Genomic DNA, 57,671 nt, shown 5'->3' with positions numbered 1-57,671 from the left:
ATAAGGATGTTGTTTTTGAGGATCCTGATAATGCCTATTTTGATTTCATGGTAAAGATGTCTTGCCATAAAGATTATTTAGCAAAGTTTCCAGTGGAAACAAGTGAAGAGATAGCAATTGATGCATCTCCAACAGAACAAATACCCGGTGTGGCTGCTGAGGCGGCAGCTGGAGAAACTTTAGAAAATGAAACAAGATCAGTTAGTAAACCTAAGAAAGAGGAAGTAGCTGTTGAGGAATTAACTACTAAAGATACAACGTCAGATACTGGTAGTTCTGAAAATTATTAAAATTTAGGAACTAAGGTATTATCTTGATATTCTATGATTTTAAAAGATAGTTTTTTGATTTTTGAAATACTAAGAAGAATATCTTTGCTTTAATTGATCTTAGGCCTAGGAAATTCATGGGGGGAGCTGTGGGACAAGGTAAAAGTGTTAAGTTATTTTTGGCGGATGGCACACCTAATGGGATTTTAACAGCCGAAATTATTAACTGGACAGGACATGTGCTTTCTGCCCCTCGTAGTAAATTGGCTGAGTTGATCCAGCGTGAAGAATGTACAAAAACAGGTGTATATTTCCTCATTAGCCATGATCCGGAAAATCCATTATATCCAAGAGTGTATATTGGGGAATCAGATGATGTGGCTAATCGTTTAAAACAACATAATCGAACAGAAGAGAGTGGAGGAAAAGATTTCTGGGAAAAGGTTTGTCTAATTACAAGTAAAGACCAGAATTTAACTAAATCTCATATCAAATATCTTGAAAGTCGTCTGATGGATATTGCTAAGCAAAATGGACAATGTCAGCTCGAAAATGGTACAGCACATAGTTATAGTCGTTTACCAGAGTCGGATATTGCTGATATGGAGTTTTTTTTAGAGCAAATACAAATTGTTTTACCTGTATTAGGCTACGATTTTCTCAAAGATTTAAAAAGACCTAGCTATCAACAATACTTATCAAAAACGCATAGTTTTATAGAACCTGAGATTGTAAAAACAACAAACTTTTATTTATCTAGCCGTGAAGTAGATGCTAAAGCACAAGAAATAGATGGGGAGTTTTTTGTTTTAAAAGGCTCACAAGTAAAAAGAGTATCATCCTCTACCTTTAATTATACAAAATTGCGTAACTATTTAATTGAAAATGAAATTATTGACTCTAAAGATTTTACTTTTAATGAAGATTATTTGTTCAGTAGTCCATCTGCAGCATCCGGTGTAATTCAAGGCCGTTCATCGAATGGACGAAAAGAGTGGAAAGAAATAAATACCCATTTAACTTATGCAGAGTGGCAGCAAAAACAAGTAGATGGTGCATAAGTTTAGATAGTAGAAAATTAATTAATTTTTGCTAATTATCAGTCCTTTTTAATAAAAAGAACTTTACTTTCATATTGATCTGAGGTGATGCAAGCATATTGCAACATGCAAGGGACATAGGTATTCAAAAGGAGACAATAAGCTACACAATATGTAGGAACATACTCTGAAATTTGGGGAAATTTCAAAACATGATTACTCCGCTGGGGAGCGGTTTAAGAAAGAGTAATCATCGATTCTTGAATAAATTTATAAAATTTGGTTAGATCAAATGAACAACTTAATAACGAGATTTTTAAATAATCTGGGGCCGTGGCATGAAACAGCGCTCACAATCACTAAAGCCATTATTGCTATAGGTGTATTGTGCTTAGTCGCCTATTTAGTGACGATTAGCTATATCCCTTCGGAAATTAGCTTTGGTGATACGCTCATTTTTTTACTGATTTTTGCAGCATGTTCTATTATTTATGCGGGGCTAAGCACGATATTGTTTTTCTTTGGTATTTCCTTAGTTCCAGTGACATATATCATTTTTAGTGTAGTTGATAAGTATTTACCACCTCATATCAGAATTGGACAAAAACTACCATTTCCAAAGATTAGCATTACCACATTGGCTGCATCCCTTTATCTGTTATATGTTATTCATAGTTTGTTTTTATTGCATTGGAAAATCAATCTATACATAGGTATTACGGTATTTTTTATTGCCTTTACTTATTATCCTTTTTATATCAACCGTCAGAAGATTAAAGAATTTCGTATAAAGTTTGAGAATTTGAAAGATATTATTGATGATCCAGATGCAAGTGACCATCTTAAAACATTTGCAATAAAGAAATTCAAGCGATTAGAAACGCATATTAATGATAGCTTACAAGTCGCCATTGTTTTGATTTTGATACCACTTACCCCCATGTTTTTTATTGAAGAGGTTGGCAACACGTTTATAAACTATGCCATGCAAAAAACTGGTGTAAGAGTAGAAAAAGCGACTTTATACATCAAAGAACCTTATGCAGATTTAATTGAATTACCAAAATCAACTACAAAAGAACTGAGTCTGTATAAAACCTTTATTTTTAAAGATGTTAAAGTGTTATTTCAGGGTATTGGTAAAAGTACTTTAGTTTCTTACAAAGTGAAAGATATGGAAAAGCAGTTAGTGATTCCTAATGAATATATTACTGTAGAGCGAAGTAAGAAAATTGAAGAGTAATTAAATTAAAAAAAATAAGAAATAGTTAGAGCTATGAAAGCAAGGATATAAACAATTGCTATTGTTGTTCTAGCCATAGCGTTTGCATCACTACTTTTTTCCGTAAGTGGGGGAAAAAGTGGTAATGCTGCATTTTTTAAAATAAAGAATATTAAGGCGTACCCTGCAATAAGTGAAAATACATATTCAAATCCCAACTTTCCCTTAAAGTAAGCAATTAAAGCCATTATTAACATGAATAGGGCTAAGCTCATTAAAAGATATCTCTTAGAGGGAGAGTCTTTTATAAAGAAATCTTCAATTGACATAGGAGTGGCTCGCTTTGAAATATTAAATTTTAGATGAACAATTTTTTTTAAATCAACGAATTAATTTTTTTGAGCATTCTTTCTATGTAAAAAGAATAGACTAAATTTTTTGATTAACATAGATACTTCAAGACAAATGGTACGAATAAATCCTTAGAAAAAAGGCGTAATTAAATCATTCCTCCCAAGGCCCCCATGCCACAACAGAACTTTAATTTTTTGCGCTGATTTAAAGTCATCTACCATTGCGACACAGAGATAAGGGAGCTAAGCCAAACGCTTAGCCCATGTCTTCTTTATCGCACCGCCGCATCACACTAAAAAAAGTAGGGGCAAAGTCCTGTGGGAGAGCAGGACTTTGCAAACTGACATGTTCTAGGCGTTGCATGAGCTTATGCGAATACACTTGTTCAAGCCGTTGGTAAATACAGTCGCAACTGGCTTGGGTGTGCCCACCAGACAGGCAAATTTCTTCAAAATCCTGCTGAGTGTGAATGTCGCAACCAGAAACACCGTAATCGCCTATTAATAGGCTTAAAGCCAAAATAGGTTTATAAAGTTTCATATTATTCTCGTGATAATTTTCACAAAGTTATTAATAAAAAATAAGCCGCATATATTTAAAGTATTAAAATCATTTAAAAAGGGAATAGTTAACCCGCCTGAAATACAGGAAAATAAAATGATTAAAATTTTAAAATAAAATTATTTATAAATTTAAAATATTTTAGGTGAGAGAAAGCCTAAATTTTAAATAAATAAAATTACGAGAGAGGATAGGGGATTAATATAAAAAAGGTCATGGTCAACTCCTAGAATGTATGGAGTCCTACCACCAGTAATCACTGCGAATTAATTTATGGTGGTAGAACGAAAGAGGGTTGACAGACCGGACATACAGAACCAGCACACCCGTAGGTGTCCCCCTTCCGCCCTACCGCAACATGAGGGGGACGGTGGTTTCACACAGATCTCTCCCTCAGAAGGATAAATCTGATGTGCTGTATGTAAAACGGTCTGTCAAAACCGACTGGCAGTGTAGGCCAGCGAGACCATAATAATCATAAGTTTTTAACAGGTCAATTCAATTTAAATAAAATATTATAAAAAATTAAAATATAAATTTATATTTTAATTAAACTCAAAAGTTTATCGATTTAAATCGGTGAATTAATAAATATAATAAAGTTAAACTAAACGTTTAACTTGCTCTTAAAATGTATAACGATAATTAATAAATACACGGTGCTGATCCCAATCTTTACGGGTCATTCCATTTATTTTTTCACCTAAGTTTGCATTTTCAAACTTCGACTCATAATGCAAAAATGAATAACGCACATCTAAGTTTTTTACCCACGGCAAGGCATAACTCACCGTAAAGTCAAAGTAACGCTCTTTACCTTCAATATCACTGCTAATGTTACTTTGGTGAGCGCCAAAGCCATAAATATACTTCGCTTCGGTTTTTAAACCTTTCACATAGTCTTTCCAGTTATATTTCAACCGAAGGGCAACGGCAGTTTCATCGTTATTGGTAAAGTCAGGGCCAATGGTCGCAGACGTCGGAAACGGATTGGTGCCGTGATCTTGCGTTAAAACCGAGTTGCGGGCCGAGTGCACGGCAAAGTTATCTTCAATCCAAAAACCATCAAACTTTGAAACAGCGATGCCACCTTCAATATTATTCTTGGCCACATTTACATCGACAAAATAACCATTACCACGGTTGTTAATGTCTTGGCCTTTGACACAGTCCAGCTCGGTTTCGGCACCACATTTAAACAGCTTGCCATCGTCACGTGAGAAAAAAGCCCCTGTGTTAAATGTCCACACAAGGCCATGAAACGGCAATTTATATTGAGCAATCGCTCCATACTTTTTTAAATAATCTTTGCTATTTAAATATTCGGCATTCACGCTCCAGTTTTTGTACTGATACTTGGCACCAAGCAAACCGACATAATCAATTCGCTCGTCATTTTCAGTCACCAGTTTTTCAAAACTATCCATGCTGCGCGGTTTCCAGCGGTCATAGTAAGCAATGTAAGTCTGTAGCTGATCATTTAGTTGAAACTGACCACTCGCACCCGAAAAAGTGTCGGGCACCGCGCGGTTGTTGGTGCTTTTTAGCAAGAGTGAGTCTTGCAACTGGCGACCTAATTTAATTTCACCTTTGTCGCCGAGTTTTGCTTTGATGTAGAGCTGCCCTAAAGTCGCAAAGTTTTGGTCGAGCTTGCCGTTATTTTCGACCTCTAAAAGCTGAGCACTAGGCTTGCCAGAGTCAAATAACTTGGTGACTGCATAGAGTGAGCCATCTACCCCAAGCCAGTCCCACAAGTAAGGTGACTGATAATTTAACTCAAGCCCTAAGGCACTTTGTTCATATTCACTCGACGAAGGCGAAGGGTTGGCAAGAGTAGGGTGGGCAGTGCCTTCATCGTTCCAGTAACGGGCGTTGATTTTTAATTCTAACTTGCCAAATTCTTGAGGAAGCTCTGCATACGCATTGCTCACGCTGCCTAAACCAATACAGCCCCATAGCAAATATTTATTCATTTTAAATTCCTTTTTTAAGCATGAATAAGCCCTTTGCCTAACGCTAAGGTTAGGCAAGCTTTTTATGAAATGGATGAATTAAGGAGAGAGTTTTTCGAGCACTTGGCCTTTGGTTTCAATGGCAAACAAGAAGGTCACTAAGCCACCAATGAGCGCCACAACGGCAAGCACACTAAACACATATTGAATGCCGTACCCACCGACAACCAGACCCACCATAACAGGCCCAATTGCAGAGCCGGCACGTAACCAAGCGGTACTAAAACCAATGCCCATCGCACGTAGGCGAGTAGGGTAAAGTTCGGCAGCATAAAGGTATAAAGAGAATGAAATGGTCTGCAAAATGGCATAGCTAATCGTTGCGAAAATTACAACTTCCATCGCCGATTTTGCGCCTAAAACCGAGAGGCTCATGAGTGGAATAATCGCCAAGAAAAACGCTGCACTGTACCAAGGGCGACGACCGACTTTATCAATCATTAACGCACAGATAATAGAGGCAATCACACCCACGCCCGAAGTAATCCAGCCATAACCTAAACTGGTTTGAAGTGACAAGCCAAAGTGTTGTTTGTAAAGAGATGGCAGCCAAGTCACCATGGCATTGTTCACCATATACACGCAAAACCACATGCCCCACAGGGTAAAGGTACGTTTGCGGTAAATGCCACGGAACAGCTCACGCCAGTCGGTTTTTGCCATGCCTTGCGGGTTAATCTCTTTAACCACAGGTTCAGCCAAAGTTTTACCACTTTTGATGGCACCATCTTCAAAGCTTTTGACGACTTTATCTGCTTCTTTAAAACGACCTTTTGAAGCCAGCCAGCGTGGTGACTCAGGCAAGAAAAACCGTAAAGGAATGACCAGTAAAGATGGAACTAGGCCCACAATAAACATGACTTTCCAGCCGTAAATTGGCATCAGGAAAAATGCCGCCATGCCTGCAAACATAAGACCAAGTGGGAATAAAACTTCATAGAGCAAGAAAAACTTACCGCGCTTTTCTGCACCAATAAACTCATTAATATAGGCACTCGCAACAGGCACTTCGCCACCTGTTCCAACACCTTGTAAGAAACGGAAAATTAACAGTGACATTCCGCTCCATGCAAACAGACAAGAAATGTCCATTGCCACAAACAGTAAAATGGTAAAAGACAGTACTTTTAAACGACCGACTTTTTCGGCAAGTGAACCAAAAAAGATCGCACCGACCAGTTGCCCGACATAGCCCGCGGCAATGATCGCACCGACATAGGCAGGCGTCAGGTGCCATTCGGTAATGAGTTGGGGTAAAGCAAAGGCAATCGCAAGAACAGTATAGGCGTCAAAAAAAGTCGCGATACCAATGGTAATTCGCATAAATTGCATTCGACCAGTGACGGGTAGTCGTTCAAGTCTTGCAATAATTTCCGCATTTTTTTGATGATGACTAATTTGTTCTACATCCGCTAGATTTGTCATCTTATATCTCCTTATCCCTACATTCCTCGTAGTTTTGTTGTTCTATTTCGCACTACCTGTTCACCACAGTTTGCATGCTTTTTATTATTATTTTTAAGAGACATGCCCGATGTTTGGCCTCAGGCAGCGTACAGGAAAAAAAGGCTAGCGTACATGCTAGCCCGAATAGAATTTAAGCAACGGCTTGGGTTAAATCGACCTTGCCAATTCCGGCTTGACGCATTGCATCATGAATTTCTTGCTCAGCACCATCTGCAAGTGGAAGCAGTGGCGAACGCACAGTAGCATGGTCCAAAATTCCGCGAGCAACCAATGCATGTTTAAGCGCGACCGTACCTTCCATGTGTGAACCGCGGTGATAGACATTACGAGTCACTGGTAATAATTGGTCATGAATAGCACGCGCTTTAGCATAATCTTTGGCTTTACCTGCTTTAATCATTTCAATTAAAAGTTCAGGGGCAATGTTGCCGTAGCCAACCAATGCGCCGTCTACATCAAACATGGTGTGAAGCAAATATTCATCGTGGCAAGTCAATACCTGTAAGTCTGGACGTTCACGGCGAATAATTGGAATTTCAACATCCCAGCGGCGCATGTTACGCACACCATTTTTCATGGCAAACACACCCGGCTGTGCAGAAATATCGAGTAGGGTTTCTAAGTCGTAAGTGGCCTTCGTTGCATCTGGATATTGGAATAAAATAGATGGCAAACCACTTTCTTCATAAATTGCTTTATAGCGGTCTTGTGGTGCGCCTTTTTGATAGCCAAAACGCAACCAGCCATGTGAAGGATAAATCAAACCTGCTGAAGCACCTGCGCTGACTGCACGTTTTGCTTCTTCAGCTGCAACCGAAGTACCTTCGAGTGTAATCCCTGCGATTACCGGAATTTTGTCATCTACCGATTTAACAAAGCTTTCGATGACCTGCATTTGTTCTTTTTGCGACAAGAATGTTCCTTCACCTGCATGCCCAAGAACAACCAAGCCTTTCACACCATCAATGCTGCCTAACCATGAACCTAAACGTTGAATTGCATCATGGTCTACTTGTCCGTCACGGGTAAAAGGAGTCACAGGTGCTGGGGTTAATCCACGTAAATCTAAACTCATAATCGTACTTCCTATACAGTGTAATTAAATATTCTCTGGTTCTTAATCTGACTTAAATCGTGTTGTAGAGAACATGATTGGAGTATAGAAATAGGCGAGCTATGTAGGAATTACCAATTCTTGAATTTCAGTTATACTGAAAATGTATAGCTCAAAAGTGCAAGTTTACGATTTAGGAAGAATCGATGAATTATGAATTATGGAAAATATTTTTAGATGCGGTGGAACTCGGTAGCTTAAGCAAAGTCGCCATGCTGCATAACACCAACCAACCGCAAATCAGTCGGCAAATGAATGAGCTTGAGGCGCAATGCGGTGGCCGTTTATTTAACCGAACTGGACGCGGTGTCGAGCTTACCGATTTAGGTCAGCATTTACTTCCTAAAATTCGGTCATGGCTGAACGTGACCGACCAACTTAATAATGAAATTTTGCACTCGACCGATACACCGATTGGTACGGTTCGTATTGCCAGTTTGCCGTCTACTTCACATCCATTGTTATCGACCCTCTATAAAGTGCTCCAAGAGAAATATCCCTTAATTAAACTGTCGGTGCGTGAAGGGCAAGGGGTGCATTTAGAAAAATGGCTTGAAGATGGCAGCGTCGATTTAGCCATACTTTATCGGTTTAACCCGACACCTAAACAGGGCGATGTTTATCTTACCGAAGCCGATACCTATTTGGTCGGATGTGAAGGCGATGTGCTCACTCAGGCAAATGAAGTCGACTTTAAAGAAATAAATCAGTTACCGCTGGTCACGTTTTGCAGGCCAAGTAACTGGAGAAACTTTTTAGATCACATGGCCTATGAAAATGGGGTAGAGCTGAATATTGTATTTGAAGCCGACTCGATTAGTTTACAAACCCATTTGGTTTCCGAGTCTCGCATGTACACCATGCTGGGGCCGCAAGCTTTAAAGAAGGCCAGCCAGTACACCTCAATTCAAGCCGCAAAAATTATTAACCCAGAGCTAAAGCGCTATATTTCTTTGTCTATTTCTAAACATGGCTATTTAACGCCTGCGTGTAAGGCGGTGATGGAAGAAATTAGAAATCTTGTCGATTTGCTTTAATACAACGTTAGGTAATATGCGGTTATAACTTGAATAAACTAAATGAGTTAAAAGGTAAAAATAGCTTTTATTGATTTATATATAAGAAGTGAAAGCCGGCTATTTTAAGCAAAATTTATGACCGACACTGTTGCATGGTACGCATCATGGTTTTTACAAAATCACGTGGTACTTCGGGGCTTTGCAGACTTAAATTGCCAAGCTTTTGCATGAGTTTAGGGGAATATTGACGTTCTAAACGATGATAAATGCATGTGCAACTTGCATGGCTATGACCAGCAGCAATACATTTTAAATAAAAATCACGAGGAGCATTATTTTTCTGACCTGCAAAGGCCACTGAAACAAATAATAAGCTGCCTAGAAAAACTGAATAATTATAAATTGACATATTCCTACTCGTGATTGTTGTTTTTCATTATCCATATTTAGGCATAACTCTTTCGTGTTCAAAATAAGTTGGTATCAACTTGCGGTTTCATCATAGTTAGAACAGTTTTAGAGGTCAAATTGATTTATAGATGACAACTGTTTAATGTTTTAAAAATAGACAATTTTGATTGTTGCCATTTTAAAGACAGTGTTGCGACATTACGCACTCTATGTTTTTACAAAGTTTTTTGTTCTTATAAACCTTTTAACTTTATTGATTTTTTATTTTAAATCATTTTTTTAATGCCATTAGACCACTTTAAAATTTTACTTTAATAGGATACTTCATATGCCAGACACTCCAGTTAAAAAAGAGACAGAAAGTACATGGGCCATATGTCGAGATCCAGTTTTACTGACCATGGTCGGCGGGGCAATTGATACCATTGGTTTTATTGCCTTGTTTGGTTTTTTCACCGCGCATGTGACCGGAAACTTAGTGTTAGCAGGGGCAGCATGGGTAAAAGGAGGCGCTGGCATATGGATTAAGCTTGCCGCAATTCCACTGTTTATTATTACAGTTGTGATTACCAAGCTTTTGATTGACCGTAGTCAGGTGAAGCATAAAACGCTGTCTTATTTATTTTTATTTGAAGCCATTTTTCTATGTGCTTTTATGGTGGCAGGGCTTTATTTCGAGCCATTTAAAAACCCCGATGCAATTACAGTTGCAGTAACGGGCGGGCTGGGTCTAATTGCTTTAGCTATTCGTAATACTTCAAGCAAAACCCTCATTAAAAATATTAGTCCAAGCACGATGATGACAGGCAACACCACACAACTTGGTATTGATATTGCCAACTTGCTGAAAAACAATAATGCAGCCAATTGGGCAAGTTTACTCAAAAGTGCCAGTATTGTTGTCGGCTTTATCATTGGTGCTTTCTTAGGGGCGATTTTATATGTCTATTTTGATTTCTGGAGTGTTGCGCCGTTTATTTTACCCATTTTATATTTTTCTTATTTGGCTTCGCAGCAGAAGTTTAACCAAGCTTAATTAAAGTAGTGCATGAATTGGCCTGAATTAAATTGAATTCGGGCTTTTTTATGGGCTTAAGTTTGCCAACTAAAAGTGCGTATTCAAATTGTTCAGCTATGACTTTGCAGGCATAATGACCTGATGGGGAAATACATTCGCTAAAGGAATGCACAATGACAAAGTCTTACCATTATTTAATGATAACAATAATGGGACTGCTCAGCGGTTGTCAGGTCATTCATTTAAAAGAAAGTAATTTAAGCAATGCTTTAAAAAGTAAAAATGAAAGTATTCTGACTGACGGCACCTTAAGCCATCAAACCCAAAACTTACTGTATTTGGTCAAAAAAGATGAAAAGTCTTGTCTGCAAAATTTTGATGACTGTTTAAATAAGATTCAAAGCCTGTCTGAAAATAGCAGCCGAGAAGAACGCTATGCTGCGCTGAGTGAAATTTATTTAGCCAAGGCTTTAGACGTTGGGCGTAGCAGCCAGTGTAATGTCACAAGTAAAAGTAACAGTTGCCTTGAGCAAGAGTTGGCGCTGTTTGATAAAAGCTTGCGCTATAGTTATGTCTATTTATTTGACTCTGAAGAGTCGCCGTTCGATCGAGTGTTCGACCATCGTCAAAATCAGGTGCGTATTTTTTATAACGTGGCTTTGTCGAAGCTTATGACCACGTATTTTAATCATTTAAATACACATCGTTTTCCACCGTTGCTTAAAGCAGATGGGCATGAGTACCACGTCAATTTTGACCATGCCGTAGATGTACAAAAAATTGAAGTCGATACTTTTCGCTCAAGCTATAACATGAACTTTTCTGGTTTTAATACCGTTAACCGTAAGGATGGTTTAGGGGCAGAGTTTATTGTTGGGCGTAAAGAAAATGATGTAAATCACGGCTTCATTTTAGACCCACATGCTTTTTATGCTCACCAGAATAATCCGAACATCCATTTACCACGCTTCTTTCCAGTCACTGCGATTGCTTACCCAAAACAAAAAGCCACAGCAGATCAGGTCATTGCTGGAGCAGATTTAGAAATTGCCATGTTCGATCCATATCGACAAGACCGCGTAAAGGTTGAAGGTGTGGACTATCCGCTCACTGCAAACTATTCGGCACCTTATGGGCTATGGCTGTCGAAATATAATTTAGGGGCAGCAGGTTATTGGTCTTTAATTAATAAAGAAACCAATTTGATCATGCCGCATTTATATATGCTGGAACCCTTTAACCCCAATAAGAAAATCATTGTATTTATTCATGGCTTGGCAAGTAGCCCAGAAGCATGGGTGAGTCTAACCAACGACATTATGGGCGATGCCGAATTAAGGCAGAACTATCAGGTTTGGCAGGTGTTTTATTCAACCAACATGCCGATTTTTGAAAGCCGTTTTCAGATTTATTCATTGCTCAATCAAGCTTTTCAAAATATTGCTAAAGATATCTACGCTGCACACGATGCTGTGCTGGTCGGGCATAGTATGGGTGGAGTGATTAGCCGATTATTGGTAAGCGATGCTGATGTTTCAGAGCAAGCCATGCAAAAAATGAATGAAGCGCAGTTAAATCGTTTAAAAGAAAATCCGGTTATTCGAGAGCGCTTTCAGTTCAAAGCACTGCCATATTTTAAACGAGTTGTTTTTGTTTCGGCACCACATCATGGTACTGACTACGCTGACAGATGGTTTACTCAAATTGCCCGCCGTATTATTCGTTTACCTGCTGACTTCTTCATTGCGGTCGAAATGAGAGATGAGAAAAATACAAAACTCAGAAAAGGTTTAATTGAAAACGGGGCGAGTAATTTAAGTCGTTCTTCAAACTTTATGCAGCTTACCCAAGCCATTCAGCCATCGTCCAGTGTGGTCTATCACTCGATTATGGGCAATATTGATGGCACGACTGATAAGTTAAAAAGCAGCGATGGAATTGTGCCGTATCAAAGTTCACATTTAGGTGGTGAACAGTCGGAACTGATGATTAAGGGCGGGCATTCGATTCAAACGACCCCAGAAGCGATTTTAGAATTGCGCCGTATTTTACGGTTGCATTTAAAGCAGTCACAGTCTTCAAAATAGAAAAATTTTATTTTTAGAAAACCACTGCTGAAAGGGTTCAACAGTGGTTAAAATAATTAATTAAGCTGGTTTTGTTTGAGCGATTTTTTATGCTCAAAATAGCTGATTGAAAAAATAATCAAGCCGACCAAATACAACACTACAGACAGAAGTAATAAATCTAATCCTGCTGCATAGAGCAACCAAAGTGCATAAATTGAAGCGACACTTGCAATGGCAATATGCGGCGTGCGTTTGTGGCGAATGGATTCCTTAAGATAAAAAGCCGACACCAGAAAATAAGGCAGCAAAATCATCACCGATGAAATTAATAAAAGCTGGGTGTAATTTTTATTGAAAAAATACACCGCAATTAATGCACCTTGCACGACAATGGTGGTCAGCCAAAGTGATGAAATGGGTACATTATTTTGATTATTCTTTAAAAATAATTTCGGGAATGCACCATTTTTTGCAGCCAAATATGGAATTTCAGTGGCGAATAAAGTCCAGCTTAAATAAGACGAAGAAACTGAAATAATAAGCCCGATGGTAATAACAATCGTGCCCGGCAAGCCGATCAGTTGCTGTAAAATAGTAGCCATTGAAGGGTTGTGCATGCCTGCAAGCGCTTCACGACTCACCACACCATAAGCCAATACCGTCACCATGACGTAAAAACTTAACGCCAGCAACACACCTAAAATGGTGGCTTTACCAATGTCATGGCGTTTTTTTGCACGCGATGATAAAACCACTGCACCTTCAATACCGGTAAATACCCAAAGGGTAATCAGCATCAGGTCTTTTACTTGCTGCCAAAGCGGAACTTGCAAAGAAAAGTCATGTAAGTTGAGTTTGAACAAATCAAACTTAAAGGCAATGAAAGTAAAGAAGATAAAAACCACCATTGGAATAATTTTGGCAATGGTTGCCAGTAAATTCACAATCGCAGCTTCTTTAATACCTCGGCTGACTAACCAATGTACAAGCCATACAAAAATGCTGGAACCGATCAGTGCGTAAAAGGTATTGCCTTCACCAAAAATAATATGGTCTTTGCTATCGGTAAACATGCCGACACCTGAAAAGGCAATTACGACATAGCCGACAATACCAATGGTGGTACACAACCAATAACCCCACGCCGAGCAAAAACCAATCAGGTCTCCAAAACCTTCCCGCGCATAGTTATAAATACCACCGTCTAGATCTGGTCGTTGGCGGGTTAAATGTAATAACGTGAGAGCCAAGAAAATAATGCCGACCCCAGTAATGAGCCATGCAACAAGAAGGGCAGAGCCGTTAGCGACTTGAGCCATATTTTGGGGTAGGCTAAATACGCCTGACCCCACCATAGAACTAAAGACCAGCGCTGTAAGAGACAATAATCCAATTTTGGCAGCAGACATGGTATTTATTCTTTAAAAAATTGAGAAAGTTCGGCAATGTGTTCTGGGCCAATACCGCAGCAACCACCTACCAAACTTGCGCCTGCTTGCTGCCACTGCTTAGCAAAACCAAGATAAGCTGGAGCATCTAAATCTTTACGGACTTCATCTAGGCCATCGTTGGCGGTTGCGCTGCTATCTTGAGGAGGGAATGCATTTGCGTAGGCACCAATTTGTACAGACTCTGGAATGAGTTCTTTAATTTCATTGATGGCTTGCAAGATTACTTCAGGTTGACAGCAGTTAAACAACACCGCTTTAGCATTTGACTGTTTTATAAAATCAGACACTTGTTGCATGTTTTCGCCCGAACGAAGTAATGCTTGTTCTTGTTTAATTTCGTCTTGTAGGGTAAACGATACCCAATAGTCCTTACCATCTTTTGGTAATAAAGCATGCACCGTTTCGACTTCTTTTAAGCATGATTGAGTTTCGGCTAACCAGAAATCAACCTCTGGTGCCAAAGTGTTAATGATTGGTTCTGCAAGGTTTTTAGCCTGTTCAGGCTGGAATAGGTCTGCGCGGTAAGAGCCAAATAGCGGTGGTAAGCAGCCTGCAATTTTTACATTCTTGCCGCTTTCTTTAACTGCATTTTTTGCTTGTTCGATTGCAACTTGAATTAAACGAACACCATCAGTTTCAAAACGCTCTTGTCCAATATGAAATGGCACAACAGCATAGTTATTGGTGGTAATGACTTCTGAACCAGCGTTAATAAAATCGAGATGTACTTCTTTTACTGTTTCAGGGGCTTCAATGAGTGCGAGAGCAGACCACTCAGGTTGACGAAACGGAGCACCGCGACGAGCAAGTTCACGGCCTAAACCGCCATCTAAAATTTTCATAAATTACAACATAAAGGGAGAAAAATAATTCAGCTAATCTATCGTGTAGACGAATGACGTTCAATCGCTAATATGCTCGTTATATTTCTAAATAAATTAGATTGTTATGAATATTTTTTCTTAAAAGGAATTCTGTAAACGATGTTCAGTTTTACTGATGAACTTCATGTGAAAAAGAAAGCGTATTAATTTAAAAATATAGAATAAAAAAATAATCTTACAAAGCGCCAAACTGTTGCCAGCTTTCACCTGTGTGCTGGGTTTGATAATAGGCTTTAAGTTGTTCAAGCTGGGTAAAGTGTATGCCTGACCAAACCAATAAACTAATGAATATTAACATCTTATATAAGCTACGAACTTTGTTTTGGTGAGCAAAAGCCAATAGAAAAAAAAACAGAGCAGGTAAAAATATGAAAAACTGAACTGCTGAGAAAAATAAATGGGCGGTACTAAAATATAACGCGGCAGCACTCATGAGCAGATTTAAAACAGAACATAGCTTTTGATATTTACCGAGCTTAAAGATATAAGCAGTCATGATAAGTAACACGGCCGAACTGACATAAATGGCGGTACCACCTATCATCCACATATAAAAACCGCTCAACAAAAGATAAGCCAGCAGTAAAACAAGCATGAGCTTAAAAACAAATGATAAGAGGCGAGGTGATGATTTTAAAGGCGTCATGATTAGTCTAAATATCTCAACTGAGGTCTTAAAAAACAAAAGGACGAATCGAAATTCATCCTTTTGATATTTACTTATACATCATCAAACTTAGTTTGCTTTTGCAACAGGGGCAGCAGCAGTTTCATCGTTTGCAGCTTTGAACGGAGATGTATAGTTCAAGCCAAGCGTAGAACTTGTGTACTGACGAACTTTGTCGAGTAACACAGGGTCTTTGCTCAAGTCTTGTTTATAAGACACTACAATTTCATGAAGCTTTTGATTCCACTTACCTTCAGTTTGCTGAGGGAAAGCTTTTTCAAGCAAGTTAAGCATGATGTATGGAGAAGTCGAAGCACCCGGAGACGCACCTAACAATGCAGTTACAGCACCATCTTTAGACGCAAAGATTTCTGTACCGAATTGAAGAGTGGCAGGTTTACCAGGTTCTTTTTTGATGATCTGAACACGTTGTCCACCTTGGCTTAAACGCCAGTCTTCAGCTTTCGCATCTGGGTAGTATTTACGAAGTTCATTAAGACGGTCTTTGTCTGACATCATGACTTGGCTTACCAAGTATTTAACAAGATCAAGATTTTCCAAACCAACAGTGGTCATTGGTAAAACGTTGTTTTTGTTGGTTGATGCAAGCAAGTCAAGCTGAGAACCATTTTTCAGGAACTTGTTTGAATAAGTCGCAAATGGTCCAAACAATACATATTTTTTACCGTCGATATAACGCGTATCAATATGTGGTACAGACATTGGAGGTGCACCAAGTTCAGCACGGCCATATACTTTTGCAGTATGTTCAGCAGTAATTTTTGGATTGTCAGTAATTAAGAACTCACCACCTACAGGGAAGCCTGCATATTGTTTAGCTTCTGGTAAACCAGTAAGTTGCAATAATTTAACCGCTGCACCACCCGCACCAATAAATACAAAACGTGTTTTAACGTGATCTACTTTACCAGTTTTCAAGTTTTTGAAAGACACAGTCCAAGTTTTGTCATCATTTTGGCTGATGCCAGTCACTTCAGTTGAAGTCTGTAATTTGAAATTCGGGTTTTGATCTAAACGATTCACCAATTGCTTAGTGATAGAACCATAGTTTACGTCAGAGCCAACATCCATACGGGTCGCTGCAACTTTTTGGCTAGGGTCACGATCATTCATCACTAAAGGCGCCCATTGTTTAATCACAGCTGGGTCTTCAGTAAATTTCATGCCTTTGAACAACGGGCTTTGAATCATGGCAGCATAACGTTTTTCTAAGAATTGAACGTTATCGCCCCAAACGAAAGCAATGTGTGGAACTGGGTTAATGAATGATTTCGGTTCAGCTAAAACGCCTTGTTTTACCTGATATGACCAAAACTGTTTAGCAACTTCAAACTGAGAAGCAACTTTTTCAGCTTTGACAATTTCCATCTTACCGTTTTTTTCTTCGGTATAGTTCATTTCCATAAAGCCAGAGTGGCCAGTTCCGGCATTGTTAAAGCCATTTGAACTTTCTTGAGCAACTTGGTCAAGACGTTCATACATACGAATTTGCCAGTTTGGTTCAAGCTCAGTGAAATAAGTACCGAGAGTGGCACTCATGATGCCGCCGCCAACAAGAACAGCATCAACAACTGGTTCATCTTTTGCAGTTTCTACTTGTTTTGACGCAGTTGGTCTAAACAAGAAAACGATACCTGCAATTAAAATAAGAATGATTAATACCAGAAGGTATTTCAAAAACTTTTTCATGTAAGGGGGACCTTAAAATAAGTTATTTGAGTCACTTAAGGTGTGAGGAAACCTAGACAGCGTATCCAGACAAAATGGATATAAATGCGAAAATAAAATTCTCCAAAACAGAGAACTTTAAAAAAAGAAAAATTACTTGGGATTATCGCAAACACTCTATATTTTAGACTAATTTTGCATTGACAAGACAATTTTTATAATAAATGGGGTTCATCAAAATCATAAATATGATTTATATTTGATCAAGTTGAGCTTCAATAAGATAAATTATACGTATTAATTTTCTTTAATTGTTTGAAATTTAATATTTATTTTTAATGGGGTTAAAGTTGGTTCATTTGAAGGATATTTAGCTATAAAAATAGATTATTTTTTATTTCATGGCATTTTTATGTAAATAAGCACCTCGTAGTCGCTTATTTTTTGTCATACATTGTTCTTATTAATATTGGTGCTATAAATATTAAATTAAGGGTATATCTCTGCATAAGAAATATACCCTTTAATGTTTTATGACGCCACATAGAACGGTGCAGTTGAACGTGGTAATGCTTCACGTCCACGAATCTGGTCTGCAATTTTCTCGGCAATCATAATGGTGGTTGCATTTAAGTTACCGGTAATAATCAGCGGCATGATTGAAGCGTCGACTACACGTAAGCTTTGCATACCATGGACGCGGCCTTGACCATCTACGACAGCCATTTCATCTTCACCCATTTTACAGCTACAAGAAGGGTGATAAGCCGTTTCTGCATGGTTCCGAACAAAGTCGTCAAGCTCTGCATCGGTTTGCACATGTTTACCCGGACTAATTTCTTCACCACGATATGGGTCGAGAGCCGGTTGCTGCATGATTTCACGAGTGATACGAATTGCATCGCGGAACTCACGCCAGTCTTGTTCAGTCGACATGTAGTTAAACAAGATACTTGGATGCTCAAACGGATCTTTTGATTTAAGTCTAATACGGCCACGTGAAGGGGAACGCATTGAACCGACGTGAGCTTGGAAACCATGTTCTTTCACGGCATTACTACCATTGTAGTTAATGGCAACTGGCAAGAAATGGTACTGAATGTTTGGCCATTTGAACTCGTCCGAACTACGGATAAATCCGCCAGCTTCAAACTGGTTACTTGCGCCAACACCTGTACCATTAAATAACCACTCGGCACCAATTGCAGGTTGGTTATACCATTTCAATGCAGGATATAAAGATACGGGTTGCTTACATTTATATTGTAAGTACATTTCTAAATGATCTTGCAGGTTTTCACCTACACCTGGCAAATCATGAACGACATCAATGTCCATTGATTTTAAGAAATTACTTTCGCCAACACCTGAGCGCTGTAAAATTTGAGGTGAAGCAATTGCGCCTGCACACAGTAACACTTCACGTTTAGCCAGAGCACGTTGTAAGTTGTTTTGATCGGCGCCAATAATGTATTCAACACCAATCGCTTGTTTTTGATTAAACAAGATTTTATTGGTCGTAGCGTGAGTCAAAATAGTCAGGTTTGGACGACCTTTTGCCATATCCAAATAACCACGTGCGGTACTTGAACGGCGACCTTTTGGAGTAACCGTGCGGTCCATTGGACCAAAACCTTCTTGCTGGTAACCATTTAAGTCATCAGTACGTGGGTAACCTGCTTGTACACCTGCTTCAACCATGGCATGGAACAAAACATTGTTGCCATTTTTAGGTGTAGCAACGGATACAGGACCATTGCCGCCATGGTAGTCATTACCGCCAATGTCACGAGTTTCGGCTTTTTTATAGTAAGGCAAACAGTCGGCATAAGACCAGTTCTCAAGGCCTTTATGAGTTGCCCATTGCTCTAGATCCATTGCGTTACCGCGGATATAGCACATACCATTAATTAAAGATGAGCCACCTAAACCTTTACCACGACCACATTCCATACGGCGGTTATTCATGTGTGGTTCTGGGTCAGTTAAATAAGCCCAGTTATAGCGGCGACCTTGAAGAGGGAAGGCCAAAGCTGCCGGCATTTGTGTACGGAAGTCTAAGCGATAATCTGGGCCACCTGCTTCTAAGAGTAAAACGGAGGTATCTTTGTCTTCAGTCAGACGCGCAGCAAGTACATTTCCGGCAGATCCTGCGCCAATAATAATGTAATCATATTCTTTAATATTCATAACTATCCTTTTTTTACTAACAGTTTGCCTGAGCAATCTATAAAGATTGCTCGGCATATGTGATTTAGGTTGAAGTGTTTAGAGCAATTGACGCATTAAAAAATGCTTTGATAATCGCCAAGTTCAACTTGAATAGATTTGATACGGGTATAGTGCCCAAGTGTGGTCAAGCCATTTTCGCGGCCTACGCCAGATTGTTTATAGCCACCCACTGGCATCTCGGCAGGCGATTCGCCCCACGTGTTAATCCAGCAAATACCAGCTTCAATCTGGTGAATAATGCGATGAGCGCGGCTAATGTCTTGCGTAACAACGCCAGCAGCTAAACCAAAGGTGGTGTCGTTGGCACGACGAATCACTTCTTCTTCGGTTTCATAGCTTAAAATGCTCATGACAGGTCCAAAAATTTCTTCTTGAACAATGGCCATTTGGTCAGTGCAGTCGCTAAATACTGTCGGTAGTACATAAGCGCCGTTGGCAAGTTGGCCTTCTGTTGCGCGGCCACCGCCAATTAACACTTTAGCGCCTTGTTGTTTGCCTGACTCAATGAAAGATAACACTTTTTCCATATGAGGGAAGCTAGTGAGTGGTCCGAAGTTGGTGTCTTCAGCCATTGGGTCACCAATACGAATACGTTTTACGCGTTCTACAACCGCTTTTTCAAAGTCGGCTAGAAGTGATTTTGGAACAAATACGCGTGTGCCGTTAGTACATACCTGACCTGAGCTAAAGAAGTTCGCCATGACTGCAATATCAGCTGCACGGTTAAGGTCGGCATCTTCACAAATAATCAGTGGTGACTTACCACCAAGTTCCATGGTCACTTCTTTAAGCGTAGAGCCAGCAGCGCTTGCCATGACTTTTTTGCCGGTTTCCACACCGCCAGTGAATGAGATTTTTTCAATCACAGGATGTTCAGTGAGCCACTGACCAATTTCACGGCCAGCACCTTGTACAACGTTAAATACGCCGTCTGGTAAGCCAGCTTCTGTATAGATTTCTGCAAGTTTAAATGCAGTAAGTGGAGTCGTTTCACTTGGTTTGAAAATCATGGCATTGCCGGCAGCAAGGGCAGGGGCAGATTTCCATAGAGCAATTTGGATTGGATAGTTCCAAGCACCAATACCAGCAACCACGCCTAAAGGTTCACGGCGTGTATAAAAGAAACTTGATTCGCGAAGCGGAACTTGGTCACCCTGAATGGCGGTTGCAAGTCCTGCATAATATTCGAGTACATCTGCACCAGTCACGATGTCGACTGTAGATGTTTCGCTAAAAGCTTTACCTGTGTCGAGTGTTTCAAGACGTGCAAGCTCATCATTACGTTCACGAAGAATGTCGACAGCGCGACGTAAAATACGTGAACGCTCCATGGCAGTCATGGCAGCCCAGATTTTTTGTCCTTGTTGGGCACTTTTTACAGCAGCTTCAATATCTTGTTCAGAAGCTTGTTGAAGAGTCGCGATTGTCTCGCCATTGGCAGGGTTAATACTATTAAATGTTTTTCCACTGGTTGCGTTAACGTAGCGTCCATGGATATACAGTTGATGAACTTGTGCATCACTCATTTTGTCTCTCCTGCAAAGGCTTGTTCGCAAATTGAACTTGCGTTTGTACATAATCGTAAGCAATGGAACGGGCAAGGTTGCTGTCAAATTCGTTATGACGGCTTAAACTGCCTCGTAACCATAATCCATCAATCAATGCTGCCAACCCTCTAGCGGCAACACTGGCCTGTTGTTCATTCATTAACTTGAGGAAATAAAACTTCAAGTTAGAGTACAGGCGTTGATCATTAATCTTTTGCAAGCGGCTTAAGTCTGGTACATGCATACTCGCTGACCAAAAGTCTAACCAGACCCGCATTGCTTTTTCATTGACCTGACTAATGTCAAAGTTCGAGTCGATAATGGCCTTAATTTGGCTCTCTGGATGCGAATCTGCTTCTGCTCTGTACTGTTCGGTTTTACGACGCAGAACATTTAACATTTCTTGCATACAGGTATTTATCAACCCTTGTTTGTCGCCAAAATAATGGCTGACAATGCCGGTCGACAGCTCGGCTTTTTTTGCAATTTGAGCAATGGTGGTATTGGATAACCCCACTTCATAAATCACGTCGAGTGCGGCATTCATAATTTCTTCACGTCGCACGTGCTCTGGTTTTACTCTGCGTTTTGTCATGTTTTTCCACATCAGCACTTTTAGTGGTGCTTTAAATTCAGCATGTTAACTTGCAGAGCATCATAGCACTTTTTTTATCATACTTGTTATTGATTGAACGTTCAATCAATAACAAGTATGATATGTAAAAATCAATGAATTTTTGAAGATTAGCACGAGGAATAAAGCGCTAAAATCAAAAGTTCTTAAGGATAGGATGATGCGCATAAGTACATTACTTATCACGTTATTTTGAGAAAATACACCGATTGCAAGGAGCAATAAGATGGTGTTGAAAAGTGATAAATATTCTTCAGACCATATTCGGTTAAATCGTTTTGTATTTTGGAGTTCAGCCATCAGTATCGGCATTTTTGGCCTACTTTTTGTGTTGTTTCCAGAAAAAAGTCAGTTTTGGCTGACCTATGTACAAGAGCAGGTAAATCACTTTTTTGGGTGGTATTACATGCTGGTTATTGTGCTGTGTTTGGGCTTTGTCGCTTGGCTTGCTTTTTCAAAAGTAGGGCAGATTCCATTAGGAAAAGACGACGACAAACCTGAGTTTAGTTATTTGGCTTGGACTTCAATGTTGTTCTCGGCAGGGATTGGTATTGCACTACTTTATTATGGTGTTGCTGAACCTGTTGATCATTTCTTAAGACCACCGGAAGGTGAGTTAGGAACCATTCAGGCAGCCCGTAATGCCATGACCTATAGCTTTTTGCATTGGGGCATCCATGGCTGGGTACTCTATGCATTGCTCGGAGTCACGTTGGGTTATTTTGCTTTCAGACAAAATTTACCCCTAGCTTTGCGTTCAGCGCTTTACCCAATTTTTGGCGAGCGAGTCCATGGCTTGGTGGGTGATTTCGTCGATGGCTTTGGAATTTTAGCTACGGTTATTTCCTTGGTCACCAACTTGGGAATCGGAGCGTTGGTGCTGGTATCAGGCATTTGCTATTTACTTCCGCAAATTCCTAATAACTCAGTGACCTTAATTGCTGCTGTTCTCATCATGATGAGTGTTGCCACGATCACGACAGTGGTTGGCATTGAAAAAGGTTTGGCGTGGTTATCACGTATTAATTTACGTCTGCTGTACGCCTTACTTTTATTTGTATTTTTAACAGGTCCTACAAACCACTTATTAAATGGTCTTGTACAGAATATGGGAGATTATCTAAGCAATTTTATTGGTAAAAGCTTTGATATGTATTTATACAATCAAAAAGCCAGTGGCTGGTTAGGGTCGTGGACCGTATTTTATTGGGCTTGGTGGATTGCTTGGGCGCCTTTTGTCGGCATGTTTATTGCGCGCATTTCAAAAGGACGTACGATTCGTGAGGTTGTATTAGGTGTATGCCTGATTCCTCTAGGTTTTACGCTGGCTTGGATCTCGGTTTTTGGAAATACGGCCATTTACTTTATCTTGAACCAGAAACAGAAAGTTTTGGGCGATATGGTTTTAACTGATCCGGCATTATCTTTATTTAAGTTACTCGAATATCTGCCGTTTAATCCGTATGTTGCTGGCATTGTTGTTGTAATTTGTTTCGTTTTATTTTTGACACCAGTTGGCTCTGGTACACTAATGATCGCTAATTTGTCCTCAAAAGGGGGCACCAATGATAGTGATTCACCGATCTGGTTACGCGTTTTTTGGTCTGTGGTAATTACCATTGTAAGTATTGGCTTGCTTTTAGCCGGTAGTTTTAACTCCATGCAAAGTGCTGTGGTGTTATGTGGTTTACCATTTTCAGTCATTATTTTGCTTTATATGTTTGGTTTAGCCAAAGCGTTAAAGCAAGATGATTTTGACCCTCAATTAGTGAAAAAACAGTTAGCTGTTTCAAAAGACATTTCGGTTCCGTCGAATTGTGACCAGAATAAAGTGACTGAGGTTTTATAACCTCAACCGATCACATCTATATATTATTTTTTGCGTTTAAAGTCGTCTTTTGATTGTTTTAAATAAGAGTGAAAAGACGAAATTAAATATTTTGTTTTTATTTTATTCCTTGAGGATTGTATGGCAACAGATAATCCAAGAGCAGTTGATGATTTAACATTATCTAAATCTAAAAAAGACCCGCTCAACCGTGTGGTTTTTTATTTTTCAGCTGTACTTATTTTAATTTTTTCTCTCGTCACGTTTTTGTTCAATGATTTTGCAAATAGAGTCATGAACACCGTACTCCAGTGGGTAACTTCAACCTTTGGTTGGTATTATCTACTTGCCGCAACGTTATATATGGTTTTCGTGATTTTTATTGCCTGTTCAAGATACGGCAGTATTAAATTAGGACCTAAGCATTCAAAACCTGAGTTTAGTTTACTCAGTTGGTCTGCGATGCTGTTTTCGGCTGGTATCGGTATCGATCTGATGTTCTTCTCAGTCGCTGAACCATTATCTCATTATATGCAACCTCCGGTCGGAGCAGGCCAGACTTATGAAGCAGCACGCCAGAGTATGGTTTGGACATTGTTTCACTATGGTTTAACCGGTTGGTGTATGTATGCCTTGATCGGTATGTCATTGGGATACTTTAGCTATCGTTATAACTTACCACTTACCATTCGTTCTGCACTTTACCCAATTTTCGGGAACAGAATTAATGGAGCAATTGGGCATAGTGTTGATACGGCTGCCGTGATCGGGACAATTTTTGGTATTGCAACGACCTGCGGGATTGGAGTGGTACAGCTGAATTATGGCCTACATGTGTTATTGGGGTTACCAGAAAATATCTGGATGCAATTTATCCTGATTGCTGTCGCGGTTGGTATTAGTGTTATTTCGGTGACATCTGGGGTCAATAAAGGCCTGCGGATTTTATCTGAAATCAATATTTATGTTTCGGTCGGGTTATTGCTGTTTATTTTATTCTTGGGAAATACTGAGTTTTTACTCAATGCTCTTGTCCAAAATATTGGTGACTATTTAACTCGTTTCCCTGCTTTAGCATTACAAAGTTTTGCTTTTGAACAACCTAAAGAATGGATGAGTAGTTGGACTTTCTTCTTCTGGGCGTGGTGGATTGCTTGGTCTCCATTTGTAGGACTCTTTCTGGCACGTATTTCAAGAGGGCGTACCATTCGTGAGTTTGTGTGCGGTACCTTAATTATTCCACTTCTATTTACACTCACATGGTTATCCATTTTTGGTAATAGTGCACTGCACAGCGTTATTTTTGAAGGCAACCAAACCTTAGCAGCGACTGTGTTAGCAAATCCGGCTCATGGTTTTTATGACCTGTTAGCACAATATCCAGGCTTTACCTTTATCGCTTCAATTGCCACCGTAACAGGGCTTTTGTTCTACGTGACTTCTGCCGATTCGGGAGCGCTGGTTTTAGGTAACTTCACGACTAAACTCACGAATATCGATAATGATGCTCCGCGTTGGTTAAGCGTATTTTGGGCAGTGGCTATTGGTTTATTAACGCTTGCCATGCTCATGACCAACGGAATTACTGCTTTGCAAAACGCGACCATCATTATGGGACTACCTTTTAGTTTCGTGATGTTCCTTGTGATGGCAGGGCTTTATAAGTCGCTGAGGCTTGAAGATTACCGACAAGCCAGTCGAAGTATGAATGCAGCTCCAGTGGTAGGTAATGTCGATATTCTGAATTGGAAACAGCGTTTAACTCGAGTCATGCATCATCCGGGAACCACTGAAACCCAACGCATGCTAGATGCTGTTTGTCTACCGGCTGTTCAGGCCGTTGCGGGTGAACTGATTAAGCAGGGCATGAATGTAGATGTGCAGCAAACGCCGCTTGAAGATGAAGAGACGCTTTTCCATTTGGATTTCACTATTCATTTGGAAGAAGAACAAAACTTCGTTTACCAGATCTGGCCTGTACGCTATAGCGCGCCTAACTTTAGTCAACGTGTGAAACGAGGTAAACAGTTCTATTACCGTCTTGAAACCTATCTTTATGATGGCTCTCAAGATAATGATCTGGTCGGTTACAGTAAAGAGCAGGTTATTAATGACATTTTAGATAAATATGAAAGACATATGACGTTCTTACATATTAATCGTATTAGCCCAGGGAATCGTCCATTGTTCCCAGATCCACAAGCTTAAGAGGAAAATGCATGGCTTCTCCTTATCTACATTCTTTTGCTTTATTTTTCTCATTGCTCAATCCATTTCTAATGAGCATTTATATGATTGGCTTGCTCCGCCATTCAGAAGCAAAGGTGTTTAATAAAGCACTGATCCAGGGAAGTGTGATTGCTTTTGTCGTGTTCATGCTATTTGCATGGGGCGGCGAAACAATTTTTAGTAAATATCTGAATGTACGTTTTGAAGCCTTTCAGATATTTGGAGGCCTTATCTTTTTGGTGATTGGCTATCGCTATGTTTTTCAGGGTGCCGATACGATTGGTGAAATGCGTGGTGCACCAGAGCATCTGGCCGGCACTATTGCCATGCCATTTATGATTGGTCCGGGCACTATTAGTGCTGCTGTGGTTACAGGCATTGAAATGTCAATTGGTGAGGCAGCCCTAGTGATTGCCTTCACCTTGTTCTTAACATGCAGTATTTTGATTTTGATGAAATTTTCACATGATCATTTACGCTATAAACATGCCAAGCATATCGACCGCTATTTTGATATTGTCGGGCGTTTATCCGCTTTATTAATCGGTACGATCGCCATTGATATGATCATTAATGGTGTGACAGGCGTTATTACTAAAGTATAGCGAGTGGCCTATAACATCCTGCTATGCCATTAAGTGTGAAATAAAATGGCATAGCATCTTCTAAAAAAACTAAGATAAATAAAAAAAATCTTTAAAAAAGAACTTTAAAAATAATGCCTTAAAAATTTAAATTTTAAAAAACAATCAAAGATATTAAAAAATACAATGCTATGTTGTGGATTTAAGCATGTTTTTTTTGTGAATTATCAACCATAATGTTGTCTGAGCTTGTTTTAAGACACAGAGTTTAGCTATGCCTACATTAGATGAAATAACCACAGCAACTGATGATCAGTCTGAATTGACGATGTCAGTTTTGATGACGCCTGACATGGCGAATTTTTCAGGTAATGTTCATGGTGGTACGATTCTAAAACTACTAGATCAAGTCGCTTACGCTTGCGCAAGTCGTTATTCGGGTGGCTACGTGGTGACTTTATCTGTAGATAAAGTAAATTTTAAAGAACCTATTTATGTAGGTGAGCTGGTAACCTTCTTGGCAAGTGTTAACCATGTAGGCCGTACTTCAATGGAAGTCGGAATACGTGTTGAAGCCCAAAATATTCAGAAGCGCACAGTGCGCCATACCAATAGCTGTTATTTCACGATGGTTGCTGTTGATGAACAGGGCAAGCCATGTGAAGTGCCTCATTTGAAACTTGATACAGAGTGGAAGCGTTGCCGCTTTGAAGCAGCTGAGCACCGTAAAGTTTTACGTCTACAAGAAAACCATAATCCATCTTGTAGCATGTATAAAAAATCTTCTTAAAAAAAAGGATCGAACCGCAGCATGGTTCGATCCTTTTTCTTCTTTACTAAAATTCAGCGTCCATATTTCATTTCAGTAAAATTATCTCTGAGCTTGGAGGAGAGTGCTTAGAGAATTAACGAGTTGCAGGAGCAGCTTCAGAAGCAGAACCTACAGCATCAGATGCAGCATTTGCAGTGTTTGCTTGTTCTTGAGTTGAAACAACAACTTTTTCTTCACCAGCAGTGTTATGTGCTTGGTCGTGCTTAGAAGCAGCGAAAGTTGAAGCAGCAGTTAAAGCAAGTGTAGTAGCGAGTAAAGTTTTAGCTAATTTCATTTTATGGCATCCTTAAATTTCATTTAAAAATAAATTAAACCTAATCGTTCGTACCTACATGAAACCTGTATGGCTGAATGACTAAGCTAGGACACATGCTAAGCCGAGGCTTGGATTACATCAATTAACTTAACAATCTATTACGGCTATCTTAACAATATGAAATATACGGGCCGTTTATGTGCGGAATCTGTAAAATTAAAGGGCTTAATTACACCTTAAAATGTGTAAAAATATTTCCTTCTGAGTGAAAAAAAACCAAATCAGTTACGTAAACCTAACACTCTGGCATGAATTGTGAATGCGCATAAATAGAATATTCCGTTTGAATTTTAATTGTCAAAAGTTAATTTAGATTTTGAGTGAGATGTATGTCACATATTAAGTGTTTTGGCCTGATAATTGAAAAGTATATCTTCAAAGTGAAAAATCATTTTCATGGTACTTAAACAGTGATATACCTTTCTTAGTTTTGAAACCTTGTTGATTTGAGTCGCTTGTGAAATTTATTGCCCAAAAAACTGTTCCTACCCATATTATTTCCGGTTTTTTAGGGGCAGGCAAAACCACATTATTACAGCATTTATTAAGTCAGAAGCCTAAAGATGAGGTTTGGGCGGTATTAATGAATGAGTTTGGGCAAATTGGAGTAGACCAACAACTCTTACCTCAAGATGAAGGATATGCGGTCAAAGAATTATTAGGGGGTTGCTTGTGTTGTAGCAGTCAATTGCCTATGCATATTGCTTTAGCTCGCCTATTGAGTGAACAAAAGCCAGACCGACTCTTTATTGAACCGACTGGACTTGGGCATCCTTCTCAATTATTTGACCAACTAACTGAACCGCATTGGCAAAGTAGTTTAGCTATGCGAGCATTAATCACTGTTGTTGATGGTAGCCGTTTGCACGATACAAACTGGGTTAAACAAAACCTTTATGAAGATCAGTTAAAAGCTGCCCAGATTGTGGTGGTGTCACATACTGATGTGATGACTTTTGAAGATGATCAGGCGCTTGAGTTATTAAAAGAAGAATACCAGCCTTATCAACAAGAGTGGATTAAAACTGAAAATGGTCAGTTAGCATTAAATAAAATTGATGTGGCTGCTCGTTTAACCGAGCGATCTATACAGCCTTTACTTAAACTTCAAAAGCAAATGACTGAAACCGAGGTTAAGAAAGAAATTCAGCAATTACCTTATCATTATGTCGAGTCGGCACAGGGTTATATTGTGGCAGGTTGGAAATTACCTAAACGCTGGAAATTCGATTTTTATAATTTGCTAGATTTATTATGCGCGCAGCAAGACTGGCTTCGAATCAAGGGAATTTTTAATACAGATCAAGGTTGGAAAGTTTTTAACTTTAATCCTGATCAGTTTAATTATAAGTCGGGCGAAGAGGGTATTGATAACCGGATTGAGATCATTAGCGAACATCATCACGATTGGTTAGCTTTTGAAACGGCGTTACTTGCTTGTCAGCTTGAAAAATAGAGAACATTAAATCAAAGACGATCTAATGTTCTCATAATGGATTTAAGGTTTTGTATCTAACACTGCTTTGGCTTGAGCATGGTCAATGTCTTTTTCCCAATGTGCAATGACTACGGTCGCGACACAGTTACCGATTAAGTTGGTACAGGCACGAATAATTCCAATAAACCAGTCCACTGAAAGTAGGAGTACTAAGCCAATTGCAGGAAGGCTTGGAATAACTGACAGGGTTGCTGCAAGAATAACTAAAGCTGAGCCGGGAATACCGTGTGCGCCTTTAGACGTGATGAGTGAAACCAGCAAAATAGCTAGCAAGTCATGTGTAGATAAATCAATATTGCAGGCTTGTGCAATAAAGATCACTCCTAAAGTTAAGTAAATTGAAAACCCATCTAAGTTAAAAGAATAACCCGTAGGAATGACCAGACCTACCGTTGAATCTTTAATTCCCAGATTTCTGAGCTTTTTCATAATTTGAGGTAAGACAGAGTCAGAAGATGCTGTTCCCAAAACAATCGCTAACTCATCTTTAAAATAAGCCACAAATTTGAAGATGTTGAGACCGGCAAGTTTTAAAATTGAACCTAATACAACCACAACAAATAAAATGCAGGTCGCATAGAACAGTAGAAGCAAATAGCCCAATTGTAGAAGTGAATCTAAACCAAATTTGGCGGTGGTGTAGGCCACAGACCCGAACACACCAATAGGCGCTAAACGAATAATCAGACCCATAATTTTAAAGAAGACTTCTGAAAAAGCTTCAAGCGCCTGACGTACTAACTCTGCCAAATGTTTAGGAATTAAAAGTAGTGATACACCAAATAAAATAGCGATGAGTAAAACTTGTAAAATATCGCCGTTTGCAAAAGCGGCAGTGAATGTTTTTGGAATAATGTTGAGTAGAAATTCCGAACCTGTGTGCATTTCATGAGCGCGTTCGGTATAGGTACTTAAATCTTTTGCATCTAAATGGCTAATATCGATATTCATACCGACGCCCGGTTTAAATACATAAGCCACAATAATGCCTAAAACTAAAGCAATACTGGTGACCACTTCAAAATAGAGAATGGTTTTTGCACCGACTTTGCCCATTTTTTTGATGTCATTTGCACCATAGATTCCCAGTACAACAACACAAAACACAATGGGTGCAATCAGCATTTTAATCAAAGAAATAAAACCATCGCCCAATGGCTTTAAAGATAGGGAGAAATCATGAAAACCAGCCCCAACCGCAACTCCTAGAAAGAGAGCACAAAGAACCTGTAAAAATAAACTACGTTTAAGCTTCTGCCACATAAGTCATCAATTTTAGCAAGAGGAGAATATTTCTCTTTCAAGCAAAAAGCCGGCCAACTCTAAAGCAAGCAGAGCGTTTTGGAAGAATATGCAAATTTCCAATTACTATGCTTTGTATTGTTCAGTTTTTTTATAATTTTTACCTAAAATCGAGTATCCTTAGCGCCAAATTTTGGAACATATTAATCATGGCGCTTAAAGCAACAATTTATAAGGCAGACTTGAATATTGCCAATATGGATGACCATATTTATGGTGATTATCAACTGACGCTTGCCTTGCATCCTTCGGAAACTTTAGAACGTTTAATGGTTCGTTTGATGGCTTTTGCCCGTTTCGCAAGTGATGAGCTTGAGTTTACTAAAGACCTTTTTGAAACTGACGAGCCAGCGTTATGGCAAAAAGATTTAACGGGTCAACTGGAAACTTGGATTGAAGTCGGTTTGCCGTCTGAAGATAAAGTTAAAAAAGCCAGTGCGCGTTGTAAAACGGTTGCAGTTGTTGTGTATGGCACACAAGTTGAAGACTGGTGGAAGCGAAACAGTAAAATTAAAACCTTAAGTAACGTTCAGGTGTGGCAAATTGCGCCTCAAAGTACAGCCGAGCTTGAACAGCTCTGTGAACGTACGATGCAACTACAATTAAATGTGATGGACAACGAGTGGACGCTTTTAGGTGAAAAGGGTCAGGCAAATGTTGTTTGGACACAGTTACAGTAATTTAGAAAAGCGCAACAAATTCTACAGATTCAGTTGGTACACTAAGTACTAATTGCGATTTTAGAAATTCAGTTTAAGGGTTAAACCATGTCAAATGAATTAGAAATTATCGATTTAAAAGTAGGTGAAGGCAAAGAAGCGGTTAAAGGTGCTTTGATTACAACTCACTATACAGGTTGGTTAGAAGACGGTACTAAATTCGACTCTTCAATTGACCGCGGTAACTATTTTGAATGCGTGATTGGTACAGGCCGTGTAATTAAAGGCTGGGACCAAGGCATTATGGGAATGAAAGTTGGTGGCAAACGTAAGTTAATCGTGCCTGCTCATTTAGCTTATGGTGAGCGTAAAATGGGTAAAATTATTCCAGCGAATTCTAATTTAATTTTTGAAATTGAATTATTTGATGTCAAAACTCGTGACTAGTGAAAATTGAAAGCCCTTTAGGGGGCTTTCTTGTTTATATGAGCTTTAAATATAAATACATTATTAATTTATATTTTAGCTTTTTGAATATTTAAGATTATTTTCAGATTATTTGATTATAAATGCTGACTGAAAAACTGTTCATTTGTGAGCAGTGTGATATTAAGACCAACTTTCAAAAAGTTTGTGCTCTAACATCAAATTTCACATAAGTAATCTATATTGTTATTGAGACGCTATTTCATGATTATCCGCTTTGCATCTCCTTTGTTGAACATATCATTTGGCTTAGCCTTGGCAGGTTTGTCAGGCATGGCATTAGCCAAACCACCTAAACTGGACGCTTCAACACTCACGGTGATTGGTTATCATGAAATTACCGATACTAAAAATGCGTTAATTCCTCAATATGCAGTGACCACTCAACAATTTACACAGCACGTTGAGTGGCTACAAAAAAACGGGTTCCATTTTATTACGGTTGATCAGTTGATCCGTGCTCATCAGGGTAAATTTCAACTGCCTACAAAACCGGTTTTATTAACTGTAGATGACGGTTATCAGTCTTTTTATCAAAATGCTTATCCAGTTCTTAAAGCTAAAAAGATTCCGGTTGTTTTGGCTGTAGTGGGTTCATGGTTAGAGCCAAAAGCTGGCCAAAAAGTAGATTTTTCGGGTGAAGAAATTTCACGTGATAAAATTTTAAGCTGGAATGAACTTAAAGAGATGCAAGATAGTGGCTTTGTAGAAATCGCCAATCATAGCTATCACTTACACCGTGGTATTACAGGGAATCCGCAAGGCAACTCTGAACCTGCCGCAACGACTCGTTTTTATGATGTTAAAACTCAAACTTATGAAAACGATAAACAATATCAGGCACGGATCTATGATGACCTGAAAAAGAACAATGACTTATTAAAAGCGCATGGCTTACGTTCGCCGCGTATTATGGTGTGGCCATACGGTCGCTATAATATGCAAACTGTCCAAATTGCAAAAAAATTGGGTATGCCAGTGACCATTACGCTTGATGATGGGGCAGACCATGCAAAACAATCTCTACAAAATATGAGCCGTATTTTGGTAGAAGGCGGAATGACAACTGATGATTTGGCTCAAGAAATTAAAAACCGTGAATTAAATTTAACGGATAACAATCGTCCGCAAAAAATCATGCATATCGATTTGGACTATATTTATGATCCAGACCCGAAACAACAAGAGCGTAATTTAGGACACTTGTTAGATCGAATTAATGGCATGGGTGTAAATACAGTTTATTTACAGGCATTTTCAGATCCAGATGCGAATGGTTCTGCGGATATGGTCTATTTCCCAAATCGTCATATTCCTATGCGTGCAGACTTGTTTAACCGTGTTGCATGGCAAATTCAAACGCGCACTCCTGTAAGCCGTATTTATGCGTGGATGCCGTTATTGGCGTGGGAACTACCAAAAACTGATCCTGTTTCTAAAGATTTGGTGGTGACTCAGCAGGAAAAAGCGGGTGAGCACCTTAATATGGGCTATATTCGTTTAAGTCCGTTCTCAGCAGATGCACGCCAAACTATTCGTGAAATTTATCAGGATTTAGCTAAATCAACGCCGTTTAACGGACTTTTATTCCATGACGACGTCACCTTATCTGATTATGAAGATGCAAGCCCTGATGCTTTAAAAGCCTACGCAAAACAAGGTTTGCCAACAGATTTGGCAAAAATTCGTGATAACGATCAAGACTTGCAGAAATGGACTGCATATAAGACAAAATATTTAGATGATTTTGCAATGCAACTCGTTGATGACGTGAGACAATATGAACCGTTCTTGGTGACTGCACGTAACTTATATGCGCAAGTCGCTTTAAAACCATATGCTGAAAACTGGTATTCACAATCGCTTGAAGAGTCATTAAAGCATTATGATTTTACAGCTATTATGGCAATGCCTTATATGGAGCAGGTCGATAATTCAGATCAGTTCTATAAAGACATGATTGATCGCGTGAAACAATATCCTAATGGCCTCAAGAAAACTGTTTTTGAATTACAGGCAACTGACTGGCGTAAAAATGAAAAGGTACCTTCAACTGAAATGGCAGCAACAATTCATTCACTGTATCAGCAAGGTGTAATGCATGTCGGATATTACCCTGATGACCCAATCAAAGATCACCCGGATGTTGACGTAATGCATAAAGCATTTGCTGAAAAATCATCTCGTCTTGTGCCGTAGTCGAGGCTGAAACATGACAATCTTTGCTGCAATATGGTCGCATGCCTTAAAATTCGTTTTTTACTATCCCTTATTCATGTCGTATTTATGGATGATGGGTGCGATCATTTTCTATTGGAGAGAACGTCAGGCTCCGCCTTATGATCAACCCGCTCCATTGGAAAGTTATCCAAAAGTCGCTGTATTAGTTCCTTGTTTTAATGAAGGGGATAATGCAGAGGAAACCATTAGCCATGCTTTAAAACTGGACTATCCTCATTTTGAAGTCATCGCGATTAATGATGGCAGCTCAGATAATACAGGTGAAGTACTTGATCGTTTAGCAGAACAACATGAAAAATTGCGTGTTGTTCATTTGGCGCAAAACCAAGGTAAAGCCATGGGGTTACAAGCCGGAAGCTTAATGACCGATGCCGAGTTTTTAATTGGTATAGATGGTGATGCTTTACTTGATCCACATGCAGCAAAGTGGATGATTCGTCATTTTCTGGAAAATCCAACGGTTGCAGCAGTTACTGGAAACCCACGGATCCGTACTCGCTCAACTTTGTTAGGGCGTATTCAGGTCGGTGAGTTTTCTTCAATTGTGGGCATGATTAAACGTGCACAGCGTACCTTCGGTCGCTTGTTTACCGTGTCGGGTGTAATCACGGCTTTTCGTAAAAGCGCCGTTCACCAAGTCGATTATTGGTCACCCAATATGTTGACTGAAGATATCGATATTACTTGGAAGTTACAGCGTGCAGGTTGGGATATTGAGTTTGAACCGAATGCTTTGGTTTGGATTTTAATGCCTGAAACCCTAAATGGGTTGTGGAAGCAACGTTTACGTTGGGCAATGGGTGGCGCACAAGTATTAATTAAAAATATTGATGTGTTCACTAAACCAAAATTGAATTTTTTATGGCCGTTAATGTTTGAGCTTTGCTTAACTTTAGTCTGGTCATATTTAATGCTAGCGATGGCTTTGTTGTGGTTGGTACATTTTATTTTACCAGTCCCTGCATTAGCTGTTGTGAGCTCCCCATTTTTACCGTATGGTACCGGTATTTTATTGGGGGCAACCTGTCTAATTCAGTTTGCTTTAAGCAAATGGATGGATAGTCGTTATGAACCGCATCTAGGAAAAAACTATTTCTGGATGATCTGGTATCCATTGGTCTTTTGGCTAATCACTATTTCAGCAACCATTGTGGCATTTCCAAAAGTCTTAAGACGTGGAGATGAGAAACGAGCACGTTGGGTGAGCCCGGATCGGGGCATTCGCTAGAATGAAATGCAAGAGTCATGAGATTTTAAAGATCGTGCTGTATTGATGTCTGGGGAAAAACCACAGCACTTCGTTAGGTAAAGAGAGAAATGAAGACAAATTCGTTGATTATTGATTTACGCCGTCAATTACCATGGCATAAACGCTATGCTTCTACAACAAGCACAGCCATGATGTGGGCGGTTTGGTTGTTGTTGTGGCGTCCGTTCGTGTTTGTATGGCTATTGGTTGAACTACAAAAAACTCATTTGGTACACCGTTTATTTAGTGCCTTTGGTGTAGGAATTGAACATGGCCTTACCGCATTAATTGCTTGTGCAATTTGCTTATTGTTATGGAGCCATTTACTACCAGAGCGCCGTGTCGGTGGCAGTGCACTTAAAGCAAAACAGACTGATGATTATGCGCGCTATTTTGATTTACCTGAACATGAAATTGAGCAGGGGCGTAGCCAAAAAATTACAGTCGTTCACCACGATGAATTAGGTAAAATCGTTAGAGTTGAATAAGCTTTATCAATAAAATAAGGCCCACTTTAAGTGGGCTTTATTTTTTTCTAGGCTCATTTAGGTGTAACTATAGGTTTTAAACTGTAGAGCGCAAAGTTTGAAAAGGTATTATTTACCTTTAAAAACCGGAGGCCTTTTTTGCAACATAGCAAAGACTCCTTCTTGTACATCTTCTGTGGTCAGTAAAGGCTGAAGATGGCCCTGTAATTGGCTAAATGCAGTTTGATAACCTTCATTCATAGCTTCACGGGCAGAGGCGAGAGTGGCTTTTACAGCAAGTGGGGCAGCTTGAGCAATATGTTCAGCCAGTTCTATTGCACGGTTGATTTGAGTACCTTCTGGGCATATCTCTGTAATCAGGTTCATATCAAAGGCAGCTTTTGCATCAAAAGAGTCACCGGTGAGTAAATAGCGCATGGCTTTGGCCCAACCCGCAGTTTGAGTAAAGCGTGCAGTTGCTCCACCAAAAGGTAAGATGCCACGTTGAACTTCCATTTGCGCAAACTGAGTATTTTCACTTGCTAAAGCAATGTCTGCGTTAAGAAATAGTTCTATACCAGCGGTATAACAATAGCCTTGTACTGCAACAATCAAAGGTTTACTCAGTTTTTGCCCAACTGTACCCCATGGGTTAATCTCACCATTTTTAAAATCAAAAACACCCGTAGCAAGTTTAGGCTGTAACTCAACTAAATCTAAACCAGCCGTAAAATGGTCGCCATGAGCAAAGATAATTGCACAGCGTAGGGCATCATTATTTTCATATTCTGTCAGGGCTTGAGATAGGTCTTTGATCATGTGACTGTCAAAAGCATTGCGTTTTGCTGCTCGATCTAGACCAATTAAAAAAATATGACTGCGAGTTTCACGGCTGACTTTTCCTGCTTGATTTGACATTTTTCCGATGTCCTTTATTTATCTTTAATAAGTTTTTAAACGATCGTTTAAAAACTATCAAATACAATTTATTGAATACTTAGTAAGCAAAAAATAAGGGATGATAGAAATAAAAAATAAGTTCTTACTTTATGGTGAATGTTGCCAATAATACTTAAAAGTAAAACCTGACAAATAAATTGTCAGGTTTTAAAAAATTATGCAGAGCGCCGTGAATACATCACTAGTCCTAGGCATAACATGGTTAAACCTAAAATGAGATGTGAGCTGAGCTGTTCATGGTTGAACCATGTTCCCCAAAATGTAGCTAAGACTGGGGTGATAATGGTAATAAGGAGCACAGTCGTCGGTTGTAGTATCTTGATGAGTTGATAATAAAAAATCATGGCAAGCACCGATGAAAAAACCGCGCTGTAGAGTACTGCTAGCGAAATTTTCAGACTTGGAAATTCAGTGGGAAGATGTGACCAAAAGAAAGGTAACAAACATACATAACCGACCCATGAGACAAGAGTAGCACCTGTCATTTGTGTAATGGGCGGAATATGTGCTCCGACAGATTTCACGGCAAACGTCGACAAGACATAAAACAGCATCGCAATCAGTTCTAACATAATACCGACGCGGTTGAGCTGAAAATCTGATGAAGACAGCCCTAAAGTAAAACTCATTCCGACAAGAGCAATACCGAGTCCAAGCCATTGCCATACTGAAAACCGTTCGCGTCCTAATAAAAAAGAGCTAATTAGTCCAGATACTAACGGAGAAGTGCCATAAATAATTGAAATAATGGCAGAGGGAACTTTATCTGCACCCATGTAGCAAAAGGCCATAGAGCCAAATAAGCCAATGGCTCCAGCACAATAACTTAAAACAGCTTTTTTACTAAAGATGAGCTTTAAGCGAAAAAATCTTAGACACAGCAAGGCGATTGGAATGGCCAAACTGAATCGAATAAATAATCCCCATGCCCAGTGAATTTCTTGTACTGTCCAGACAGCCGCGAGTGGAGTAAGCGACCAAATAATGACGACAGCAATAAATTGGCCGGCTGTAGCAAGGCGAGTCGGAGATGAAGATAATGCTACAGCCGGCTGAATCTGCGGGGTGGATATACTCTGTTGTTCAAATAATGGCTTCATATAAAGCTCCAGAAAGTTTGTTCTTTGGTGTTTTAAAAGGGCATAAAAAAAGCCGCGTTTTATGGCGGCTTGTGATGAAAATCAGGGGATATATTACAAATTAAATATCTCGACTTTCGCATCTAAAGCGCCAAATTGTCCAAAATTAGGACGTCGCCAATTGACCACATAGAACTTAATCTTTGGGGCGTATAATTGACGCGCTAGACAGTATTGGGCTTTAGATAAAAACATGATAAGTATATTAAAAATACAGATGTAATTTTTATAACATAGAAATAGAAAAGTACAAATTATATTCAAACAGAAACCATAGATTTTTTGATTATATTAAATTAGTAGTTTGCTTAACTTCATATTTTTCTCATAATACCTCGTCAAATTGATCTCAATAAGCAGCTGTTTTTATGTCACCTCTAGAAATCTTTGCAGTGTTAATTAGTCTCATTGGAGTCGGATTAACCGTTATCCGTAATATGTGGTGTTGGCTGTTTAATTTCTTTGCCTTTGTTTTATATGCCTATTTGTTTTACGAATTTAAGCTGTATGGCGAAACAATCTTGCAATTCTTTTTTATGGTCGTAAATTTTTATGGCTTTTACTATTGGTTCAAAGGAAAACAGCAAGATCATGACATTCGAATTGAACCAATTCGAGTTCAAACCGCTATTATCCAAATGATTATTGCTGCGATAGGTGGTTTACTGTTTGGTTTAATTCTTAAAAACTTTACTGATGCAGCAGTACCGATGCTCGACTCACAGCTTGCAGCATTTAGTTTACTGGCAACCTATTGGACCAGTCGTAAGCATATTGCGACTTGGGTACTTTGGGTATTTGTCGACATTATTTATGTGGGAATGTTTATTTATAAAGATTTATTTTTAACAGCCGCTTTGTATGCAGCATTTGTGTTGATGGCAGCTTATGGTTGGTATCAATGGGAAAAGGTGAAAAGAAAGCAGGTTGATCATATAGAGTTGAAAAAAACTATTTAATGTATGAGAAAATATTAAAACAATAATCCTGTTTGGAAATTATTTGATGACTCATACTTTAAAAAAAATTTTATTTTGTTTATTTCTTTATTCCGGTTATGCAAATGCTCAGATTAATGCTGTTCCTTTAAAGCAGCTTAGTAAATTACCAGATTCATGTCAGAAAGATGAAGCTGCTGAACATAATAAATTAGTTATACAGACGGCACAGATAAAAATACAAAGCTATTCTTGCTTTAAGCCTGATATAGCTGATGCGCTAGGCTATAATGTATTTGCTATTCATTTAGATAAAAATAAAACCTATTATTTTAAATCACAAACTCAGGATATATCTGCAATAGCTGGTCAGAACATACATAAAATTAATTCTGAAACCTTTGCAATAGATAATTATCAAGAGCGTGGTGGAAATTTCATTATTTTTTGGATAGCGAATTGGTCAAATATTTATACACAAGATATTAGTTATTATACGGATGATGAAGCCTTTATAGATAGTGTTATTAATGACAACCAGATTTATTTACAGAAGAAAAAATATTTGGATAATACCAAAGCTAAAAAAGTTGGATCTCCCTTAATCATTATGAAAGACAAACAAAAAGGTTTGATCATCAATAAGAGTAAGGCGCAAAACTTTTAAATCATTAATTTCTGGATTTTTATGAAAAATTTAACTCATATATTTTTATTTTGTATTGGATTTTTAGTAGCAACGACCTCTTATGCACAAGTAAATATTAAACCTTTATGGCATGGTAAAGTATTGAACAGTTTTGATATTTCTTTAAATAACCTAAAAAAGCCAAAGCAGGTTATTAAAGGTGAAGCTGATGAATGCAATGGTGGTTATTTTCCAGATCAATGGGTATATGAAGATGGAGTGGTACTCTCTACGGGCTCTTTAGATAAAGTATATGTAAGCCAGCAAAATGGTCTAAAGTATGGTTCTCGATTATTTAATCATTTAACTACCGAGAATGAGTTTAAAAAGTTTTTTGGTAAGCAAATAGTTATATCTGAAAATCATACTTACTCTATATTTCCTTGGGAAGGTAGTAATGATGGCTTACACTTCCATTTCCGTAATGGAAAATTACACTACTATACGCACTCTATTGATGACTGCTAATGATTAACCTTTAAGAATATCCATGATCCTGAATTTAATCATATATAAACAACAACAGTTTGATCGAATCGCTGCAAAAATAATGGCAGAGCCAAAATATTATTGTGAATTTAGTTCAGTGTCAGATTTTTATAATGCTGCGTGGCTCAAAGATTTTCCACAAGGTAGCCAGATTTCTGTCACTGGCTTAGATGATGGTGCTGAAGAGTTTTATGCGGTTGTTCAATTTAAACAGCAGTATTTAAAATTTGATATTAAAGAAAACCATTCGACACTGATTTTTCAAGATATGAATGGGAAAGTATTTAAGCGTAATTTTTAATTTAAAAAATAAAATCACAAAAAAAAGCGACTTATTGTCGCTTTTTTTTAATAAATAAATTTGGAAATTTTGTTTGCTGTTTCAACGACTAGGCTTGCGATATCTTCTTTAAATGTTCTTTCATCGTAAGTAGTAATTGGACAACTCACAGAGATAACAGCAACCATTTTCCCGTTTGACTGTTTAAAAATAGGTGCCGCACAGGCTGCCATATCATGATTGTAATGACCCCAGCTCACCATGGTTTTTTGGGTTTTTACATAGACTAATCTTTGTAATAGGGTTTTTAAATTGGTTGGAGTTAGTTCAGAAAAACTATCCCAATCATCAAAGTTACGGTAACGCTGACGTACTTCTGTTTCAGGTAAATCAGACAATAACATTTGACCAATGACGGTTGCATGAGCAGGCCAGCGAGTCCCTAAGCTAATGTTGCTCGTGAAGGTTCCCATCGACTGAATGTTATTTACAAAGACAATATGAGTGCCTTCTAAAATTGAAAGGTGTACCGCAAGTTTGGTTTGGTCACGTAGTTCTTTCATTAATGGGGTCGATAAATCGAGTAATGAAAGTTTAGATAAACTGTTAAAACCAAGCTCCATGACTTTGGAATCGAGAGCATAAGTTTTTTGAGATGCTTTTCTTAAATAGCCACAAGATTCGAGTGTATAGATCAGACGAAATGCACTAGAACGGTTCACTTCTAAAATTTCAGCAATTTCTGTAATGGTCATTTCTTGCGCTTGTTGGTTAAATGCTTGCAAGATAGCTAAACCCCGTACAAGTCCGGGTACTAAATAACGATCATCATTTTTTGTTGTTTCTGATTCTTGCGAATCTTCTTCAATTGCTATGCTCATTCGTGTCATTTTCCTATAAATAAAACATGATTCAATTTGGGGCATGCTGCTTTATTTTATAACTATTGTAATTGTTAAAAATGCATAAAACAATTTTTATATTTAAAACTTTGTTTCTTGTTTGAAACGTAACAAAATATTTAAAATTAATTAAGTAAATGAATTTTATATTTATTTTTACTTTGACAAAAAATGATCAAGGGGATTATGCTTAGCTTGTGTTTTGAAAATCAAATTATGTTTTGTATATAAAACAAAATGAGGACGCAAGGTATGAGTTGGATCTCAGTTTGTCAGCAGGGTGACATTAGCGAAGATGAGCCGAAAGCCATCGAAATTGAAGGGAAAAAAATAGGCGTATTTTTCGTCGATGAAAATTACTTTGCTATCGAAAATGTTTGCCCTCATGCGTATGCCTTATTAACCGAAGGATTTATCGAAGATCAAACTGTTGAATGTCCATTGCATGAAGCAATTTTTGACATTCAGACAGGTGAGCTAAAAAGTGGACCCGGGTGTAGAAACCTATGTACTTACCCAGTTCGTGTTGAAGGACAGGATATTCAAATTCAACTCTAGTCCTCTCATGTACAAGGAAGCAGAACAATGAAGACATTTAATGAAAAGTTGGCAAGCTGGATTCATGCAACGCCAGCAACCGAAGCAGGCATCAACAATATTCAAGTTCCAGGTCAATCTGAATTGTTGGTTTGGCAAACACGTTATAAAGAACCAACCTTATACGAACAAGATTTTGTAAAGAACTTGATTCAGGCATTTTCTGCGGGCGCAACAGAGTTAGGTGACGTTGTTTCTGCACTTAATCAGCAGGGTTTCCGCTGTGAATCTGGTGATGAATGGACTTCTGCAAGCTTTACAGAAGAAATGCAACGTTTAGGTTATTGATTCAGGGAAGAATAAAATGAACGCAATCGTATCAACTTCACAAAGCGCTGAAGAATATTTAGAACTTGGTTTACGTGACCAATGGCATCCGGTTTTAGCAAGTTGGGAAGTCGCTGCTAATCCAGTCGGAATTACCCGTTTAGGCGAAAATATTGTGGTTTGGCGTGATTCTGAAGGTCAGGTTCATGCACTTGAAGATCGCTGTCCACACCGCGGTGCTCGTCTTTCCCTTGGTTGGAACTTAGGCGACCGAGTGGCTTGTTGGTATCACGGTGTTGAAGTTCGTGCTGATGGTGTCGTTGCTGATGTGCCAGCCGTTCATGAATGTCCAATGACTGGAACTAAATGCTTAAAGAACTACCCAGTAATTGAGCAACATGGCGCAATTTTCATTTGGTTTGGTATTGATGCAAATGAACAACCAGCACCGCTTGAGTTTCCTGAGCAACTTGCAAGTGAAGAGTGGAGTGCATTCCTTTGCCAAGCAGACTGGAAAGTAAACCATCAATACGCGATTGATAATGTGATGGACCCAATGCATGGGACCTATTTACACGCGACATCCCACTCGATGGCAGATGGTGAACGTACTGCAGAGATGAAGCACCGCACCACCGATAATGGCTTTGTTTTTGAAAAAGAAGGTCAAACAGGTGTGAACTTTGACTGGGTTGAATATGGTTCAACAGGTGCAAGCTGGTTACGTCTTTCAATTCCATACCGCAAACAATTTGGCCCGGGTGGTGAATTCTGGATTGTGGGTTATGCAACCCCAATTGATGCCAACAATACCCGTGTATTTTTCTGGCGCTGCCGTAAGGTGAGTGGCTGGCAACGTAATGTATGGCGTTTCTTATATCGCAATCATTTAGAACAGTTGCATTGGGATGTATTGGAACAAGACCGAATTATTTTAGAAAACCTTGCGCCAAATGCGCGTGAAAAAGAGTTCCTCTATCAACACGATGTTGGCCTTGCACGTTTACGCCGTTTAATGAAGAAAGAAGCTGAAAAGCAATTAAAGAAAATTGCTGCGCTAAATGCATCAAACCGTATCGAGATGCAGGAAGAAGCTCATGGCTAATGTAGCGTTGTTGCAAGGCAAAAAAGTTTTAGTGACTGGTGCTGCGCGTGGTTTAGGCCGAGATTTTGCTCAAGCCATTGCCGAGGCTGGTGCTGAAGTTGTTATGGCAGATATTTTGTCTGACTTGGTGCAACAAGAAGCACAAGCTTTACAGAAACAAGGGCTAAACGTTCATGCTGTCACCGTTGACCTTGCCAATGCAGACTCTATTGAAAGTGCGGTTGCAAAAAGCGTTGAAGTATTACAAGGACTAGATGGCCTTGTGAACTGTGCGGCACTGGCAACCAATGTCGGTGGAAAAAATATGATTGATTATGATCCTGAACTTTGGGATCGGGTCATGAATATTAATGTGAAAGGCACATGGCTCATCAGTAAGGCATGCGTTCCCCATTTAAAACAATCGGCTGCTGGTAAAATTATTAATGTTGCTTCCGATACAGCACTTTGGGGCGCACCGAACCTAATGGCTTATGTGGCAAGTAAAGGTGCAATTGTTGCCATGACGCGTTCAATGGCAAGAGAGTTGGGGCAGTCCAATATCTGTGTCAACACATTGTCACCGGGGTTAACTTTGGTTGAAGCAACCGAGTACGTGCCACAGGAACGTCACGATTTATATGTGAATGGAAGAGCGATTCAACGTCAGCAACTTCCACAAGATTTAAATGGAACAGCATTGTATCTACTGTCGGATTTGTCCTCTTTTGTGACAGGTCAAAATATTCCGGTCAATGGCGGTTTTGTCTTTAACTAAGGAGTAGTCAAATGATTACAGGGATCGAGATTTTAAAGTTTGGAGTTGAAGATAGAGCCGCTTCAAACAAGTTTTTGGCAGATTTTGGTTTAAGCCAAAGTACTTCAGATATTGAAGGCACAGATCTTTACCAGACTCAAAACGGTAGCAAAATTTATTTATTTAATTGTGATGATGACCGTTTGCCTGCTGCCATTGAACAAGGTTCAACTTTACGTGAAGTCACGTGGGGCGTTGAAAGCACACAAGACCTCGAAGACTTAGCAGTACGTTTGGCTGATGTAGAAGGTTTTAAACGTTCTGAAAGTACAGTTCAGTGTCTTGACCCAAATGGCATGACCATTCGTTTTGAACAAAGTTTTGTAAAAGAAGTACCAGAACTTAAAACGGAAGGTATTAACCAATACGGCAACATTCAACGTGTCAATGCAGCAAGTCCTGTCTATGAAAAAGGTCAGCCTGTTGCGATTGGGCATGTAGTGTTCTTCACACCAGATTTGGCAACGACTGAAAATTTCTATATTGAAAAAGTTGGCTTTCATTTATCGGATGCCTATAAAAATCGTGGTGCATTCTTACGTTGCCGCGGTGAAGGTTATCACCATGATTTATTCTTGCTCAGTGTTCCAAATAAACCTGCTGGCTTAAATCACGTTGCGTTTGTCGTTCGTGATATCCATGAAGTGATTGGGGGCGGTTTAAATATGAATCGTTCGGAATGGTCAACTTTCATTGGACCGGGACGTCATCCAATTTCTTCTGCTTATTTCTGGTACGTCAACTCACCATTAGGTGGTGCATTTGAATATTACACCAACGATGATTATTTGACAGAAGAATGGCAACCTCGTGTAGAAGAACATCGTCTAGAGCTTTTCACCGAATGGGCGATTGAAGGTGGTCTTGATGACACAACCCGCCGTCAGGTGAAGCCTGTTTAACAGGGATTGCTTTACAAGGAAGATGGCTATGGAAAAGATCGTAATTGTAGGTGCCGGACAGGCAGCGGGTTGGGCAGTAAGTACCTTACGTCAAAATGGGTATGTGGGCGAAATTCACGTGGTTTCAAATGAAGATCAAGTGTTTTATGAGCGTCCGCCACTGTCTAAGCAAGTACTTTCAAAAGAAGCAACTTATGAAAGTTTGAATCTGTTCTCTCCTGAACAGGTTCAAGAGTTCAACGTTCAATGGCATAAACCGGAAATTGCAACAAAAGTCGACCGTGAGCAAAAACAGGTTCATTTAGAAAGTGGCCAGATTTTGCCATATGACAAATTGCTGATTGCAACCGGAAGCCGTGCACGTGTACCGGTCAATACATGGCAGTTTATTCCAAATGTTGTGACCTTACGCAATGTGCATGACTGTGAACGTTTGACTGAAATTTTAAAGAATGCAAAAAATGTCGCTGTGATTGGCGGCGGCTGGATTGGTTTAGAAATTGCTGCAACTGCACGTAAGCAAGGTAAAGACGTTCATATTTTTGAATATGGCGACCGCTTATGTGCAAGAAGCGTGAGTCCGGAAGTTTCTGCATTTTTAAAAAATATGCATGAAACCCAAGGCACAAAAATTCATTTAGACAGCAAGAGCCTTCATTTAGTTGAAGCGCCGAATCAGAAAGTTGAAGTGGTGAACCATCCTCAAAATAGCCAGTTATTTGACTGTGTTGTGGTAGGTGCAGGCGCTGACATTGCCAAAGAGTTAGGTGTACACGCTGGTCTCGATGTGAAAGATGGAATTGTGGTGAATTGTTTTGGGCAAACTTCAGATCAAAACATTTATGCCGCAGGCGATGTCGCGATTCATCCGGGTTTGGGTTATTGCATTCAGTCTTGGGCAAATGCGCAAAATCAGGCGATTGCCGCAGCAAAATCGATGCTCGGAATTGAAACTGAATATACTGATATTCCATGGCTTTGGTCTGATCAATACCACTTCAATATCCAGATTTTAGGGACGTATCAGCCTGAAAAAACCAAAGAATTGGTCATTCGCCAAGGCGGTGATGATCAGGTGAGCTATTTATATCTGGACCATGAAAATCGTTTGCTCAACATGATTGCCATTAATGATTCGAAACTGGTCAAACTGGCAAAACGTTGGATGCAAGCCAACACCGTTTTAGATCCAAAACTGTTAGCAGATTCTGAATTTAATGTCATGAAGTTAAAACCGTAAACATTAAATCTGGTTCTCATTACCAAATCGAAGGAATGACACATGAGTAATGAAGAAAAAAGTGGATTAAAGCATTGGGTACCTGCTTTTGTCCTTATGGTGTGTGTGGTACTGGCGTTTTTCGACAAGATTAGTATTGCGGTTTTATTTTCAGATCCTCATTTTCAAAGTGCAATGGGAATTGCTGAAGATAAGGCCAAGCTCGGATGGCTCATGACAAGTTTCTTACTTGCTTATGGTTTTTCATCAGTCTTTCTAAGCTTTTTGGGTGACATCTTTAACCCAAAGAAAATGCTGTTCTGGAGTGTGACCTCTTGGGGTTTACTCATGTTTTGCATGGGCTTCACCACCAGTTATTCAGGCATGTTGATTTTACGTGTACTGCTCGGTTTAGCAGAAGGTCCGCTATTTGCCTTGGCGTATACCATTGTTAAGCAGACTTATACAGACCATCAGCAGGCACGTGCTTCTACCATGTTCTTACTTGGAACGCCGATTGGTGCATTCCTTGGGTTTCCAATCACTGCAAATGTTTTAGCGCACCATGACTGGCACACCACGTTTTTTGTTATGGCTGGTTTAACACTCATTGCCATTTTCAGCATTGTTTTTGGTTTACGTAACTTGCAGCTCAAGAAAACTGTCGAAATTGATGGTGAGAGTAAACGTACCAATTTCAAAGGTCACATTACCAATACTAAATTGCTCTTAAGCAACAGCGCATTCTGGTTGGTGTGTCTCTTTAACATTGCATTGATGACGTATTTGTGGGGCTTAAACAGTTGGGTTCCTTCTTATCTTATGCAAGACAAAGGATTCAATCTCAAAGAGTTTGGGATGTATTCAAGCTTTCCATTCATTGCCATGTTAATTGGCGAAATCATCGGTGCGTTTTTATCTGACAAGTTAGGCCGTCGAGCAATTCAAGTATTTAGCGGTTTATTACTCGCGGGCATCTTCATGTATGTGATGGTCATTATGACTGAGCCATTATTGATTATTGCTGCCATGTCTTTAAGCGCGATGGCGTGGGGTTTTGGAGTCGCAGCTGTATTTGCTCTGCTTGCAAGAGTGACGACCTCAAATGTAGGGGCGACTGCGGGTGGAATATTTAACGGTTTAGGTAATTTTGCAAGTGCAATTGCGCCTGTTCTTATCGGTTACATCGTGATGCAAACACATAGTTTTAATTTAGGAATTACCTTCTTGGCTGCCGTCGCTGTCATTGGGTCATTGTTCTTGGTTCCTCTTTTAAAACGTTATTAATTCACTGTATAGGAGTTTAAAAAATGACTACACAACAATTCGAATCGTGGGCACAACCAGAAGGTACTTCTTTAGAAGATTGGTTAAACACACGTATTGCTCGCTTTGAGACACGTAAATATGACTTTGATGCTTTGAAGTTCCAAGCAGATTACGACCCAAAATATCGCCGTGCACAAATGCGTTACATGGGTACGGGTGCAACAGGTGTCGTAAATGACGGTAACACCGTTCCGGCAGAAAACTTCACATTTTCAACCATGGTTTTGCCACCACAGTGTGAAGGTCCTTTGCACATTCACCACGATGTTGAAGAAGTGTTCTTTATGCTCCGAGGTGAAATTGATTTGTTTATTGAGCATAACGGCGAAAAATTTGAAACCCGTTTAAAAGAGCGTGACCTGATTTCAATTCCACCGGGTATTTACCGTGGTCTATTTAACCCAGGTCAAGAAGATGCCTTGATGTGTGTGATGTTGGGAACAGGTAAACCAACCATTCCGAACTATCCACCAGAGCATCCATTGTCTCAAATCAAACGTTAATTGTTTGATGAAGTGAATGAAAGGAAAGAATTAAAAATGATGACACTCATTGAAAAGTTAGCAGAATTTCCGGTGAAAACCATGACTGTTCAAGGTCAGCAACAAGCTTATCGGGAAGCTGGTCAGGGCGAGTACCTTGTGCTGTTGCATGGCATTAGTTCAGGTTCTGCTTCATGGGTGAACCAACTTGAAGTGTTGTCTCATCATTTTCATGTCATTGCCTGGGATGCACCGGGCTATGGCAAATCAGATGAACTTTTAACTGATCAACCTAATGCAACCGACTACGCAAAGCGTTTAGCTGCATTGTTTGATGTTTTAAAAATTGAAAAAGCCATTGTGGTTGGACACTCATTAGGTGCCTTACAGGCGAGTGCATTTGCTGCACTTTACCCAGAGCGAGTGGAACACTTGGTTGTCGCTAACTTAGCTCAAGGCTACCAACGCCACGATGAACAGACACAAATTCAGGTTTTTGAAAAAAGACCAAAAATGTTGAAAGAGTTAGGTGCTAAAGGCATGGCTGAAAGCCGTGGACCCCATTTGATTTATAAACAAGAGCCACAAGCCTTAGCTTTAGTTTCAGAGGTGATGCAACAGTTGACTCTACAGGGTTTTACCCATGCATCGTACTTACTTGCCTATGACGAAATACGTAATTACTTAACCCATTTAAAAGTCCCGTGCACAGTCATTGCAGGGCAGCAAGATCAAATCACTCCTGCGTTAGGTATACAAGCGCTTGCTCAGGAATTGCAGTTGGAACAGCGCTTCGTCATAGAAGATGCAGGACATTTAAGTTATGTCGACCAACCGCAAGCATTTAACCAAATTATGTTGACGATTCAGGAACAATCGTAAGAGAGATTAAGGATTATGAGCTTCCAAGTTGAAGGAAAAGTTGCAGTTGTTACCGGTGGCTCATCTGGGATTGGGCTGGCTGCTGTTGAAATACTGGTTGCAGAGGGTGCAAAAGTAGCGTGGTGTGGTCGCGATGAAAAACGTTTAAATGCGTCTAAACACTATATTTTAGAAAAATTTCCGCATGCCAATATTTTTACCAAAGCATGCAATGTTTTGAAAAAAGAAGAAGTCCAGCAATTTGCCAAAGAGGTCAAACTCAATTTGGGCAATGTGGACATGCTCATTAACAATGCTGGGCAAGGCCGTGTTTCAAATTTTGAAAATACGCAAGATGAAGACTGGATGAAAGAAATCGAGCTCAAATATTTCAGTGTTTTACATCCGGTACGGGCTTTTCTTGATGACTTAAAACAGTCGGCAAATGCCTCAATTACCAATGTGAACTCATTACTTGCGTTGCAACCAGAACCGCACATGATTGCGACTTCATCTGCACGTGCTGCGCTGTTGAATTTAACCCATTCATTGGCGCATGAGTTTACTCAATATGGCGTTCGTGTGAACTCGATTTTACTCGGAATGGTCGAGTCTGCGCAGTGGAAACGCCGTTATGAAACCCGTTCAGATTTAAATCTGTCATGGGAAGAGTGGACAGGCAATATCGCAAAAAATCGCGGTATCCCAATGCAGCGTTTAGGTCGTCCGGAAGAACCTGCACGTGCTTTAGTTTTCTTGGCATCACCATTGGCATCTTACACCACAGGTTCGGCAATAGATGTCTCGGGTGGTTTTAATAAACATTTATAAATATCAGGTGCTGTCATGAAAAAGTTGATGATGATTGGTTTTGGCGCAATGGCAGCAGAAGTGTATGCCCACTTGCCTCAAGATCTGCAACTCAAATGGATTGTCGTGCCATCTCGCAGTATTGAAAAAGTTCAATCACAAGTCTCTTCCGAGATTCAAGTGATTTCCGATATTGAGCAATGTGATGGCGAGCCAGACTATGTCATTGAGGTGGCAGGTCAAGCAGCAGTGAAAGAACATGCTCAAAAGGTTTTGGCTAAAGGTTGGACGATTGGTCTGATTTCAGTTGGAACCTTAGCAGATAGCGAGTTTTTGATTCAGCTTAAACAAACCGCTGAACAAAATAATGCCCATCTGCATTTACTTGCAGGTGCTATTGCAGGCATTGACGGTATTTCTGCGGCCAAAGAGGGTGGCTTGCAAAAAGTCACTTACAAAGGTTGTAAAAGTCCAAAAAGCTGGAAGGGTAGTTATGCAGAGCAATTGATCGATTTAGATCATGTTTCTGAAGCTACGGTCTTTTTCACAGGAACTGCGCGTGAAGCCGCGACCAAATTTCCAGCCAATGCCAACGTTGCAGCAACCATTGCGCTTGCAGGGCTTGGAATGGATGAAACCATGGTCGAGTTAACTGTTGATCCAACCATCAACAAAAACAAACACACCATTGTGGCAGAAGGTGGCTTTGGACAAATGACCATTGAACTGGTGGGAGTGCCGCTGCCAAGTAACCCGAAAACATCAACTTTGGCTGCGCTTAGCGTGATTCGTGCTTGTCGCAACAGTGTAGAAGCAATACAGATTTAAGAAGGATTTGATCATGGCAAAGGAAATTTATATTGCAGGTGAATGGCGATTAGGCCGTGGTGCAGTCATTCAAAGCCTGTTTCCGGCAGATCAGTCGGTAAACGCTGAGCTTTCAACAGCAACGCTTGAAGATGTAAATGAAGCAATTGAAAAAGCGGATCAGGCTTGGCGTCAACCGAGCTGGAGAAACAGCTTGCCGCATGAGCGCGCACGGATTCTCTACAAAGTTGCAGACATTATTGAAGCGCGTGTCGATGAATTAGCAAAATTACAAACACGCGATAATGGTAAGCCTTTAACCGAAACTCGTGGCTTGGTCATGAGCGCTGCGGCGACTGCACGCTATGTTGCAGCGGCATGTGAAACAATGAATGATGAGCTCACCACTCAACGTGCTCCAGACTTCATGACCATGAGTGTGCATGAACCAGTGGGTGTTGTGGCAGCAATCACACCTTGGAACTCTCCAATTGCAAGTGAAGTTCAAAAGCTTGCTCCAGCTTTAGCAGCAGGAAATGCCGTGGTGTTAAAACCAGCTGAAGCGACTTCACTGATTGCTTTAGAGCTTGCCAAAATTTTTGAAGAAGCAGGTTTACCAAAAGGCTTACTCAGCGTGCTAGTGGGTCGTGGTTCTGTAATTGGTGATGCAATTGCCCAGCACCCATTGGTTCGTAAAATCTCTTTTACGGGTGGAACAACCACGGGTCGTCATTTGGCACATATTGCTGCAGATAAACTGATTACTACTTCGCTTGAGCTAGGTGGAAAGTCACCAACCATCGTTTTACCTGATGCAGACGTCGAACTGGCAGCTAAAGGTGTCGCGTACGGTATTTTTAGCTCGGCAGGCCAAGCGTGTATTGCAGGTTCTCGCTTGTTTATTCATAGCAGTCTTTACGATCAGTTTTTAACACGTTTGGTTGAAATTACCAAAGGCTTATGTGTGGGCCATCCGGAACAGGCGGGTGTGCATTTAGGGCCACTAGTGAATGACAAACATTTGCAGTCAGTTGACCGTTATGTGCAGCTTGCCAAAAGCGAAGGTGGTCAGGTTCTGATTGGTGGTGAAGCGCTTAGCACTGGTGACTATGCTAAAGGAAGCTATTACTTACCGACCATTATCACGGGCTTAAGTAACAGTGCTCAAACTTGTCAGGAAGAAATTTTTGGCCCTGTTTTAGTGGTTATGAAATATGACAATGAGCAAGATTTAATTGCCCAAGCCAATGACAGTTGTTTTGGTCTTGCCGCAGGCATCTGGACTGAAAGCTATCGTAAAGCTTGGCGCATCGCACGTGCATTAGAAGTAGGGACGGTATGGATTAATACCTACAAAAAGTTCTCGATTAGTGCGCCGTTTGGTGGCTTTAAAGACAGTGGTATCGGGCGCGAAAAAGGCCGTTTGGGCATTTTATCGTACATGCAACAAAAGAGTATTTATATGGGGCTGAATGAACAGCCTAACCCTTGGTGCGATTAATAAATTCAAGGACTGAAAACAAATTTTGAGGAATAGACATGACTGAACGTGTAAATGTAGGCGAAGCAATCGCAAGAGTTTTAGAAGCGCACCAAGTTGATAGTATGTATGGTGTTATTTCCATCCACAATTTACCTATTGCCGATGCAGTAGGACGCCGTGAAAAAATGCGCTTTGTTGCAGCCCGTGGTGAAGCGGGTGCGGTCACCATGGCAGATGCACACTCACGCTTTAAAGGCCTAGGTGTAGCGTTGACCAGTACCGGTGCAGGGGCAGGTAATGCGGTGGGTTCACTCATTGAAGCAATGAATGCGGGTAGCCCTGTATTGCATTTAACTGGTCAGGTTGAGCGTGAATATCTCGACCGTGATGCTAGTTTCATTCATGAAACTAAAGACCAACTTACATTTTTACGTGCATCAAGCAAAGCGGCATTTCGCATTACTAGTCCAGACAATGCTGTTGGTGTGATTCGTGAAGCCATCCGTGTTGCAACGACTGTTCCAATGGGACCTGTCAGTGTCGAGCTACCCATTGATGTACAAGCAGCGGAAATCGATTTGCCACTTAATCTTGGGCCAGTGAAAGCACTTGAGTTGCCACAGGCAGAACAAGCTGAAATTGATCTTCTTGTGAGTGAAATCAAAAAAGCAAAACGCCCGATTTTCTGGATTGGTGGTGGAACTTTAAATAGCGTTGCCGAAGTTAAAGCAATTGCAGATTTAGGTATTCCGGTTGTTTCATCTACACATGGCCGCGGTGTGTTGGCAGATGATCATCCACGTAGTTTAGGTGCATTCCATAACTCGGCAGATGTTGAGCAACTATTAAAAGATGCTGACTTAATGGTTGTGGTGGGTTCTCGTTTACGTAGTAATGAAACTAAAACCTATTCGGTTGAATTCCCTGAGAATATTATTCAGGTGGATGCAAACCCAGTGGCTCAGCAACGTAATTACAAAATCCGCAACTTCATTTGTGGCGATGCCAAAGATGTCTTAACACGTGTGTTAGAACAGCTTCAAGGAACTTCAAAAGTTGATGCTGACTACGATGCTGCTGTAGTGGCTGCTAAACAAGCTGCAATTGATGCACTGCGCAAACAAATCGACCAGTACGCTTTAATTTGTGATCACTTACGTGCAGCTTTACCGCAAGACGGCATTTTTGTACGCGACATCACCATGTCGGGCAGTACATGGGGCAGTCGTTTATTCCCAGTACAAGCACCAAACCAAAATATCCATTCACTTGCGGGTGCAATTGGTTTAGGTCTTGCAACAGCAATCGGTGCCTCAGTTGCTAACCCTGACAAAAAAGTAATTGGTTTGGTCGGCGATGGCGGCTTAATGCTTGGCATTGGTGAGATTGCAACCATGGTGCAAGAAAACACCAACATGGTTCTTATGATTATGAATGACGGTGGTTATGGTGTAATGCGTGGCATTCAAAATAATTACTTTGGTGGTCGCCAGTATTTCAATGAATTACATACACCAGACTACAAACTTCTTGGCGAATCAATGGGTGTGAAGAGCTGGAAAGTGGGTAGTGCAGATGAGTTTAAAACGGTTATTCAAGAGGCTGTCGCTTTTGAAGGACCAACTGTGATTGAGCTCGATATGAACTCGATTGGGCCATTAAACTTTGCGGGTCCACCGCAAAAGAAACTGTATTAACCAGTTTGGATGGTTTAGTACATATGCGATGGGAGCTGCTAAGCCATCCTTTTTTTAGATAAAATTTTTTGTCTAAAAAACAATAAAAACTAAGTTTTACAGGTAAAACAAATAAAGTTCCAGCAGGACGCTGGAACTCAATCAAGGATGTAGAGATGAAAAAGACTTCATTGATCATGGCATTCATTGCACCGCTTACGCTGGGGGTAAGCGTCAATGCTTTTGCAAAAGATTCATTGCTCGAATGGAAAAGTGATGATGGCACCGACTCATTAAAGTTAGGTGGGGTGGTTCGGTTAAATCAACGCTATGAAGATTGGGAAGGGCCAAACCGTGGTTTTGGTAAGCTTCATTTTGATATTTTTAAGGTGGACTTAAAAGGTAAGTTTGATGATACTTACATCAATGCCAGTTATATGGTTCAAGACCAACAGAAAACGTCCATTGAAAAAGCATATGTCGGCTATAACTTAAATGCCAATAACAGCATTGAAGCAGGTCTGGTTTATAAACCTTTTACGATTTATCCCTATCCTCAAAATGGCTGGACCTATCACATTCCATTCTTTTTAGGTTATGGCAATAATATTGCGCCAGGGATCAACTGGAATTATCACGACAAAGATTGGGATGTAAAACTCGGTTATTACCCGCAAATGCTAGAGACGAATTTGCGTTATTCACCTGAAAGTGCAACTTATGATGACTTAGCCGGAAATGCATTTCCATCTCAAAAAGCTTATCAGAATGAAAAGCGCAATCAGGTGAATACCCGCATTGTTCGCAAGTTAGAAACTGATTTTGGGAAGCAAGAGTTTGGTGTATCAGGGGCAATTGCTCAGTTGCATAATGATATTACTGACAAAGACGGCAAATATTATGCAGTCGGTTTGCACACTGAAAATAACTACAAACGCTTTAACTTACAAAGTTCGGTCATCCACTACCAGTACGATGCTAAAAATCCGGATGGTGTAAATAGTGATATGACTTTGATGGGAGCGAATGGTCTTACGCCAGCTTATTTCATTGCTTCAGAAGGGACGATTGCCAGTTTAAACCTGGCCTATACATTGCCTGTTACTAATATGGGCAAGCTAAAATCCATTAAGTTTTATAATGACTATAGTTACCTCGATAAAAAACGTGATGATTGGTCCGACTCGCAAATGAACACTACAGGGATGATGTTTATTGCTTCACCCTTTATGGTTTGGGCAGATTATACGTGGGGTAAAAACTCCAACATTATTGGTGGCTCTACAAACTCAACGGGTTATACCTCTGCAACCTCGCCAAATAGCGATAAATGGCTATACCGTATTAACTTTAATATTGGATTTACTTTCTAAAGTGAATAGCATTAAAAAAACCACGCAATCGGCGTGGTTTTTTTCATAGGTTAAAGCTTTTAATATCTGTTTTTTTCAAATTTATTCCAAAAAACGAAAGCAGTCACAAAGGCCAAAATAGTCAGCGCGAAAATATAATACATCGCACCAATATCACTGTATTGACTAAGCCAATGCACTAAAGGCAGGGTCATACCGCCAACAATCGCATAAGACAAATTATAAGAAAATGAAATACCTGAAAAACGCACAGGCGCGGGGAACATTTTAACCATACTGCTCGACACCATGCCGACAGTACCTGAGCATAGGCCTAACAACATATATAAACCAAAAATGGTTGAATGTGCCGCGTGCCCCAAACTGTTATAAAAAACTGCTGCTGTAAGTGCGACGGCAAGTGCACCGACCATCATGACTTTGCCACAACCGAAACGGTCAGCAAAATAACCTGCCAAAATACAGCCGACCATTTGCATGACAATAGCTGCGCTTTGCATTTCAAAAGTCTGTGCGCGTTCAAAACCAAATGAACCAATCAGTAGGTTGGGCATGGCTAAAATCACCACCACCACACAGCCTGTTAAAAACCATGTAAATAACATGCCAATCGCAACGGCTGTTTTATGCGTTTTTAAGACTTGTTTTACAGGCATTTCTTTTGAAATTTCTTTACGTGCCTGCATAGCTTTAAACACAGGCGTTTCTTTTAAATAAGTCCGTAAATAAAGTGCGACTAGACCAAAAATACCACCTGCAATGAAAGGAATACGCCAAGCCCAGTCATGGATTTGTCCTTCACTAAAATTCAGTGAAATCCATAGAGACATGAGCGCGCCTAGTAAAATTCCTAAAGACAGACCAGCGGTGAGTAAACCATTTGCCAGTCCGATTTTTCTTTCGGGTACATGTTCTGACACAAAGGTCCATGCGGCTGGAATTTCACCCCCAATCGCAATCCCTTGCACCACGCGCATAAGTAGTAAAAGTAGGGGGGCTAAATACCCAATATTTTCAAAGGTCGGCAATATCCCGATAAACAGGGTAGGTAGCGCCATGAGTAAGATAGAAAGTGAAAATAGTTTTTTACGTCCGACCAAATCACCAAAATGGGCCATAACAACCCCGCCTAAGGGTCTGAAAAAGTAACCTGCTGCAAAAATGCCGTAAGTGTTGAGCATGGCCCAAAATGGACTAAGCGTGCTGGGGAAAAACAGGTCGGAAATGATTTTGGCGTAAAACACATAAATCACGAAATCGTAAAATTCTAAAGCACCGCCCAATGAAGAAAGGGCAAGGGTTCGTTTATCTTCTTTATTAAGATAGTTCGCATCCTGCAAAGTTAAGTCCTGATCCATTTTTTTACTTAATTGTTGTAATTGAAGTTTGGATATTAATGGAAAAGTGAAGTAAAAGTAAATGGAGGAAATTTGTTCTATGAGGAGGTATAGATTTTCATCACTTAAATAAAAAAACTTTAAAACAAAAAATGCATTAGATGAAACAAAAACAGATGTAGGAATGACTTTTCTTTTGAGCTGTTCAGCGACACAATAAAACTTGTCATATCGAGTTTAATGAGAGATTCAAAGGATGAGTGTAGTTTTACCAGTCGCAAAGCGTGGTGAAGATATCTTAAAACTGATTGCGGCTCCTGTCTCGGCAAATGAGTTAAACAGTGATTGGCTTTATCAGTTGGCCGCTGCTATGCAAGCAACCATGCTTGAACGTAATGGAGTGGGAATTGCCGCACCGCAAGTTTATATCTCTAAACGCGTCATTATTGTGGCGTCTCGACCAAACCCACGTTATCCCGATGCACCTGAAATGGATGCTGTGGTGATGGTAAATCCTGAAATTTTAGAATTTTCGAGTGAAACGCTTTTGGGTGAAGAAGGTTGTTTAAGTGTGCCGGATGAGCGTGGACAAGTTGAACGTGCAGAAATGGTAAAGGTTAAATATCTAACACTTAAAGGGGAGATGGTTGAAACAATTTTTCATGGTTTTCCAGCTCGTATCGTTCAACATGAGGTCGATCATTTAAATGGAATCTTGTTTGTAGAAAGAATAAGCTAATCTTCAGTTTAAAGTTTTGAAAAACCTATAATGAGCTTGAAATGAATGAGACATAGCAATTACAATACTTATAGCGTGATATTTAAATCATTACAAAAGATATAATTTTAATATTATCAGCAGGTTGTGCTGAAATTTTGCGCGATGTTGTGAATCTCCTCATTTAAGGTTACTGACCATGAAAACCCCTCTCCCAGAATATTTGGCAAATGTTATAGAAGCCTGTGACATCGACAACAGTGGTCATCTCGCCGATTATATTCCTGAGTTGGCAAATGCAAACCCAGATCGATTAGCTTTAGCAATGTCTACGGTAGATGGCGAAATTTATTCGGTTGGTGATGATGATGTTGAATTCACCATTCAATCGATTTCTAAACCGTTCGTATATGCCTATGTTTTACAACAGCTTGGCATTGATGCAGTACTTGCGAAAGTGGGGGTAGAGCCTTCGGGGGAAGCCTTCAATGAAATTTCATTGGGTAAAGACGGACGTCCGAAAAACCCGATGATTAACTCTGGCGCAATTACTGTACATTCCTTGATTCAGGTTAAGCATGGTTTACATAGTGCAGAAATTCTACGCCGTTTTATGAGCGAGCTTGCAGGGCGTGAATTAAGTTTTGATGAGTCTGTTTATGATTCGGAAGTTAAAACTGCCTACCGTAATCTTTCGATCGGTTATATGTTGCGAACTGTCGGAATTTTGGAAACTGACCCTGTCGATATCGTGAATGGCTATATTCGCCAGTGTGCGATCATGGTTACAGTTAAAGACTTGGTACGTATGGGCAGTGTACTTGCCAATGGCGGGGTCGACCCTAAAACTGGAAAGCGTTTGTTAAACCGATCTGTGGTTAGACAAGTACTCAGTGTCATGATGAGCTGTGGCATGTATGATGCCGCGGGTGACTGGCTGTCGACTGTAGGTATTCCTGCTAAGAGTGGTGTAGCAGGTGGTATTTTGGGTGTTCTACCGGGGCAGGTCAGTATTGCTGCTTTTTCTCCTCGTTTGGATGAGCACGGTCATAGCATACGCGGTATCGATATTTTAGAGCGATTATCTCGTGACATGGGATTACATCTCATGGAAGGTACACCTTCTGCACAAACAATTGTACAAAGTCATTACCGCACAGGA

General features: G+C 39.9%; 55 protein-coding genes (2 of these 55 only partly in view). 36 read left to right on the top strand and 19 right to left on the bottom strand.

Going from position 1 to position 57,671, the window contains the following annotated elements; translation table 11 throughout:
• The 3 genes from ACT53H_RS05850 to ACT53H_RS05840 all read left to right on the top strand — a co-directional run.
• Nucleotides 1-290 carry the end of a hypothetical protein gene (locus ACT53H_RS05850; RefSeq protein ID WP_476008848.1) on the top strand. Its footprint begins 298 nt before the window's first position, so 290 of the gene's 588 nt are visible here — the last part of the coding sequence; its start codon lies beyond the left edge, outside the window; its stop codon occupies nt 288-290.
• 128 nt (nt 291-418) lie between these two features.
• Nucleotides 419-1,330, top strand: a complete 912-nt coding sequence (locus tag ACT53H_RS05845) for a GIY-YIG nuclease family protein (protein WP_476008847.1) — start codon at nt 419-421, stop codon at nt 1,328-1,330.
• 271 nt (nt 1,331-1,601) lie between these two features.
• Complete coding sequence (locus ACT53H_RS05840) at nt 1,602-2,552, top strand: hypothetical protein (protein ID WP_476008846.1); 951 nt, start codon at nt 1,602-1,604, stop codon at nt 2,550-2,552.
• A 5-nt stretch (nt 2,553-2,557) separates the two neighbouring features.
• On the opposite strand, the gene ACT53H_RS05835 is transcribed toward ACT53H_RS05840, so the two are convergent.
• The 5 genes from ACT53H_RS05835 to ACT53H_RS05815 form a co-directional block, all read right to left on the bottom strand.
• Nucleotides 2,558-2,860, bottom strand: coding sequence for a hypothetical protein (locus tag ACT53H_RS05835; protein ID WP_476008845.1), 303 nt, complete (start codon nt 2,858-2,860; stop codon nt 2,558-2,560).
• Between the two features lie 280 nt (nt 2,861-3,140).
• The gene (locus tag ACT53H_RS05830) at nt 3,141-3,425 is read right to left on the bottom strand and encodes a hypothetical protein (RefSeq protein WP_004794079.1); all 285 of its coding nucleotides are present in this window, start codon (nt 3,423-3,425) and stop codon (nt 3,141-3,143) included.
• 647 nt (nt 3,426-4,072) lie between these two features.
• On the bottom strand, nt 4,073-5,419 hold the full coding sequence (locus ACT53H_RS05825; protein WP_476008844.1) for an OprD family outer membrane porin: 1,347 nt from the start codon (nt 5,417-5,419) through the stop codon (nt 4,073-4,075).
• Nucleotides 5,420-5,497: 78 nt separating this feature from the next.
• Complete coding sequence (locus ACT53H_RS05820; protein ID WP_353156665.1) at nt 5,498-6,883, bottom strand: MFS transporter; 1,386 nt, start codon at nt 6,881-6,883, stop codon at nt 5,498-5,500.
• A 172-nt stretch (nt 6,884-7,055) separates the two neighbouring features.
• A complete protein-coding gene (locus ACT53H_RS05815; RefSeq protein ID WP_000050874.1) occupies nt 7,056-8,000 on the bottom strand; it encodes a dihydrodipicolinate synthase family protein in 945 nt (314 codons plus the stop codon).
• A 185-nt stretch (nt 8,001-8,185) separates the two neighbouring features.
• On the opposite strand from ACT53H_RS05815, the gene ACT53H_RS05810 reads away from it, so the two are divergent.
• Nucleotides 8,186-9,076, top strand: coding sequence for a LysR family transcriptional regulator (locus tag ACT53H_RS05810; protein WP_151963367.1), 891 nt, complete (start codon nt 8,186-8,188; stop codon nt 9,074-9,076).
• Between the two features lie 115 nt (nt 9,077-9,191).
• On the opposite strand, the gene ACT53H_RS05805 is transcribed toward ACT53H_RS05810, so the two are convergent.
• Complete coding sequence (locus ACT53H_RS05805) at nt 9,192-9,467, bottom strand: hypothetical protein (RefSeq protein WP_151963368.1); 276 nt, start codon at nt 9,465-9,467, stop codon at nt 9,192-9,194.
• 330 nt (nt 9,468-9,797) lie between these two features.
• On the opposite strand from ACT53H_RS05805, the gene ACT53H_RS05800 reads away from it, so the two are divergent.
• Together ACT53H_RS05800 and ACT53H_RS05795 are read left to right on the top strand one after the other, a co-directional pair.
• Entirely contained in the window at nt 9,798-10,505 is a 708-nt protein-coding gene (locus ACT53H_RS05800; RefSeq protein ID WP_151963369.1) for a YoaK family protein, read from the top strand.
• A 155-nt stretch (nt 10,506-10,660) separates the two neighbouring features.
• Nucleotides 10,661-12,574 carry an alpha/beta hydrolase gene (locus ACT53H_RS05795; protein WP_216069871.1) on the top strand — a complete coding sequence of 638 codons (1,914 nt, stop codon included), beginning with the start codon at nt 10,661-10,663 and terminating at the stop codon, nt 12,572-12,574.
• A 56-nt stretch (nt 12,575-12,630) separates the two neighbouring features.
• On the opposite strand, the gene ACT53H_RS05790 is transcribed toward ACT53H_RS05795, so the two are convergent.
• The 7 genes from ACT53H_RS05790 to betI all read right to left on the bottom strand — a co-directional run bounded on the left by ACT53H_RS05790 (nt 12,631) and on the right by betI (nt 21,621).
• On the bottom strand, nt 12,631-13,965 hold the full coding sequence (locus tag ACT53H_RS05790) for a basic amino acid/polyamine antiporter (protein ID WP_151963370.1): 1,335 nt from the start codon (nt 13,963-13,965) through the stop codon (nt 12,631-12,633).
• Nucleotides 13,966-13,970: 5 nt separating this feature from the next.
• Nucleotides 13,971-14,849, bottom strand: a complete 879-nt coding sequence (locus ACT53H_RS05785; RefSeq protein ID WP_151963371.1) for a homocysteine S-methyltransferase family protein — start codon at nt 14,847-14,849, stop codon at nt 13,971-13,973.
• A 217-nt stretch (nt 14,850-15,066) separates the two neighbouring features.
• On the bottom strand, nt 15,067-15,537 hold the full coding sequence (locus tag ACT53H_RS05780) for a hypothetical protein (protein WP_440202712.1): 471 nt from the start codon (nt 15,535-15,537) through the stop codon (nt 15,067-15,069).
• A gap of 90 nt (nt 15,538-15,627) precedes the next feature.
• Entirely contained in the window at nt 15,628-17,268 is a 1,641-nt protein-coding gene (gene mqo / locus ACT53H_RS05775) for a malate dehydrogenase (quinone) (protein WP_476008843.1), read from the bottom strand.
• 510 nt (nt 17,269-17,778) lie between these two features.
• Nucleotides 17,779-19,437 (bottom strand): choline dehydrogenase, encoded by a 1,659-nt coding sequence (betA, locus tag ACT53H_RS05770; RefSeq protein ID WP_476008842.1) that lies wholly within the window; start codon nt 19,435-19,437, stop codon nt 17,779-17,781.
• 95 nt (nt 19,438-19,532) lie between these two features.
• Nucleotides 19,533-21,005, bottom strand: a complete 1,473-nt coding sequence (betB, locus tag ACT53H_RS05765; protein WP_476008841.1) for a betaine-aldehyde dehydrogenase — start codon at nt 21,003-21,005, stop codon at nt 19,533-19,535.
• A complete protein-coding gene (betI, locus tag ACT53H_RS05760; protein WP_005303239.1) occupies nt 20,998-21,621 on the bottom strand; it encodes a transcriptional regulator BetI in 624 nt (207 codons plus the stop codon). Before betI ends, betB begins: the two co-directional genes overlap by 8 nt.
• 265 nt (nt 21,622-21,886) lie before the next feature.
• Between betI and ACT53H_RS05755 the strand changes: the two genes are divergently transcribed.
• From ACT53H_RS05755 to ACT53H_RS05740, 4 genes are all read left to right on the top strand, one after another.
• A complete protein-coding gene (locus ACT53H_RS05755) occupies nt 21,887-23,509 on the top strand; it encodes a BCCT family transporter (protein WP_476008840.1) in 1,623 nt (540 codons plus the stop codon).
• Between the two features lie 120 nt (nt 23,510-23,629).
• Complete coding sequence (locus tag ACT53H_RS05750; RefSeq protein WP_004794055.1) at nt 23,630-25,696, top strand: choline transporter; 2,067 nt, start codon at nt 23,630-23,632, stop codon at nt 25,694-25,696.
• Between the two features lie 11 nt (nt 25,697-25,707).
• Complete coding sequence (locus ACT53H_RS05745; RefSeq protein ID WP_476008839.1) at nt 25,708-26,322, top strand: MarC family protein; 615 nt, start codon at nt 25,708-25,710, stop codon at nt 26,320-26,322.
• A gap of 253 nt (nt 26,323-26,575) precedes the next feature.
• Nucleotides 26,576-27,091 (top strand): acyl-CoA thioesterase, encoded by a 516-nt coding sequence (locus ACT53H_RS05740; RefSeq protein ID WP_005303245.1) that lies wholly within the window; start codon nt 26,576-26,578, stop codon nt 27,089-27,091.
• A 115-nt stretch (nt 27,092-27,206) separates the two neighbouring features.
• Here the strand turns inward: ACT53H_RS05740 and ACT53H_RS05735 are convergent, their stop codons facing one another.
• Nucleotides 27,207-27,407, bottom strand: a complete 201-nt coding sequence (locus ACT53H_RS05735) for a hypothetical protein (protein ID WP_000761577.1) — start codon at nt 27,405-27,407, stop codon at nt 27,207-27,209.
• A 499-nt stretch (nt 27,408-27,906) separates the two neighbouring features.
• Between ACT53H_RS05735 and ACT53H_RS05730 the strand changes: the two genes are divergently transcribed.
• Nucleotides 27,907-28,905 (top strand): CobW family GTP-binding protein, encoded by a 999-nt coding sequence (locus ACT53H_RS05730; RefSeq protein ID WP_476008838.1) that lies wholly within the window; start codon nt 27,907-27,909, stop codon nt 28,903-28,905.
• 42 nt (nt 28,906-28,947) lie between these two features.
• Here the strand turns inward: ACT53H_RS05730 and dctA are convergent, their stop codons facing one another.
• Complete coding sequence (gene dctA, locus ACT53H_RS05725; RefSeq protein ID WP_476008837.1) at nt 28,948-30,210, bottom strand: C4-dicarboxylate transporter DctA; 1,263 nt, start codon at nt 30,208-30,210, stop codon at nt 28,948-28,950.
• A gap of 188 nt (nt 30,211-30,398) precedes the next feature.
• On the opposite strand from dctA, the gene ACT53H_RS05720 reads away from it, so the two are divergent.
• The 5 genes from ACT53H_RS05720 to pgaD all read left to right on the top strand — a co-directional run bounded on the left by ACT53H_RS05720 (nt 30,399) and on the right by pgaD (nt 35,372).
• Entirely contained in the window at nt 30,399-30,929 is a 531-nt protein-coding gene (locus ACT53H_RS05720; RefSeq protein WP_005303252.1) for a YaeQ family protein, read from the top strand.
• Nucleotides 30,930-31,016: 87 nt separating this feature from the next.
• Nucleotides 31,017-31,355: an FKBP-type peptidyl-prolyl cis-trans isomerase gene (locus ACT53H_RS05715; protein ID WP_002117532.1), complete on the top strand. Its 339-nt coding sequence runs from the start codon at nt 31,017-31,019 to the stop codon at nt 31,353-31,355.
• Nucleotides 31,356-31,598: 243 nt separating this feature from the next.
• A complete protein-coding gene (pgaB, locus tag ACT53H_RS05710; RefSeq protein ID WP_476008836.1) occupies nt 31,599-33,593 on the top strand; it encodes a poly-beta-1,6-N-acetyl-D-glucosamine N-deacetylase PgaB in 1,995 nt (664 codons plus the stop codon).
• A gap of 13 nt (nt 33,594-33,606) precedes the next feature.
• A complete protein-coding gene (pgaC, locus tag ACT53H_RS05705) occupies nt 33,607-34,863 on the top strand; it encodes a poly-beta-1,6-N-acetyl-D-glucosamine synthase (protein ID WP_004794047.1) in 1,257 nt (418 codons plus the stop codon).
• 89 nt (nt 34,864-34,952) lie between these two features.
• Nucleotides 34,953-35,372: a poly-beta-1,6-N-acetyl-D-glucosamine biosynthesis protein PgaD gene (gene pgaD, locus ACT53H_RS05700; RefSeq protein WP_004794046.1), complete on the top strand. Its 420-nt coding sequence runs from the start codon at nt 34,953-34,955 to the stop codon at nt 35,370-35,372.
• A gap of 108 nt (nt 35,373-35,480) precedes the next feature.
• Here the strand turns inward: pgaD and ACT53H_RS05695 are convergent, their stop codons facing one another.
• Both ACT53H_RS05695 and ACT53H_RS05690 read right to left on the bottom strand, forming a co-directional pair.
• Nucleotides 35,481-36,269, bottom strand: a complete 789-nt coding sequence (locus ACT53H_RS05695; protein WP_474772065.1) for a crotonase/enoyl-CoA hydratase family protein — start codon at nt 36,267-36,269, stop codon at nt 35,481-35,483.
• A 197-nt stretch (nt 36,270-36,466) separates the two neighbouring features.
• A complete protein-coding gene (locus ACT53H_RS05690; protein WP_476008835.1) occupies nt 36,467-37,411 on the bottom strand; it encodes a DMT family transporter in 945 nt (314 codons plus the stop codon).
• A 407-nt stretch (nt 37,412-37,818) separates the two neighbouring features.
• Between ACT53H_RS05690 and pnuC the strand changes: the two genes are divergently transcribed.
• Genes pnuC through ACT53H_RS05670 form a run of 4 tightly spaced genes read left to right on the top strand, consistent with a single transcriptional unit; the run spans nt 37,819 to nt 39,866 of the window.
• Nucleotides 37,819-38,409, top strand: a complete 591-nt coding sequence (pnuC, locus tag ACT53H_RS05685) for a nicotinamide riboside transporter PnuC (protein WP_476008834.1) — start codon at nt 37,819-37,821, stop codon at nt 38,407-38,409.
• 46 nt (nt 38,410-38,455) lie between these two features.
• Nucleotides 38,456-39,055, top strand: coding sequence for a hypothetical protein (locus tag ACT53H_RS05680; RefSeq protein WP_476008833.1), 600 nt, complete (start codon nt 38,456-38,458; stop codon nt 39,053-39,055).
• Nucleotides 39,056-39,076: 21 nt separating this feature from the next.
• Complete coding sequence (locus ACT53H_RS05675) at nt 39,077-39,544, top strand: hypothetical protein (protein ID WP_174732655.1); 468 nt, start codon at nt 39,077-39,079, stop codon at nt 39,542-39,544.
• Between the two features lie 22 nt (nt 39,545-39,566).
• Nucleotides 39,567-39,866, top strand: a complete 300-nt coding sequence (locus tag ACT53H_RS05670) for a hypothetical protein (protein WP_476008832.1) — start codon at nt 39,567-39,569, stop codon at nt 39,864-39,866.
• Between the two features lie 47 nt (nt 39,867-39,913).
• Here ACT53H_RS05670 and ACT53H_RS05665 read toward each other — a convergent pair whose 3' ends face one another.
• The gene (locus tag ACT53H_RS05665; RefSeq protein ID WP_005303269.1) at nt 39,914-40,726 is read right to left on the bottom strand and encodes an IclR family transcriptional regulator; all 813 of its coding nucleotides are present in this window, start codon (nt 40,724-40,726) and stop codon (nt 39,914-39,916) included.
• Nucleotides 40,727-40,999: 273 nt separating this feature from the next.
• Between ACT53H_RS05665 and ACT53H_RS05660 the strand changes: the two genes are divergently transcribed.
• The 14 genes from ACT53H_RS05660 to ACT53H_RS05595 all read left to right on the top strand — a co-directional run bounded on the left by ACT53H_RS05660 (nt 41,000) and on the right by ACT53H_RS05595 (nt 54,454).
• Nucleotides 41,000-41,305: a non-heme iron oxygenase ferredoxin subunit gene (locus tag ACT53H_RS05660; RefSeq protein ID WP_004794037.1), complete on the top strand. Its 306-nt coding sequence runs from the start codon at nt 41,000-41,002 to the stop codon at nt 41,303-41,305.
• A gap of 27 nt (nt 41,306-41,332) precedes the next feature.
• Nucleotides 41,333-41,632: a recombinase-like helix-turn-helix domain-containing protein gene (locus tag ACT53H_RS05655; protein ID WP_004794036.1), complete on the top strand. Its 300-nt coding sequence runs from the start codon at nt 41,333-41,335 to the stop codon at nt 41,630-41,632.
• Nucleotides 41,633-41,648: 16 nt separating this feature from the next.
• Nucleotides 41,649-42,716 (top strand): aromatic ring-hydroxylating oxygenase subunit alpha, encoded by a 1,068-nt coding sequence (locus ACT53H_RS05650; protein ID WP_004794035.1) that lies wholly within the window; start codon nt 41,649-41,651, stop codon nt 42,714-42,716.
• Nucleotides 42,709-43,473 (top strand): SDR family oxidoreductase, encoded by a 765-nt coding sequence (locus ACT53H_RS05645; RefSeq protein ID WP_224973670.1) that lies wholly within the window; start codon nt 42,709-42,711, stop codon nt 43,471-43,473. The genes ACT53H_RS05650 and ACT53H_RS05645 overlap by 8 nt, the downstream gene beginning before the upstream one ends.
• 11 nt (nt 43,474-43,484) lie before the next feature.
• Nucleotides 43,485-44,414, top strand: a complete 930-nt coding sequence (locus ACT53H_RS05640; protein ID WP_174727725.1) for a VOC family protein — start codon at nt 43,485-43,487, stop codon at nt 44,412-44,414.
• 28 nt (nt 44,415-44,442) lie between these two features.
• Nucleotides 44,443-45,654 carry an NAD(P)/FAD-dependent oxidoreductase gene (locus ACT53H_RS05635; protein ID WP_476008831.1) on the top strand — a complete coding sequence of 404 codons (1,212 nt, stop codon included), beginning with the start codon at nt 44,443-44,445 and terminating at the stop codon, nt 45,652-45,654.
• 42 nt (nt 45,655-45,696) lie between these two features.
• On the top strand, nt 45,697-46,920 hold the full coding sequence (locus tag ACT53H_RS05630) for an MFS transporter (protein ID WP_476008830.1): 1,224 nt from the start codon (nt 45,697-45,699) through the stop codon (nt 46,918-46,920).
• Nucleotides 46,921-46,943: 23 nt separating this feature from the next.
• Complete coding sequence (locus ACT53H_RS05625; RefSeq protein ID WP_125739166.1) at nt 46,944-47,465, top strand: cupin domain-containing protein; 522 nt, start codon at nt 46,944-46,946, stop codon at nt 47,463-47,465.
• Between the two features lie 36 nt (nt 47,466-47,501).
• Nucleotides 47,502-48,326, top strand: coding sequence for an alpha/beta fold hydrolase (locus ACT53H_RS05620; protein WP_151963392.1), 825 nt, complete (start codon nt 47,502-47,504; stop codon nt 48,324-48,326).
• A 15-nt stretch (nt 48,327-48,341) separates the two neighbouring features.
• On the top strand, nt 48,342-49,136 hold the full coding sequence (locus ACT53H_RS05615) for an SDR family oxidoreductase (protein ID WP_476008829.1): 795 nt from the start codon (nt 48,342-48,344) through the stop codon (nt 49,134-49,136).
• A gap of 15 nt (nt 49,137-49,151) precedes the next feature.
• Entirely contained in the window at nt 49,152-49,943 is a 792-nt protein-coding gene (locus ACT53H_RS05610) for an aspartate dehydrogenase (protein WP_476008828.1), read from the top strand.
• Nucleotides 49,944-49,956: 13 nt separating this feature from the next.
• Nucleotides 49,957-51,423, top strand: a complete 1,467-nt coding sequence (locus tag ACT53H_RS05605) for an aldehyde dehydrogenase (protein ID WP_476008827.1) — start codon at nt 49,957-49,959, stop codon at nt 51,421-51,423.
• A gap of 38 nt (nt 51,424-51,461) precedes the next feature.
• Nucleotides 51,462-53,102, top strand: a complete 1,641-nt coding sequence (locus ACT53H_RS05600) for a thiamine pyrophosphate-binding protein (RefSeq protein WP_476008826.1) — start codon at nt 51,462-51,464, stop codon at nt 53,100-53,102.
• A gap of 155 nt (nt 53,103-53,257) precedes the next feature.
• Nucleotides 53,258-54,454 carry a hypothetical protein gene (locus ACT53H_RS05595; RefSeq protein ID WP_476008825.1) on the top strand — a complete coding sequence of 399 codons (1,197 nt, stop codon included), beginning with the start codon at nt 53,258-53,260 and terminating at the stop codon, nt 54,452-54,454.
• 59 nt (nt 54,455-54,513) lie between these two features.
• On the opposite strand, the gene ACT53H_RS05590 is transcribed toward ACT53H_RS05595, so the two are convergent.
• Nucleotides 54,514-55,812: an MFS transporter gene (locus ACT53H_RS05590; RefSeq protein ID WP_013198643.1), complete on the bottom strand. Its 1,299-nt coding sequence runs from the start codon at nt 55,810-55,812 to the stop codon at nt 54,514-54,516.
• A gap of 235 nt (nt 55,813-56,047) precedes the next feature.
• On the opposite strand from ACT53H_RS05590, the gene def reads away from it, so the two are divergent.
• The gene (gene def, locus ACT53H_RS05585) at nt 56,048-56,530 is read left to right on the top strand and encodes a peptide deformylase (RefSeq protein WP_068936590.1); all 483 of its coding nucleotides are present in this window, start codon (nt 56,048-56,050) and stop codon (nt 56,528-56,530) included.
• Nucleotides 56,531-56,708: 178 nt separating this feature from the next.
• Nucleotides 56,709-57,671 carry the 5' portion of a glutaminase gene (locus ACT53H_RS05580; RefSeq protein WP_348896060.1) on the top strand. 360 nt of this gene lie beyond the right edge of the window, so 963 of the gene's 1,323 nt are visible here — the first part of the coding sequence; the start codon lies at nt 56,709-56,711; its stop codon lies off the right edge, out of view.

The organism is Acinetobacter sp. DMC2 (assembly GCF_056314305.1).
The sequence above is the reverse complement of the archived record's forward strand: the minus strand, read 5'-3'. Positions and strand labels throughout refer to the sequence as shown.

Excerpts from the sequence above, each read along its gene's own strand:
- ACT53H_RS05750 (WP_004794055.1), top strand. The coding sequence starts at position 23,630 with ATGGCAACAGATAATCCAAGAGCAGTTGATGATTTAACATTATCTAAA.
- dctA (WP_476008837.1), bottom strand. The coding sequence starts at position 30,210 with ATGTGGCAGAAGCTTAAACGTAGTTTATTTTTACAGGTTCTTTGTGCT.
- ACT53H_RS05830 (WP_004794079.1), bottom strand. The coding sequence starts at position 3,425 with ATGAAACTTTATAAACCTATTTTGGCTTTAAGCCTATTAATAGGCGAT.
- ACT53H_RS05635 (WP_476008831.1), top strand. The coding sequence starts at position 44,443 with ATGGAAAAGATCGTAATTGTAGGTGCCGGACAGGCAGCGGGTTGGGCA.
- ACT53H_RS05625 (WP_125739166.1), top strand. The coding sequence starts at position 46,944 with ATGACTACACAACAATTCGAATCGTGGGCACAACCAGAAGGTACTTCT.
- def (WP_068936590.1), top strand. The coding sequence starts at position 56,048 with ATGAGTGTAGTTTTACCAGTCGCAAAGCGTGGTGAAGATATCTTAAAA.
- ACT53H_RS05790 (WP_151963370.1), bottom strand. The coding sequence starts at position 13,965 with ATGTCTGCTGCCAAAATTGGATTATTGTCTCTTACAGCGCTGGTCTTT.
- ACT53H_RS05780 (WP_440202712.1), bottom strand. The coding sequence starts at position 15,537 with ATGACGCCTTTAAAATCATCACCTCGCCTCTTATCATTTGTTTTTAAG.
- ACT53H_RS05630 (WP_476008830.1), top strand. The coding sequence starts at position 45,697 with ATGAGTAATGAAGAAAAAAGTGGATTAAAGCATTGGGTACCTGCTTTT.
- pgaB (WP_476008836.1), top strand. The coding sequence starts at position 31,599 with ATGATTATCCGCTTTGCATCTCCTTTGTTGAACATATCATTTGGCTTA.
- ACT53H_RS05795 (WP_216069871.1), top strand. The coding sequence starts at position 10,661 with ATGACAAAGTCTTACCATTATTTAATGATAACAATAATGGGACTGCTC.
- ACT53H_RS05800 (WP_151963369.1), top strand. The coding sequence starts at position 9,798 with ATGCCAGACACTCCAGTTAAAAAAGAGACAGAAAGTACATGGGCCATA.
- ACT53H_RS05820 (WP_353156665.1), bottom strand. The coding sequence starts at position 6,883 with ATGACAAATCTAGCGGATGTAGAACAAATTAGTCATCATCAAAAAAAT.
- ACT53H_RS05610 (WP_476008828.1), top strand. The coding sequence starts at position 49,152 with ATGAAAAAGTTGATGATGATTGGTTTTGGCGCAATGGCAGCAGAAGTG.
- ACT53H_RS05595 (WP_476008825.1), top strand. The coding sequence starts at position 53,258 with ATGAAAAAGACTTCATTGATCATGGCATTCATTGCACCGCTTACGCTG.
- ACT53H_RS05745 (WP_476008839.1), top strand. The coding sequence starts at position 25,708 with ATGGCTTCTCCTTATCTACATTCTTTTGCTTTATTTTTCTCATTGCTC.
- ACT53H_RS05805 (WP_151963368.1), bottom strand. The coding sequence starts at position 9,467 with ATGTCAATTTATAATTATTCAGTTTTTCTAGGCAGCTTATTATTTGTT.
- ACT53H_RS05810 (WP_151963367.1), top strand. The coding sequence starts at position 8,186 with ATGAATTATGAATTATGGAAAATATTTTTAGATGCGGTGGAACTCGGT.
- ACT53H_RS05600 (WP_476008826.1), top strand. The coding sequence starts at position 51,462 with ATGACTGAACGTGTAAATGTAGGCGAAGCAATCGCAAGAGTTTTAGAA.
- ACT53H_RS05735 (WP_000761577.1), bottom strand. The coding sequence starts at position 27,407 with ATGAAATTAGCTAAAACTTTACTCGCTACTACACTTGCTTTAACTGCT.
- ACT53H_RS05645 (WP_224973670.1), top strand. The coding sequence starts at position 42,709 with ATGGCTAATGTAGCGTTGTTGCAAGGCAAAAAAGTTTTAGTGACTGGT.
- ACT53H_RS05615 (WP_476008829.1), top strand. The coding sequence starts at position 48,342 with ATGAGCTTCCAAGTTGAAGGAAAAGTTGCAGTTGTTACCGGTGGCTCA.
- mqo (WP_476008843.1), bottom strand. The coding sequence starts at position 17,268 with ATGAAAAAGTTTTTGAAATACCTTCTGGTATTAATCATTCTTATTTTA.
- ACT53H_RS05720 (WP_005303252.1), top strand. The coding sequence starts at position 30,399 with ATGGCGCTTAAAGCAACAATTTATAAGGCAGACTTGAATATTGCCAAT.
- pgaC (WP_004794047.1), top strand. The coding sequence starts at position 33,607 with ATGACAATCTTTGCTGCAATATGGTCGCATGCCTTAAAATTCGTTTTT.
- betB (WP_476008841.1), bottom strand. The coding sequence starts at position 21,005 with ATGAGTGATGCACAAGTTCATCAACTGTATATCCATGGACGCTACGTT.
- ACT53H_RS05640 (WP_174727725.1), top strand. The coding sequence starts at position 43,485 with ATGATTACAGGGATCGAGATTTTAAAGTTTGGAGTTGAAGATAGAGCC.
- ACT53H_RS05680 (WP_476008833.1), top strand. The coding sequence starts at position 38,456 with ATGACTCATACTTTAAAAAAAATTTTATTTTGTTTATTTCTTTATTCC.
- ACT53H_RS05785 (WP_151963371.1), bottom strand. The coding sequence starts at position 14,849 with ATGAAAATTTTAGATGGCGGTTTAGGCCGTGAACTTGCTCGTCGCGGT.
- ACT53H_RS05660 (WP_004794037.1), top strand. The coding sequence starts at position 41,000 with ATGAGTTGGATCTCAGTTTGTCAGCAGGGTGACATTAGCGAAGATGAG.
- ACT53H_RS05695 (WP_474772065.1), bottom strand. The coding sequence starts at position 36,269 with ATGTCAAATCAAGCAGGAAAAGTCAGCCGTGAAACTCGCAGTCATATT.
- ACT53H_RS05690 (WP_476008835.1), bottom strand. The coding sequence starts at position 37,411 with ATGAAGCCATTATTTGAACAACAGAGTATATCCACCCCGCAGATTCAG.
- ACT53H_RS05620 (WP_151963392.1), top strand. The coding sequence starts at position 47,502 with ATGATGACACTCATTGAAAAGTTAGCAGAATTTCCGGTGAAAACCATG.
- ACT53H_RS05815 (WP_000050874.1), bottom strand. The coding sequence starts at position 8,000 with ATGAGTTTAGATTTACGTGGATTAACCCCAGCACCTGTGACTCCTTTT.
- betI (WP_005303239.1), bottom strand. The coding sequence starts at position 21,621 with ATGACAAAACGCAGAGTAAAACCAGAGCACGTGCGACGTGAAGAAATT.
- ACT53H_RS05670 (WP_476008832.1), top strand. The coding sequence starts at position 39,567 with ATGATCCTGAATTTAATCATATATAAACAACAACAGTTTGATCGAATC.
- ACT53H_RS05650 (WP_004794035.1), top strand. The coding sequence starts at position 41,649 with ATGAACGCAATCGTATCAACTTCACAAAGCGCTGAAGAATATTTAGAA.
- ACT53H_RS05840 (WP_476008846.1), top strand. The coding sequence starts at position 1,602 with ATGAACAACTTAATAACGAGATTTTTAAATAATCTGGGGCCGTGGCAT.
- ACT53H_RS05655 (WP_004794036.1), top strand. The coding sequence starts at position 41,333 with ATGAAGACATTTAATGAAAAGTTGGCAAGCTGGATTCATGCAACGCCA.
- pnuC (WP_476008834.1), top strand. The coding sequence starts at position 37,819 with ATGTCACCTCTAGAAATCTTTGCAGTGTTAATTAGTCTCATTGGAGTC.
- ACT53H_RS05740 (WP_005303245.1), top strand. The coding sequence starts at position 26,576 with ATGCCTACATTAGATGAAATAACCACAGCAACTGATGATCAGTCTGAA.
- pgaD (WP_004794046.1), top strand. The coding sequence starts at position 34,953 with ATGAAGACAAATTCGTTGATTATTGATTTACGCCGTCAATTACCATGG.
- ACT53H_RS05675 (WP_174732655.1), top strand. The coding sequence starts at position 39,077 with ATGAAAAATTTAACTCATATATTTTTATTTTGTATTGGATTTTTAGTA.
- betA (WP_476008842.1), bottom strand. The coding sequence starts at position 19,437 with ATGAATATTAAAGAATATGATTACATTATTATTGGCGCAGGATCTGCC.
- ACT53H_RS05755 (WP_476008840.1), top strand. The coding sequence starts at position 21,887 with ATGGTGTTGAAAAGTGATAAATATTCTTCAGACCATATTCGGTTAAAT.
- ACT53H_RS05665 (WP_005303269.1), bottom strand. The coding sequence starts at position 40,726 with ATGAGCATAGCAATTGAAGAAGATTCGCAAGAATCAGAAACAACAAAA.
- ACT53H_RS05825 (WP_476008844.1), bottom strand. The coding sequence starts at position 5,419 with ATGAATAAATATTTGCTATGGGGCTGTATTGGTTTAGGCAGCGTGAGC.
- ACT53H_RS05605 (WP_476008827.1), top strand. The coding sequence starts at position 49,957 with ATGGCAAAGGAAATTTATATTGCAGGTGAATGGCGATTAGGCCGTGGT.
- ACT53H_RS05715 (WP_002117532.1), top strand. The coding sequence starts at position 31,017 with ATGTCAAATGAATTAGAAATTATCGATTTAAAAGTAGGTGAAGGCAAA.
- ACT53H_RS05590 (WP_013198643.1), bottom strand. The coding sequence starts at position 55,812 with ATGGATCAGGACTTAACTTTGCAGGATGCGAACTATCTTAATAAAGAA.
- ACT53H_RS05835 (WP_476008845.1), bottom strand. The coding sequence starts at position 2,860 with ATGTCAATTGAAGATTTCTTTATAAAAGACTCTCCCTCTAAGAGATAT.